Genomic DNA, 57,671 nt, shown 5'->3' on the forward strand with positions numbered 1-57,671 from the left:
ACGCTGGCTAACCCTTTCTGGTCGCAACGTTTAGCACTGGTTCAGCAGGACATCAGCTCTGGAAAACCGATCTGGTTATCGCTTAAAAATAGCTGTGAATTCAGCCCATTGTGTATACAGCTGGTCAGAACTGGTGAAGCTTCCGGCTCGCTGGATGCAATGCTGCGCAATCTTGCTCATCACCATGGCGAGAAAACCCTGGCTCAGGCTGAGAATTTGGCTGCATTACTTGAGCCTGCGTTGCTGGTCATTACGGGGCTTATCATCGGTACGCTGGTCGTCGCGATGTATTTACCGATTTTCCATTTGGGAGATGCGATGAGCGGGGTGGGATAGATTCAAATGCCGGATGGCGGCGTAACGCCATCAGGCATTTCACAGAACTAGCTGTTCTTACAAACTATTGAAAACGCGGTTTTCTTGTTCCTGTACACGAATAAACGTTGTACGTTTGGTCAGCTCTTTCAGACGGGATGCGCCCACATAGGTACAAGCAGAACGCAAACCGCCGAGGATATCGCGAGCGGTATTATCAACCGGGCCGCGCAGTGGCAGCTTGACGGTTTTACCTTCTGCAGCGCGGTACTGTGCAACACCACCTACGTGACGCGTCATGGCAGATTCAGAGCTCATACCGTAGAACAGCATGAATTTCTCACCGTTCTCTTCAACAATTTTGCCGCCACTTTCTTCATGACCAGCCAGCATGCCGCCGAGCATCACGAAGTCTGCACCGCCACCGAACGCTTTTGCCACGTCACCCGGCATGGTGCAGCCGCCGTCGCTGACAATCATGCCACCCAGACCGTGGGCTGCATCGGCGCATTCAATAACCGCAGAAAGCTGTGGATAGCCAACGCCGGTTTTTACACGCGTGGTACATACAGAACCTGGGCCAATGCCGACTTTGACAATATCAGCACCGGAGAGCACCAGCTCTTCGCACATTTCACCGGTGACCACATTGCCCGCACAGATCGTTTTAGTCGGCCATGCTTCACGCGCTTTCGACACGAACTGAACAAAATGCTCTGAGTAGCCATTAGCCACATCAATGCAGATAAAGTTCAGCGCGGGGTTGAGCGCCAGAATCTGTTTAGTTTTTTCGAAATCTGCATCAGACGTACCGGTTGAAACCATTACGTGTTTGAGCACATCGGCAGAGCTCTCTGCGATGAAGGCGGCCCAGTCTTCAACAGAATAGTGTTTGTGCACAGCGGTCAGGATGTCGAAGGAAGCCAGTGCCGTTGCCATGGCAAACGTCCCGACAGTGTCCATGTTCGCGGCAATAATAGGTACGCCGGACCAGGTCTGACCTGAATGCTTAAAGGTAAATTGACGTTCCAGCTCAACATCGGAACGGCTTTTGAGAGTAGAACGCTTAGGGCGGATAAGAACGTCTTTGAAACCTAACTTCAGATCTTCTTCGATACGCATGTGCGGATTCCTGGGGTTAATGGCGAAAAATCGAAACTCACAACTCCAGTGACGCTATCATACGCACTAATCAATGCCGCGCAAGACTGCGAAATTCTCTTTTTTTACGCTACAATCCCATAAATTTACCTGGCGAATAGTAGGTTAATCCTGCAGCAGCCTCTCCTTCGCACGCATAACTTTTAACTGTTTGATAATCAAACTTAAACTCCAGGATCGGCATCTATGAGGTATACGGTAGCCTTAACCGGCGGCATTGGCAGTGGTAAAAGCACCGTTGCAAATGCGTTCGCTGACCTCGGAATAAACGTCATTGATGCAGATATTATTGCGCGCCAGGTGGTTGAACCCGGCACACCTGCTCTTAAGGCGATCGAAGAACATTTTGGTTCCGACGTTATAGCCGCAGACGGATCGTTGCAGCGACGCATTTTACGCGAACGCATTTTTTCCAATCCTGAGGAGAAAAGCTGGCTGAATGCTCTGCTTCATCCGCTTATTCAGCAGGAAACCCAGCGTCAGTTTCAGCAAGCAACCTCTCCTTATCTGCTATGGGTTGTCCCTTTGCTGGTGGAAAATTCGCTGTATAAAAAAGCCGACCGCGTACTCGTGGTGGATGTCACCCCCGAAACCCAGCTCAGACGCACCATGCAGCGTGATGACGTCACGCGTGAGCATGTTGAACAAATTCTTGCTGCCCAGGCAACGCGTGAAGCGCGGCTGGCCGTGGCAGACGATGTTATTGATAATAATGGCGCACCGGAAGCCATCGCCTCGGATGTCGCCCGCCTGCACGCGCTCTATTTGCAATGCGCGTCGCAGTTTGTCTCACAGGAAAAATCGTAATGCACACCCAGGTCCTTTTTGAACACCCTCTCAATGAGAAGATGCGTACATGGCTGCGCATTGAGTTTTTAATCCAACAGCTCTCCGTTAATTTGCCCATTACTGACCATGCCGGCGCTCTGCATTTTTTCCGCAATATCGGAGATTTACTGGATGTATTTGAACGTGGCGAAGTCCGTACCGAACTCCTCAAAGAACTGGAGCGACAGCAGCGTAAACTCCAGGCCTGGGTCGAAGTTCCCGGCGTCGATCAAAGCAGAATCGACTCTTTGCGTCAGCAGCTAAAAAGTGCAGGCAGCATTCTGATTTCTGCCCCGCGTATTGGACAGACGCTGCGCGAAGATCGTCTGATTGGTCTCGTACGTCAGCGTTTAAGTATTCCTGGCGGGTGCTGCAGTTTCGATCTGCCGACTCTGCATATCTGGTTACACCTGGCACAGTCGCATCGTGACGCGCAGGTTGAAACCTGGCTTGCCAGCCTGAATCCGCTCAACCAGGCGCTGTCGCTGGTACTGGATTTAATTCGCAACTCAGCACCGTTTCGTAAGCAAACCAGCCTGAATGGTTTTTATCAGGACAACGGCGAAGATGCAGATCTGCTACGCTTGCAGCTGCCGCTTGATTCGCTGCTTTATCCGCAAATCTCTGGTCATAAGAGCCGTTTTGCCATCCGCTTTATGCCGCTGGATAGCGAGAATGGTCAGGTGCCTGAGCGCCTCGATTTTGAACTGGCGTGCTGTTAAGGAGTCAACATGTCTGAACAAACCATCGTCAACTGCCCAACCTGCGGCAAGCCTGTAGTATGGGCTGAGGTCAGTCCGTTTCGCCCATTCTGCAGCAAGCGCTGCCAGTTAATCGATCTGGGAGAGTGGGCCGCAGAAGAGAAACGCATCCCAAGCTCTGGTGATCTGTCAGAAAGCGACGACTGGAGTGAAGAGCAGAAGTAATTCTGCTAAAACGGTGGGTCGGATAAGGCAATGCCGCATCCGACATTTTATGTTGTTTTGCCTGATGGCGCTGCGCTTATCAGGCCTACGAACTAAAACGTAGGGCGGGCAAGCGTAGCGCCCCCGCCATAATTTGCCGGATACGGCGTTGCCTTATCCGGCCTACAGCACCATTAGCCAGCTATCAGCTTTTCAATGACCGGTGCATTCGCGGGCGGGAAATCCTGCGCATTCAGAGCATCTTGCGCAATCCACTGCGCCGGTTGCCCCTCTTTTCCCCACGGCTCGCCTTCCCAGCTTTCAACCAGCCAGAACCACAGAGTGATATGCCTGTCCGGAAACTGATACTCCAGCTTTTCGAACAATGAGCTTTGAGTCGGCGTGATCCCCACTTCTTCCTGTAGCTCGCGAATCAGCGCCTGCTCCGGTGTTTCTCCCACTTCAATTTTCCCGCCGGGGAACTCCAGCTTATTGGCCATGTGGGCATCAGCCGCACGCTGAGTGATAAAAATTTCATGTTGCTGATTACGAATAATCCCGACGGCGATTTGCAGTATTTTCATCTTTATCGTCCATAAAAAAGGCGCAGAATTCTGCGCCTTTTCAGTAAGTTATTTTCTTAGCTCAGACGGCCGTGGCACTGTTTGTATTTTTTGCCAGAGCCGCAAGGACACGGATCGTTACGACCCACTTTACGATCGCCAGTTTGTGCTGCCAGCTCTTCTGCCGCGGCAGAATCGTCGCCTTTATGACTCAACTGCTGCATCTGCGCTAAGCGCTCAGCTTCTTCACGACGCTGCTGCTCCATGGCTTCGACTTCTTCAGGCATACGCACCTGAACTTTGCTCAGGGTGCTGATCACTTCGTATTTCAGTGATTCCAGCATTGACGCAAACATAGAGAAGGATTCACGCTTGTATTCCTGCTTCGGATCTTTTTGCGCATAACCACGCAGGTGGATACCCTGACGCAGATAGTCCATCGCAGCAAGGTGCTCTTTCCACAGAGAGTCGAGAGTTTGCAGCATCACGCCTTTTTCGAAGTGACGCATCATCTCCGCGCCCACAACTTCTTCTTTACGCTGATAAACTTCGATGGCGTTTGCCAGGATACGTTCACGCAGCGTTTCTTCGTGCAGCTCAGGCTCTTTATCCAGCCACTCTGAAATCGGCATCTCAAGATCGAAGTCGTTTTTCAGACGTTCCTGCAGACCCGGGATATCCCACATTTCTTCCAGAGACTGCGGCGGAATATAGGCATCAATAGTTGCTTTGAAGACATCTTCACGGATGCTGTTGATGGTTTCGCTAACGTCAGTTACGTCCAGCAGTTCGTTACGCTGGGTGTAGATAGCACGACGCTGATCGTTGGCAACGTCATCATATTCCAGCAGCTGCTTACGAATATCGAAGTTGCGGCTTTCCACTTTACGCTGCGCGTTAGCAATTGCTTTGGTCACCCATGGGTGTTCAATGGCTTCACCTGGCTTCATACCCAGTTTACGCATCATGCCTGACACGCGGTCAGAGGCAAAAATACGCATCAGCGCATCTTCCATCGACAGATAGAAACGGGAAGAGCCCGCATCACCCTGACGACCTGAACGACCACGCAGCTGGTTATCGATACGGCGAGATTCGTGACGCTCGGTACCGATAATATGCAAGCCACCGGCAGCTAATACCGCGTCATGGCGAACCTGCCACTCGGCTTTAATCTGCGCGATTTGTTCCGGAGTTGGGTTTTCCAGCTCGGCAACTTCCGCCTGCCAGCTACCGCCCAGTACGATATCGGTACCACGACCGGCCATGTTCGTCGCGATAGTCACGGCTGACGGGTAACCCGCCTGGGCGACGATTGCAGCTTCGTTGGCGTGGAATTTGGCGTTCAGAACATTGTGTTTGATACCCGCTTTGCTCAGCTCGTTAGACACTACTTCCGATTTTTCAATGGAGATAGTACCTACCAGTACCGGCTGGCCATTTGCGGTACGCTCTTTAATATCTTCAATGATCGCCTGAATTTTTTCCGCTTCGGTCATGTACACCAGATCCGGTAAATCCTTACGGATCATCGGACGGTTGGTCGGCACAACCACGGTATCCAGTTTGTAGATGGAGCTAAATTCAAACGCTTCAGTGTCGGCTGTACCGGTCATACCGGCCAGTTTTTCGTACAAACGGAAGTAGTTCTGGAAGGTAATAGATGCCAGCGTCTGGTTCTCGTTCTGGATCTCTACGCCTTCTTTAGCTTCAACAGCCTGGTGCAGACCATCGGACCAGCGACGCCCCTGCATGGTACGACCGGTGTGTTCATCGACGATGATAACTTCGCCGTCTTTCACGATGTAGTCTACGTCGCGGGTAAACAGCACGTGCGCACGCAGTGCGGCAGTCACGTGGTGCATCAGCATAATGTTGCCTGGAGAGTACAGTGACTCGCCCTCGTCCATAATGCCTTCGTTAACCAGCAGCTCTTCAATCAGTACCAGACCACGTTCGGTCAGGTTAACCTGGCGCGCTTTCTCATCAACAGAGAAGTGGCCTTCGCCCTGGAACGTGTCGGAATCTTCCTTCTCCTGACGGATCAGGTGCGGGATGATTTTATTCACTTTTTTGTACATTTCCGAGCTGTCTTCAGCCGGGCCGGAAATGATCAGCGGCGTACGCGCTTCATCGATCAGGATGGAGTCGACTTCATCGACCAGCGCATAGTGCAGTTTACGTTGAACACGCTCTTCCGGACTAAACGCCATGTTGTCACGCAGGTAGTCAAAGCCGTATTCGTTGTTGGTACCGTAAGTAATATCGGCGTTGTAGGCTTCACGCTTGGCTGGCGCAGGCAGGCCAGACATGTTGATACCAACGGTCATGCCGAGGAATTCAAACAGCGGGCGGTTATTTTCGGCATCACGCTGAGCCAGATAGTCGTTCACGGTAACCACGTGTACGCCCTTCCCGCTTAATGCGTTCAGGTAGGCTGGCAGCGTCGCGGTAAGAGTTTTACCTTCACCAGTACGCATTTCCGCGATGCAGCGATCGTTAAGCACCATACCGCCCAGCAGCTGAACGTCGAAGTGACGCATACCGAACACACGCTTACTCGCTTCACGCACTACTGCGAACGCTTCCGGGATCAGGCTCTCAACGCTGGCACCTTTTTCCAGACGGGCGCGGAATTCAGCGGTCTTCGCTTTCAGTTCATCATCGGAGAGTTTTTCCATCTCCGGTTCCATCGCGTTGATGACATTGACCACTTTACGCATACGACGCAGCGTACGCTCGTTACGGCTACCGAATACTTTCGTTAATAATTTGATTAGCATAATAAAATCTCAAACGCCCCGCGGTGCGGAGTCAAAAATTATAAGTTGGAAGGTTCTTTTTTAGCTGAGGCGTTGAGGACCAGCGCGGATACCCTGCAGCTGGCTGATCCAGACCGGAACGCTAAACGCGGCCTGAGAGGTAAAGTGTGCGTATGTCACGCGACTTACTGTCGCGGGCGGAGTGCCTTCCTGCGTCAGCATCGCGCTGAGCGTATTCAGTAACGCAAGATGGTGCGCCTGGATTGGCAATGGCTCTTCGGCAACGGGCAACGCCTGAGGCGCCATGGCAAAAGAAAGATGGCGGATAACCGTACGAATGGCATGTTGATGCCAGTAATCGACGGTAAAATTTGGGCGGCGATTAGTCGCTTCCAGCAAAGCAAGCTGGCTAAAGTTAACTTTAGCGCCTTGATCGTGATTGCTGGCGGTCGCCTTCGCGGGGGTATTAGGTTCAGCAGCATTACCGAGCGCGGGCAGGCCAAAACTAGCCGCGACCATCCCCAACAGGAGATGCGGCCAGAAGTACCGTCTGCCTAACTGTCGCCAGCGCGTCAGTATTCCACTCACGTTATTGCCACCTGATATACCCTGCGTTTGGGGTTACAAATGCAAAACCATTTTTTGCGCACAAATCTTACCATTAATGCGTTCGCACCACAGCAGTAATGACAGCAAGTCGCGGGTAAATATGCTTAAGAAAGCAGCGATCGAACGGTATTTTAATCTACCTGTGGGGAAAAAGTCGCTTCAGATAAGATGGTTTGCACTCGGAAGATAAAAAAACGACTGGCTCACCTGGCCGGAGAGAGTGCCAGATTTACCAGTCGAATTTATGCGACAGCGTATGTCGTTATGCCAGTACGGTCGATGGTGCTTTGAACGCCAACGGCAGTTCTGCATCGTCCTGGAAGGTCACATATTCCCAGGCTTCCTGTTTTGCCAGGACCGCCTGCAACAGTTTGTTATTCAATGCATGACCGGATTTATACGCGGTAAATGCACCAATAATGTTGTGACCACACATGAACAAGTCACCGATCGCGTCGAGCATTTTGTGACGAACGAATTCATCTTCAAAACGCAGGCCGTCTTCGTTCAATACGCGATAATCGTCAACAACGATGGCACAATCGAAGCTACCGCCCAGGCACAGGCCGCGGGACTGCAGATATTCGATATCACGCATGAAGCCGAAAGTACGCGCACGGCTGATCTGACGCATGAACGCATCCGCAGAGAAGTTCATCGCGTAGCGCTGCGTGCTGGAGTCGATCGCCGGATGGTTAAAGTCGATGGTGAAATCCAACGTAAAACCATTATACGGCTTAAACTCAGCCCACTTATCGCCATCTTCGACACGAACGGTCTCTTTGATGCGAACAAATTTTTTGGCGCTGCTCAGTTCTTCAATACCTGCATCAAGCAGCAGATAAACGAACGGAGCGGCACTGCCATCCATGATCGGGATTTCCGGTGCGTTAACTTCAATAACGATGTTATCGATACCTAAACCCGCCAGAGCAGCATTAAGGTGCTCTACGGTTGAAATCCGTACATCATGCTCATTGACCAGACACGTACAGAGCATGGTATCACGCACAGATTTGGCATCGGCCGGGAAATCTACCGGAGGATTCAAGTCGGTGCGACGATAGATGACCCCGGTGTTGGCCGGCGCAGGGCGTAATGTCAGGGTGACTTTTTTGCCGGTATGCAAACCGACGCCAGTCGCCTGAACGATACGTTTAAGAGTCCTTTGTTTGATCATCGTATAATCTCGCCAAATTACCTATCCAACCGAAGTGTACTATACATTCGGTGGGCCAGTTTAGCACAAAGAGCCACAATTCCCAAATTCCAGCTAATTCTTAATCAGCTTGCTTACGCAGGAATGCTGGGATATCCAGATAATCCGGCTCTTTGGTGGTTTGCGGGGTATTGTCGTTAACCACTTTCGCTACCGGTTTCTGCTCTTGCGTCAACGGCGCCATGCCGTGCTGCTGGTAACGATCCATTACCGGCTGCTGTACCTGCTTGTTGGTCACCAGAGTGATTTCAGGACGTTTGTCCATACCAATTCCAGTTGCAACAACGGTGACGCGCAGTTCGTCGTTCATATCCGGGTCCAGGGAGGTACCGATTACCACGGTCGCATTATCCGATGCAAAGGCACGAATCGTGTTACCGACGGTTTCGAACTCATCCAGACGCAGGTCGAAGCCCGCAGTAATGTTGACCAGCACGCCGCGCGCGCCAGACAGATCGATGTCTTCCAGCAGCGGAGAAGAGATAGCCATTTCAGCCGCTTCTTCTGCACGGTCTTCACCGCTTGCCACGCCTGAACCCATCATCGCGTAGCCCATTTCGGACATCACGGTGCGCACGTCTGCAAAGTCGACGTTCATCAGGCCCGGACGAGTAATCAGTTCAGCGATACCCTGGACTGCGCCTTTCAGCACATCGTTCGCTGCGCCAAACGCATCCAGCAGGGAGATACCGCGACCCAGCACTTTCAGCAGTTTGTCATTCGGAATAGTGATCAGAGAGTCCACATGTTTGGACAGCTCGGTGATACCCTGCTCCGCGAATGCCATACGCTTCTTACCTTCAAAGTTGAAAGGCTTAGTCACGACAGCAACGGTCAGAATACCTAAATCTTTTGCTACTTCAGCAACCACTGGCGCTGCACCGGTACCGGTACCGCCGCCCATGCCTGCTGCGATAAACACCATGTCTGCGCCGTCAAGCGCTGCACGCAGAGCTTCACGATCTTCGTCTGCCGCATTACGGCCTACTTCCGGGTTTGCACCCGCGCCCAGACCTTTGGTGATGCCGCTACCAATCTGAATGGTCTGTCCAACCGCCGTTTTACGCAACGCCTGAGCGTCGGTATTCACCGCGAAGAATTCAACACCTTCGATGCGCTCGCGCACCATGTGTTCAACGGCATTACCGCCGCCGCCGCCGACGCCGATGACTTTAATCACCGCGTCATTGGTAAGTTCCATAGGTTCAAACATAGTTTCTCTCTCCGTTGTGCCTGTCGCCTGAGACCGTTAATGTGCGTTGGTCTCTTTAAAAATTAAAACTCTTTTCGCAGCCAGCTATTGAGTCGTTTGATCCACGAGCCAACTGATGCCGTAACGCGTTTTTCTACTTCAGCCTCACCACTCAAATGGGATTCTTTCCCGTAGTGAAGCAGCCCCACTGCCGTTGAATAATAAGGCTCCTGGGCATAATCCGTCAGACCAGTGATATTCAGCGGTGCGCCAATACGTACTTGCGTATGGAACACGCGCTGTGCGCAGGCCGCAAGACCTTCAATTTGCGCAGCGCCACCGGTTAACACAATCCCCGCCGCCAGATGATGTTTCACACCCTGCTGGCGAAGCTGTTCTTGTAATTGCAAAATTTCTTCGTTGACCAGGTTGAGCAGCTCGGTATAACGCGGCTCAATGACCTCTGCCAGGGTCTGACGTTGCAGGCTACGCGGTGGACGACCACCTACGCTTGGCACTTCAACGCTTTCGTCTTTACCCACGATGGAGCCCAGCGCGCAACCATGGCGCACTTTGATGGCTTCAGCATCGCTCGGCGGCGTACCAAAGGCATACGCGATATCGCTGGTCACTACATTCCCTGCATAAGGGATAACTTTAGTGTGGCGCAACGCCCCGCCAGTATAAACGGCGATGTCCATTGTACCACCACCAATATCCACCACGCAGACACCCAGCTCACGTTCATCTTCCGTCAACACGGAATAACTGGCTGCCAACCCGGCAAAAATCAGTTGGTCAACTTTCAGACCACAACGTTCAACGGCTTTGACAATGTTCTTCGCCATGTCGTTGTGGCAGGTAATAAGATGGACTTTTGCCTGCATACGCACGCCGGAAAGACCGACCGGATTTTTAATGCCTTCCTGGTAGTCGATGGCGTATTCCTGCGGAATAACGTGCAGAACACGATGTTCATCGCGAACGCGTACGGATTTTGCCGTATGTACCACGTTTTCCACATCTTCCTGCGTCACTTCCTCTTCGGAAATGGGCACCATACCAATTTCATTTTGACAGCTAATATGTTTACCGGAAAGTGCCAGATACACCGAGGAAATCTGGCAATCTGCCATCAGTTCAGCCTGGTCAATGGCGCGCTGTACGCACTTCACCACTGACTCAAGGTCATTCACCCCGCCTTTATCCATACCTCGCGATGGACAACTGCCCACGCCAATGATATTGACCATACCGTCGGGCAGAACTTCCCCTACTAAAGCGGCTACCTTCGCGGTGCCAATCTCCAGTCCAACTACCAGTTTTCTGTCCGTCGCCTTGATCATTGTTGTTCTGCCTGTGCCTGATTCTGTTGCTGATTAGATTCCTCAGGAGGCAAGGGAACCCAGCCTACTGCCGCTCCTGAGTCATAACGCAAATCAACGTAGCTAATCCGTTTGCCATCGGTTTGCGCCTGCTGCTGTAAAACCGGGTAGAGTTCCACAAAGCGAGCCAAACGTTTTATCGTATCGCCCCTGCCCAGATTCAGCTTAATATCGTTATTCAGCGTCAACTGCCAGGAACGACGAGCGGTCATCGCCGCTTCCTTCAGGGTGAATCTATCCTTAGCCAGCACCTGCCCCATATCGCGGAACCCTTGCAACACTTCACTTGCGCTGCCTTCCGGTCCATACAACATGGGTAATACCTGCTTATTGGCCCGACCGGTTGGAACACTGAACGTATTTCCTTCAGCATCCACCATATGTTGGTCATTCCAACGCGCAATGGGCACATATTCAACCAGATGAATCTTCAATTCATCGGGCCATTGCTTTCTGACGCTCGCCTGTTTAATCCAGGGGAGGCGTTCAATTTGACTCTGGATGATGTTCACATCCTGAGTCATAAAGGTTCCCGGAGCGCCCAGTGCCAAAATGGACTGACGAATATCGTCATTGCGCGTGTAATGCCGTTCGCCGGTTAACACCAGTTTCGATAAAGGCAAACGTTGCGCATCTTCCATCCATCCCAACACTACCCAGCCGCTGACAAACACGGTGCACAGCACTGTCAGCAGGAACAATATTCCTGCAAGACGCGTTCCATTATTGCGGCGTGAGGAGTTTACTTCTTCTTCATCACCGTTTCGCGTGTTCAGCGCAGCCTGCGACATATCAGTCCGCCAACTCCAGAATTCTTACCACCAACTGCGAGAAGCTCAGGCCCGCCTGACGCGCCGCCATCGGCACCAGACTGTGGCTGGTCATACCCGGAGAGGTATTCGCTTCCAGCAGATAAAACTGGCCATCGCTGTCCAGCATGACGTCAATGCGACCCCAACCTTTACAGCCCAATGTGGTCCACGCTTTCAGGACTAATTCCTGTAAACGGGCCTCTTGTTCGACTTCCAGACCGGCAGGGCAGAAATATTGTGTCTCATCAGAGAGATACTTCGCCTCATAATCATAGAAGGTTCCCGCGGGTTGGATACGTATTGACGGTAAAATTTCTTCACCAAGTATCGCAACTGTAAATTCCGGGCCACTGAGCCATTTTTCGATCAGTACTTCTTCATCATGCTGAAAAGCCAATGCTAATGCACCATGCAAAGCATTTTCTTCTTCAACTTTTGACATCCCTACGCTTGAGCCTTCACGGCTGGGCTTCACAATCAGCGGCAAACCTAGCGCAGAAATCTCCGTAACCACCTCATCATTAAGGCCTTTTTCGAACTCAGCGCGGGTCAATGCGACCCAAGGCGCGACCGGTAAACCAGCCCCCTGCCACAACAGTTTGCTGCGCAGTTTGTCCATCGAAATCGCAGAAGCCATGACGCCACTACCGGTGTACGGCAGACCAACCAGCTCCAGCATGCCCTGCAACGTGCCATCTTCACCACCACGACCGTGCAGCGCAATAAACACCTTTTGAAAACCCATCGATTTCAAAAGCGTGACATCAACCTCTTTTGGGTCAATTGGATGAGCATCCACACCACCTTCGCGTAACCCTGCCAGTACGGCCGCGCCGGAATTCAGCGAAACGTCACGCTCTGCGGAGGTTCCCCCTAACAGGACCGCGATTTTATCAGCCATGTTGTTCTTCCTCCGGGTTTTGCGGCTTCAGTTTGATTTCAGCTAAGGAACGCGCGATTTTGCCGATATTTCCAGCGCCCTGCACCAAAATCAGATCGTTGCCGGTTAATACCGGCGCCAGCATGTCTGCCACCTGAGCCGGATCGGATACCAGAATCGGGTCGATCTTACCGCGACCACGGATCGTACGGCACAGCGAGCGACTGTCGGCTCCTGGAATCGCGGCTTCACCCGCGGCGTACACATCCAGCATCAACAGCGCATCGACCTGAGTCAGCACGTTGGCAAAGTCGTCATACAGATCGCGAGTACGCGTAAAGCGGTGCGGCTGGAACAGCATCACCAAATTTTTGTCCGGCCAGCCCGCGCGTGCAGCTTTAATCGTGGCATCCACTTCCGTAGGGTGATGACCATAATCATCCACCAGCATCGCCGTCCCGGCTTTACCGTTTACCGGCTCAAGCGGGAATTCGCCGAGGAAGTCAAAACGTCGTCCGGTGCCCTGGAAACTTTCCAGCGCGCGCAGAATTGCGTCGTCTTCAATGCCTTCTTCTGTTGCAACTGCTACCGCCGCCGCCGCGTTCAGCGCATTGTGACGGCCCGGTGCGTTCAACGTCACGCGTAAATCGGCCATCCCCTGACGCAGCAGCGTGAAGTGCCCTTGTGGACCAATCTGCTGGTAATCTTCGACGCGCACATCAGCATCATCGCTGAAACCATAGGTTGTGGTTTGACGACCAACTCGCGGCAACAACTCGCGGATCACTGGGTCGTCAACGCACATCACCGCACGACCATAAAACGGCAAGTTATGCAGGAAATTAATAAACGTCTGCTTTAAATTTTCGAAGTCGCCATGGTAGGTATCCATATGATCGGCTTCGATATTGGTAACAATCGCTACCATCGGCTGCAAATGCAGGAACGACGCATCGCTCTCATCCGCCTCCGCAATTAAATAACGGCTATGACCCAGACGCGCATGGACGCCTGCGGCCTTCACCAGACCGCCGTTGACAAACGTCGGATCCAGCCCCGCTTCCGCGTAGATACTGGAGACCATCGCTGTGGTCGTGGTTTTACCGTGCGTCCCGGCAATGGCGATACCGTGACGAAAACGCATTAACTCCGCCAGCATTTCAGCACGACGGATCACCGGAATGCGCGCTTCATGCGCCGCAACAATTTCCGGGTTATCCGCAGAAATGGCGCTGGATACCACCACCACGCTCGCATCGCGCACGTTTTCCGGGCGATGGTTGAAGAAAATCGTGGCGCCCAGATTCGTCAACTGCTGCGTCACCGGGTTCGGCGCTAAGTCAGAACCGCTGATCTGATAACCTTCGTTGGCCAAAACTTCGGCAATACCGCCCATACCAGCACCACCGATGCCGACAAAGTGAATGTGCCGAACGCGACGCATTTCGGGCACGATGGAACGCAGTTTTGCCAGTTGTTGTGTATTCATTCTTTAGCCATTAACTTCTTAGTTCATGCGATGCAAAAGGCATCACCACAATTACGCCCGGGCAGCCCGGCTCACTTCATTAGCAACGCGCTCTGTAGCATCCGGAATGGAAGCGGCGCGCGCACGTTCTGCCATGGTTAATAAGGTTTCTCGCGACCACCCGGAAAGGGTGTTAGCGACGGCATCCACAGTAAACTGCGGCTGCTCAAGAATTTTGGCGGCGCCCGCTTTCTCCAGCGGCAGCGCATTCCAGTACTGCTGTCGGTCTTTATGCTGAAAAGGCACAAACAGCGCAGGTAAACCCGCAGCGGCAATTTCGCTTACCGTCAGCGCGCCGGAGCGACAAACTACGACATCCGCCCACGCGTAGGCGGCTGCCATATCATCAATAAACTCAGTGACCTTGTGCTGCGGTTGTCCCGCGTCGGCATACGCCTGTTCAACGGTTTGCTGCGCGCCTTTGCCACTCTGATGCCAGATAGTCACCGCGTCACCAAGCTTTGCGGCAACCTGCGGCATCGTCTGGTTCAATACGCGTGCGCCCTGAGATCCCCCGACGACCAGCACGCGAACCGGGCCTTCACGCCCCGCCAGACGCGCTTCGGGCAACGGCAGCGCCAGAACGTCGGTGCGTACTGGGTTACCCACCACTTCCGCATTCGGGAAAGCGCCAGGAAAAGCCTGCATCACCTTCGTTGCAATCTTCGCCAGCCACTTGTTAGTTAATCCCGCAATGCCGTTCTGCTCATGCAGTACAACCGGAACGCCTAATGACCAGGCAGCCAGACCGCCAGGGCCGGACACGTAGCCGCCCATCCCCAGCACCACATCAGGCTTAAACTGCTTCATGATGGCGCGCGCCTGACGCCAGGCATTAAAAATACGCACGGGGGCGGCAAGCAGCGCGTTGACACCTTTGCCACGCAAACCGGAGATGCGAATAAAGTCAATTTCAATGCCATGCTTCGGCACTAAGTCCGCTTCCATACGATCGGCGGTGCCCAGCCAACGAACCTGCCAGCCCTGGGCCATTAAATGATGCGCGACCGCCAGCCCCGGGAACACATGCCCGCCGGTACCGCCTGCCATCACCATTAACCGCTTCGGTTGACCACTCATCGTGCACCTCGTGTAAACGCCTGGGCTTTTTCCAGACGCGTTTCATAATCAATACGTAACAAAAACATGATGGCAGTCGACATAATCAACAAACTGGAACCACCATAACTGATCAGCGGTAACGTCAGACCTTTTGTTGGCAGCATACCTGCTGCCGCGCCGACGTTTACCAGGGCCTGGAAGCTAAACCAAATCCCGATGGAGCAGGCTAGAAAGCCTGAAAAACGGTGGTCAATTTCCAGTGCTTTGCGACCGATCGACATCGCGCGAAAAGCGACGAAGAATACCATTAAAAGCGCCAATACCACACCGATATAACCCAGCTCTTCCCCAATGATGGCAAAGATGAAGTCGGTGTGCGCTTCCGGTAAATACTCCAGTTTTTGCACTGAATTACCTAACCCCTGACCCCAAACCTCACCGCGACCAAAAGCCATCAGTGATTGCGTTAACTGATAGCCGCTGCCAAACGGATCTTCCCATGGGTTCCAGAAAGAGGTTACGCGGCGAATACGATACGGTTCGGCAAGGATCAGCAGCACCACCGCCGAAATCCCCATGCCGATAATGGCAATGAACTGCCACAGTTTCGCACCAGCGAGAAACAGCATCGCCAGCGTCGTGACAAACAGCACCACCACCGTACCAAGGTCAGGCTGCGCCAGCAGTAAGACTGCCAGCACCAGAATCACGCCCATCGGTTTTAAGAAGCCGCGCAGGTTGTTACGCACTTCATCGACTTTACGCACCAGGTAGTTAGCGAGATAACAGAACAGCGACAGCTTGGTGAATTCCGCAGGCTGAATACGCAGCGGCCCCAGCGCGATCCAGCGCGACGCCCCGTTAACGGAGCTACCCACCACCAGCACGATCAACAACATGATGATCGAGGCGATCAGCATCGTCGTGCTGTACTTTTGCCAGAACTCCATCGGCAGACGCAGCGTCACCATCGCCAGACAGAACGCGAGGAAGATATACAGCGCGTCACGTTTAGCGAACAGGAAGGGATCGCCTGCCAGGCGTTGCCCTATGGGCATCGATGCCGATGTCACCATCACAAAACCGATCGCTGCCAGACCAAAAGTCAGCCACAGCAGCATGCGGTCATACATGATCAAGCTGTCCGCGTCTTTATCACGCGAAGCCATCACCCAGCCTTTAAGTGCCGCGAAGATCCACGCCAGGACACCCAGTCCCGGTACGCGCGGCATTTTCAGACGAGGGAGAGAGAAGCGCATCAACCCAACTCCTTCGCTAAACGGGTAAAGACGTCACCACGTTGCTCAAAGTTCTTGAACTGGTCAAGGCTGGCGCAGGCTGGCGACAGCAACACCATATCACCCGGCTTCACACGCGGTGCGAGCAGACGCATTGCCTGCTCCATGGTTTCAGTGTGTTCCGCAACCTCAGGACGCAGAGCAGCAAGCTGCGCGCCATCGCGACCAAAGCAGTACAGACGAATGTTATCGCCAGTCAGGTAGCGTTGCAGCGGCATAAAGTCGGCGGATTTCCCATCGCCGCCCAGCAGCAGGTGCAGCGTACCGTCAACGTGCAGACCATTCAGTGCCGCTTCGGTGCTGCCAACGTTGGTGGCTTTTGAATCGTTGATCCAACGCACACCGTTATGATTCAGTACCAACTGGAAACGATGCGCCAGACCGGTAAAGGTAGTCAGCGCTTTCAGGCTGGATGCCCGCGGCAGACCCGCAGCATCCGCCAGCGCCAGCGCCGCCAGAGCGTTGGTATAGTTATGCTGGCCGGTAAGCGTCATCTCTTTCACGTTCAGGACTTTTTCACCCTTCACCCGCAGCCAGGTTTCACCCTGCTGACGATTGAGATGATAGTCACCCATGTTGATGCCAAAGCTCACGCAGCGCTCATCCGCCCCGCGAATCGGCATGGTCAGCGCATCATCGGCATTAACCACACACACTTTCGCATTCTCATAGACGCGCAGTTTGGCCGCACGGTACTGCTGCAAGCCAAACGGATACCTGTCCATATGATCTTCGGTGACGTTCAAAATGGTGGCGGCTACGGCCTGTAAGCTGGAGGTTGTCTCCAGTTGGAAGCTCGACAGCTCCAGTACATACAGCTCACGTTCGTCATCCAGCAGCATCAGCGCGGGCAGGCCGATATTTCCGCCAACACCCACGTTCACACCAGCCGCTTTCGCCATTTCTCCCACCAACGTGGTGACGGTGCTTTTCCCGTTGGAACCGGTGATCGCGACGATCGGCGCCTGCGCTTCACGACAGAACAGCTCGATGTCACCGACAATTTCGATCCCTGCATCAGCAGCGGCGCTCAGCGAAGGATGCGCCAGGGCAATACCAGGGCTGGCGACGATGAGATCGGCGGCCAGCAGCCAATCATCATTCAGGCTGCCAACATGACGCTCAACCGCTTCCGGCAATTTATCCAGGCCAGGTGGCGTCGCGCGGGTATCCATCACACGCGGCGTCACGCCACGCGCCAGAAAGAAATCCACGCAAGACAGCCCGGTCAATCCCAGACCGATAATGACGACTTTTTTACCCTGGTAATCAGCCATGATTAACGTACCTTCAGCGTTGCCAGGCCAATCAGCACCAGCATCAGCGAAATAATCCAGAAGCGCACAATTACGCGCGGTTCCGGCCAGCCTTTCAGTTCATAGTGATGGTGAATCGGCGCCATACGGAAGATGCGCTGTCCGCGCAGCTTAAAGGAGCCAACCTGCAGAATGACCGACAGCGTTTCCACAACAAATACGCCGCCCATAATTACCAGCAGGAATTCCTGACGCAGCAGCACGGCAATAATGCCCAGCGCGCCGCCCAGCGCCAGAGAACCGACGTCGCCCATAAAGACCTGCGCCGGATAGGTGTTAAACCACAGGAAGCCTAACCCCGCACCGACAATCGCCGTACAGACGATCACCAGTTCGCCGGCATGGCGTAAATAGGGAATGTGCAGGTAGTTGGCAAAGTTCATGTTACCTGTAGCCCATGCCACCAGAGCAAAACCTGCGGCCACGAACACGGTCGGCATAATCGCCAGACCATCCAGGCCATCGGTGAGGTTTACCGCGTTGCCAGTGCCCACAATCACGAAGTACGCCAGCAACACGTAGAACAGCCCCAATTGCGGCATGACATCTTTAAAGAACGGCACCACCAGCTCGGTAGCCGGGGTATCTTTACCGGCGAGGTACAGCGCAAAGGCTACACCCAGCGCAATCACCGACATCCAGAAGTACTTCCAGCGGGCAATCAACCCCTTGGTATCCTTGCGCACCACTTTGCGGTAGTCATCGACAAAACCGATAATGCCGTAGCCAATCAATACCACCAGCACGCACCATACGTACGGGTTCGACGGATATGCCCACAACAGAACGGAGATAACAATCGCGGTGAGGATCATGATCCCGCCCATGGTTGGCGTACCGCGTTTACTGAAGTGCGATTCAGGACCGTCGTTACGTACGACCTGTCCAAAGGACATTTTTTGCAAGCGGGCAATCATGCGCGGGCCCATCCACAAAGAGATGAACAGCGCGGTCAGCAGGCTGACGATGGCGCGAAACGTCAGATAGGAAAAGACGTTAAAGCCGGAATAATATTTGACCAAATGTTCGGCCAGCCAAACTAACATGTCCCATTCTCCTGTAATGCGCGTACTACCTCTTCCATGGCGGCACTACGTGAACCCTTCACTAAAATCGTCATGACCTGATGTTCTGCAATCAATGCTTTAAGATGCGCGGCCAGCGCGCTTTTATCCGCAAAATGTTCGCCAACGCCGCTGGCGTCGCTAATTGCCTTACTCAGTTTTCCTGTACTCAGTACACGGTCGATACCTGCTGCTTTCGCAGCAACACCTACCTGTACATGGCATGCTTCACTTTCTGCGCCAAGCTCTGCCATATCGCCAACGACCAGTACGCGATAGCCCGGCATTTCAGACAGCACCTGCACCGCTGCGGTCATCGAACCGACGTTCGCGTTATAGGAGTCGTCCAGCAGCAGCTGATTTTCTGCGAGTTGAATCGGGAACAGACGTCCCGGTACCGCTTGCAGATCCTTCAAACCCGCTTTGATCGCCTCGTGCGTCGCGCCTACCGCCATAGAAAGCGCCGCCGCCGCAAGGGCGTTAGCGATATTGTGGCGACCCGGCAACGGCAGCAGGACATCAATGCTTCCGGTCGGCGTTTGCAGAGAAAATTCTGTGCCATGCGAGGTCACATGAACGTTGGTAGCAGAAAAGTCGCTGTTGGCCGCATTCGGGGAGAAGCGCCAGACTTTGCGTTCGCCGATGATGCTTTGCCAGTTCAACCAGTCGTTGTTGTCGGCATTCATAATGGCGATACCATTCTCAGACAGGCCGGTAAAAATCTCACCTTTTGCCTTCGCAACGCCCGCCAGAGATCCGAAACCTTCCAGGTGCGCGGCGGCCAGATTGTTCACCAGCGCCGCTTCCGGACGCGTCAGGCCGACGGTCCAGGCGATTTCGCCCTGATGGTTGGCGCCGAGCTCAATCACGGCATAGTCGTAATCGTTATTTAAGCGCAGCAGCGTCATCGGTACGCCGATGTCGTTATTCAGATTGCCCGCTGTATATAGGGTGTTACCACACTGGCTCAGAATGGCAGCCGTCATCTCTTTGACGGACGTTTTACCGGATGAGCCGGTCAGCGCGACAACGCGCGCCGGAACCTGAGCGCGAACCCACGCCGCCAGTTCACCAAACGCCAAACGCGTATCTTTAACAATCAGCTGCGGCAGGTTGGTGTCCAACGGGCGGCTGACCAGCAGCGCACCCGCCCCGCTCTCTTGCGCTTTGTCTGCAAAATCATGGGCATCAAAGCGTTCGCCTTTCAGCGCCACAAACAGGCAGCCCGGCGTCACTTTACGCGTATCGGTTGTTACGGCATCAAGGGTCAGATCGGCCCCTTTCAGTTCGCCACGGAGGATCTCCGCCAGTTGGCTGAGCGTTACGCTAATCATGCGATAACCCCCAGCAGACGCGCTGCGGTCACGCGGTCAGAATAGTCGAGACGCTGCGAGCCGACGATCTGGTAATCTTCGTGACCTTTCCCGGCCACCAGCACCACGTCGTTTTCTTTCGCCTGCATAATGGCGTTTGTCACGGCTTCTGCGCGCCCTTCCATCACCTTCGCCTGTCCGGCATCCAGCATACCCGCCAGAATGTCGTTAATAATGGCGCGCGGCTCTTCGGTACGCGGGTTGTCATCAGTCACCACGACAACATCTGCAAACTGCTCAGCGATTGCGCCCATCAACGGACGTTTGCCTTTATCGCGATCGCCGCCGCAGCCAAAGACGCACCACAGTTTGCCAGTACAGTGCAGACGTGCCGCCTGCAGTGCTTTTTCCAGCGCATCTGGCGTATGGGCGTAATCAACCACCACGGTGGTTTTACCCGGCGCGCTGAACACTTCCATACGCCCGCAAACCGGCTGCAATTGTGTCGCCGTTTTCAGTAAATCAGCTAACGGATAGCCCAGTGCCAACAGCGTTGCCAGCGCCAGCAAAAGATTGCTGACGTTAAACGCCCCCATCAGGCGGCTTTCAATTTCGCCGTCGCCCCATGAGGAGGTAAAACGAATCGTTGCCCCGCTGTCGTGATACTTCACGTCAACCGCTTTTAACCAACGACCATGACAGTTCGGGTTGATGTGGTCTTCCATCGAAACGGCAACCGCATCCGGGAGTTTCGCCAGCCAGCGACGGCCGACCTCATCATCCGCATTGACGATGGCCTGGCCGCAATGGTGCGTGGAATACAGCAGCCATTTCGCGGCTTCGTAATGTTCCATGTCGCCGTGGTAGTCGAGATGGTCACGGCTTAAGTTAGTAAATACTGATGCGGCAAACTTCAGCGCCGCCACGCGATGCTGAACCAGGCCGTGTGAAGAGACTTCCATCGCGCCAACCGTTGCGCCCTGCGCAGCCAGCCCCGCCAGCACATGCTGGACATCAACGGCTGAACCGGTGGTATTTTCCGTCGGGATCACTTTGCCCAGCAGGCCATTACCTACTGTTCCCATTACCGCGCTGGTTTCGCCAAGCAGTTGGCTCCACTGGGCCAGCAATTGGGTGGTGGTGGTTTTACCGTTAGTCCCGGTTACGCCGACCAGACGCATTTTCTCAGAAGGCTCGTGGTAAAAACGGCCCGCCAGTGCAGATAAACGTTCGTTAAGCTGACTGAGATAGATGACCGGAACGCCATGCATTTCACGGATTTCACCATCAGTAGCTTCATCTTTTGCTTCTGCAATAATGGCAGCCACACCTTGCGCTATCGCCTGCGGGATATACCGACGCCCGTCCGCCTGATGACCCAATACTGCGACAAAGAGATCGCCTGATGCAGCCACACGGCTGTCAAGCGTCATCTCCCGCAGTGCTCGCTCCGGTGCACCCGGCACCCATGGAGCAAGAAGGTCGCGCAAATTACGATCTGCCACCTGTTGCCTCGCCTTGATTATTCACAAATTCATTTTTATCGCCCGTTGTCAGCGCATCCGGCTCGATGTTCATGGTGCGCAGTACGCCGCCCATGATGGCACCAAAGACCGGCGCGGAAACGGCGCCACCGTAGTATTTACCCGCCTGCGGATCGTTGATAACAACAACCAGCGCGAAGCGCGGCTGACTCGCAGGCGCAACGCCTGCGGTATAAGCAATGTATTTGTTGATGTAGCGGCCATCCGGCCCTACTTTTTTCGCTGTCCCGGTTTTAATAGCGATGCGATAGCCTTTAATCGCCGCCTTCACGCCGCCGCCGCCCGGCAGCGCCACGCTTTCCATCATATGCACGACGGTACGCACGGTATCTTCCGGGAAGATACGCTCACCCGGAACAGGAGGGTCTACTTTGGTAATCGACAGTGGACGATAAACGCCGTAGCTGCCGATCGTTGCATAGACTCGCGCTAACTGTAACGGCGTTACCATTAGCCCGTAGCCGAAAGAGAAGGTGGCCCTCTCTATGTCAGACCACCGTTGTTTTTGAGGATATAAGCCACTGCGTTCTCCGACCAACCCCAAATTGGTCGCTTTTCCCAGCCCAAAACGTGAGTAAGTATCTACTAACGCTGAGGACGGCATCGCTAACGCCAGCTTGGAAACACCGACGTTACTCGACTTCTGCAAAACCCCGGTGAGGGTTAATTCGCTATAACGCGCCACGTCTTTGATTTCGTGACCATTAATTCGGTAAGGGATAGTGTTAAGGACGGTATTTTCGCGTACCACGCCACGCTGCAGCGCGGTCATCACCACCATCGGTTTAACGGTAGAACCCGGTTCAAACACGTCGGTGATGGTACGGTTACGCATCGCGTCTTTTGGCGTACCGGTGAGATTGTTCGGGTTGTAGGACGGACTGTTGGCCATGGCCAGCACTTCACCGGTGTTTACATCCACCAGTACCGCACTGCCTGACTCCGCCTTGTTGAACGCCACGGCGTTATTCAGTTCACGGTAGACCAGTGCCTGTAAACGCTCATCAATGCTCAACGCGAGGTTATGCGCCGCCTGGCTGTCGGTAGAGGAGATATCTTCAATGACGCGGCCATAACGGTCTTTACGTACAATACGTTCGCCCGGTTGTCCGGTGAGCCACTTGTCGAAGCTCTTCTCTACGCCTTCAATCCCCTGGCTGTCGACGTTAGTAAAGCCGATGAGGTGAGCAGTCACTTCTCCGGAAGGATAGTAACGGCGGGATTCTTCGCGTAGGTGGATACCTGGCAGCTTCAGTTTCTTGATGTAGTCGGCCATGTCAGGGTTTACCTGACGCGCCAGATAGATGAAGCGCCCTTTCGGGTTGGCGTTAATGCGGGAAGCCAGTTGATCGAGCGGGAGATTCAGCGCGGTTGACAGCGCTCTCCAGCGTTCGCCAACGCTCACGCCGCCTGCATCATGTACTTCTTTCGGGTCGGCCCATATCGCTTTAACCGGAACGCTCACCGCCAGCGGGCGACCAGAGCGGTCGGTAATCATTCCGCGTGATGTAGACACTTCCTGGACGCGTAGAGAGCGCATATCACCCTGACGCACCAGCATGTCCGGCGCGATGATTTGCAGCCAGGCAACGCGCCCCAGCAGAAAACCCAGTGCCAGCAAAATACAGCCGCACAGTAACGCAAAACGCCAACTGATAAAGTTGGCTTGTTCTTCCTGGCGTTTTGGTTTGTGCGTTTTTGCCGCTGCTTTCATGCGTCGCGTTTATCCTTATTTTTGTACTACGATATTTTCTTGTGAGGGATCGACATGCTGCATTTGCAGCTTTTCCGTTGCGATCCGTTCAACACGGCTATGGTCGCCGAGCGCGTTCTCCTCAAGGATCAAGTTGCGCCATTCGATATCCAGCGCATCTCGCTCCAGAACCAGCTGCTCACGCTGCGCAGTCAGTAACCGCGTATGGTGTGCTGTTGTCACGACGGTAACCGCCGTCAAAATAATGCAAATGAACAGGCAGAGTGGCAGCTTCCCAAACCGCAAAAGATCGTCACCGATCACGCCAGGCAAGGCATGGCGCTCGTTGCTTCCTATCGATCCTTTAACTTTGCTGAGGGCTTCTGTCACTCTGCTGATCATGCGTTCGTCCTCTCTGCAATACGCAGAACTGAACTACGGGCACGAGGATTCTCAGCTACCTCTTCTTCACCCGGCATCATCTTGCCTAGTGCTCTTAACTCACGGCCGCCCAGCTTTTTGATCTGCGCTTCGGTCATCGGTATTCCAGCCGGTACCTGAGGACCACGGCTTTGTTCACGCATAAAGCGTTTCACAATGCGGTCTTCAAGCGAATGGAAACTGATGATCGAAAGGCGACCACCTGGAGCCAGCACGCTGAGCGAGCTTTTTAGCGCCTGCTCTATCTCCTCCAGTTCACTGTTCACCCAAATGCGCACCGCCTGGAAGGTACGGGTCGCGGGATGTTTGAATTTGTCCTTCACCGGCATTGCCGCTGCAATAACTTCCGCCAGCTCTTTGGTGCGGGTCATCGGTTCGATGCGGTTGCGCTCCACGATGGCGCGCGCAATGCGTTTGCCGAAGCGCTCTTCGCCAAAGGTTTTAATCACCCAGGCAATGTCTGCTTCATCGGCGGTTTGCAGCCATTCGGCCGCTGACTGACCGCGTGTTGGGTCCATACGCATATCTAACGGACCGTCACGCATAAACGAGAAACCGCGCTCTGCATCATCGAGCTGCGGTGAAGAAACGCCGAGATCGAGAAGAATCCCGTCGATCTTACCGGTCAGTCCACGCTCGGCGACATAGTCAGCCAGCGCAGAGAAAGGTCCATGTACGATGGAGAAACGGGGATCGGTAATCGTTTTTGCAACAGCAATAGCCTGCGGATCGCGATCGATTGCCAGTAAACGTCCCTCTTCGCCAAGCTGGGAGAGGATCAGACGTGAGTGACCACCGCGACCAAATGTCCCGTCAATGTAGATGCCGTCTGGACGAATATTCAGGCCGTTTACGGCTTCATCCAGCAACACCGTTGTATGTTTATAATTTTCCGTCATTTTATAGAGACAAATCCTGCAATCGTTCCGACAACGCGCCAGTAACAGACTGCTCAGCGTCGATATCTTCCTTGACCTGTTGATACCAGGTCGTTTCATCCCACAGCTCAAACTTATTGAACTGCCCAACCAGCATCACTTCTTTCGTTAGCCCTGCGTGTTGCCGCAGAATGGGTGCTATCAGTAATCGACCAGCGTTATCCATCTGACATTCGCTGGCATGACCCAACAATAAGCGCTGTACGCGGCGCTCAACTGGATTCATGCTCGACAGACGCGATAGCTTCTGCTCGATTATTTCCCATTCAGGCAGGGGGTACAGCAGCAGGCACGGGTGATGGATGTCAATGGTGCAAACCATTTGACCGGTAGCGCTCTCAAGCAGTTGATCCCGATAACGGGTAGGCACGGATAAGCGCCCTTTACTGTCGAGATTAACTAACGTTGCTCCCCGGAACATGCCAGTCTCACCCCCAATTACCACTTTATCCCACAAATTCCCACTTAAAGGAGTTTACGGAGCGGAGGAAAACCTTGTCAAGCAAGTCGCGGCGCTTAGCGGAGCAAAAAACCCATTGTTTACGGCTAATATCAGCGTTGAACAAATTCCGTACAGCAAACGAAGCAAATTAACGTCATGAATATTTGTAAGAAAAAAATCCAACAACTCATCATTGTTTAAAACAACTGAATATCATCCAAAGAAAATATAAAGTGTCAGTTTGCGACGCGAGCGGCATTTTAGGACAATATGCAGCGAGTTAACAGTACCAGTTAATCGGTCTGTACGCCGCGCAGAGCCGAGGTAAGCACCAGATGGCCGCAATACGAGAGCAAAGTGTTTGTTAATTCGGCAAATCCATACATGCATGTAACAAAATAATACAAGCGTAACGCGTCGTTACGTATCAATAACCCAAAAATGGATAGTTGCATTTTTAATTCGGGGTATTTCAAGAATGAATTTCAGATAATTCTAAAGAATATTCTTAAATATAATGCGGTTATTTCTGAGAATAGAAAAATTGAAGACGTCAGAGGCTTATCCCGCCGACGTCATCAATTGAGGAAACTTAGTTACGGCTGAGAATACCGCGACGGTACAGATTACGCCGTATACGCGTTAAACCTGGTTTTGGTTTACGCGGTTCGTCCAGACTTGCCAGTACAATCTCCAGCACGCGTTCTGCGACATCGCGATGGCGCTGTGCCACTGCCAGTACCGGGCACTGCAGGAAGTCGAGCAGTTCGTGATCGCCAAAAGTCGCAATCGCTAAATCAGACGGCAGTTGCCCATCACGACGCAGGGTCACATCCATCACGCCCTGCAACAGGGCAAACGACGTGGTAAACAACGCCTGAGGCATTGGGTGCGTTTCCAGCCATTTATCAAACAGCTGCGCAGCCGCTTCCCGCTCATAGCTGTTGGCGTACAGGAAATGGACTTCACGCGGATCGTCCTTCCACGCGGTACGAAAACCCTGCTCGCGCAGGAAACTGACGGATAATTCAGGAAGCGCGCCCAGATAGAGGACGGTTTCAGCAGGGAATTTGCGTAACTCCTCTGCCAGCATTTCCGCATCATCCTGATCCGCACCCACAACGCTGGTAAAATGTTCGCGATCCAGTGCACGGTCCAGCGCCACAATCGGGAATGAACTGTTTGCCCAGCGTTGGTAGAACGGATGCTCAGGCGGCAAAGAAGTCGACACAATAATGGCATCGACCTGGCGCTGTAAAAGATGCTCAATACAGCGCATTTCGTTATCCGGCTGATCTTCAGAGCAGGCAATCAACAGCTGATACCCACGCTGACGCGCCTGGCGTTCCAGATAGTTTGCGATCCGGGTATAGCTTGTGTTCTCAAGATCCGGGATCACCAGCCCGATAGAACGTGTGCGTCCAGCACGCAGCCCGGCCGCCACGGCATTCGGGTGGTAATTATGCTCACGCACCACCGCCATGACTTTTTCAACCGTTTTGTCGCTTACGCGATATTGCTTTGCTTTGCCATTAATAACGTAGCTTGCAGTCGTTCGCGAAACGCCGGCCAACCGAGCGATTTCATCCAGTTTCACAATTGCCCCTTGCGTAAAATGTACAAACCATAACCTTTTAGATGGCATGGGTTAAACTTCTTAACATCTAAGCGCAGAATAATGACTGCGGCAACCGCTTTTGTCTCTGGTTACTGCTGATTTCGCAAAAAAAAAGTGCAACCAGAAGCATCAGCGAAAGCGGGTTCGTTACCAGCAGGTAGGATAAGGCGTTTACGCCGCTATCCGGCATGACCTCCACGATGAGGCCTGATAGCGCTTTGCTTACCAGGCCTACGGTTGACGATTAGCGCATAATTTTATCGCCACGGGAGAGTCCCACCACACCGGAACGAGCAACTTCCACAATTTTGGCGACTTCACGTAGAGTTGCCAGAAACGCATCCAGCTTGTCGCTGGTGCCCGCCAGTTGTACGGTGTAGATAGACGGCGTCACGTCGATGATTTGCCCGCGGAAAATCTCCGTGTTGCGTTTCACCTCCTCCCGGCCATAACCGCTGGCCTGGATTTTCACCAGCATGATTTCTCGTTCAACATGGGCACCCTGCCCCAGCTCGCTAACGCGCAGAACATCCACCAGTTTGTGGAGCTGCTTTTCGATCTGCTCAAGGACTTTCTCATCCCCTACCGTCTGAATCGTCATCCGCGATAAGGTGGGGTCGTCGGTCGGCGCGACGGTCAGGCTTTCAATGTTGTATCCACGCTGGGCGAAGAGGCCAATCACCCGCGACAATGCACCCGATTCATTTTCCAGCAATACTGATAATATCCGGCGCATAATCAGGTCCTCTCCGTTTTGCTTAGCCACATTTCATCCATCCCGCCCCCACGAATCTGCATCGGGTAGACATGCTCACTGCCGTCGACGGTGACGTCGACAAACACCAGACGATGGTTACGCACATGCTCCAGCGCTTCACCCAGCTTGCTCTCCAGTTCATCTGGATGATTAATCTGGATACCGATATGCCCATAAGCCTCAGCAAGGCGCACAAAATCGGGCAGCGACTGCATGTAAGACTGGGAGTGACGCCCGGAGTAGATCATGTCCTGCCATTGTTTGACCATGCCGAGATAACGGTTGTTAAGGTTGAGCACCAGCACCGGCAGTTCATACTGCAGCGCCGTCGACAGCTCCTGGATGTTCATCTGAATGCTGCCATCCCCGGTGACGCACACTACCGTTTCATCCGGCAACGCCATTTTCACCCCTAACGCCGCAGGTAAACCGAATCCCATCGTGCCGAGGCCGCCTGAGTTAATCCAGCGACGCGGTTTATCGAACGGATAATAAAGTGCGGCAAACATCTGATGCTGGCCAACGTCAGAGGTCACATACGCTTCCCCTTTCGTCAGACGCCAGATGGTTTCAATCACCGCCTGCGGCTTAATGCTTTCGCTTTGCGTGTCGTATTTCAGACACTGACGGGCGCGCCAGTGCTCAATCTGTTGCCACCAGTCACGGTTATCATCCAGTGGCTGCTGTGATTTCTCTTGCTCCAGCAGTTCGAGCATTTGATCCAGCACCAGACGGGCATCACCCACAATCGGAATATCCGCAGTAACGGTTTTAGAAATAGAGGTCGGATCGATGTCGATATGCAGCACGGTCGCATTCGGACAATATTTTGCCAGGTTATTTGTCGTTCGATCGTCAAAGCGAACGCCGACAGCAAAGATCACATCGGAATGATGCATGGTCATATTCGCTTCGTATGTACCGTGCATCCCTAACATGCCCAGCGCCTGACGATGCGTGGCAGGAAACGCGCCCAACCCCATTAGCGAGGAGACAACCGGCAGATTCAGCGCTTCAGCAATCTGAGCTAACTGCTCATGGCAAGCAGCATTGACCGCGCCACCGCCCACATAGACAACCGGTTTCTTCGCCGCGACCAGCGTCTGTAGCGCCCGTTTGATCTGTCCTTTGTGCCCCGTCGTCGTCGGATTATACGAGCGCATACTCACCGAGTCCGGCCAGCTATAAGGCAGTTTCTTCGCCGGATTCAGAATATCCTTCGGCAAATCCACCACCACTGGCCCTGGGCGACCGCTTGCTGCCAGCCAGAAGGCTTTTTTCAGCACCTGTGGGATATCTTCCGTTTGTTTGACCAGGAAGCTGTGTTTTACCACCGGGCGGGATATACCTACCATGTCGCACTCCTGGAAGGCATCGTAGCCAATCAGCGACGTTGCGACCTGTCCGGAGAGGATCACCAGCGGAATGGAATCCATGTAAGCCGTTGCGATTCCGGTAATCGCGTTGGTCGCCCCCGGTCCGGAGGTAACTAATACGACCCCCACTTCTCCCGTGGCACGCGCAAGGCCATCAGCCATATGTACCGCCGCTTGTTCATGGCGGACCAGCACATGATCAATACCGCCGACCGTATGCAGCGCATCATAAATATCGAGGACGGCCCCCCCGGGATAACCGAATACCTGCTTCACACCCTGATCGATGAGCGATCGGACGACCATCTCGGCTCCAGACAACATCTCCATGGCTTGCCTCACTCTTATAATGAATTACGGTTTAACAACACATTAACCGCTGACGATGACGCATGGCAATTGACTCCGAAGGGGTGTCACTGGAGTAAATAAGAATAAAAAGGAGGAAAGACGCGAATAAACGGAGAATTAAACCAGCATAAGCAATCAGTATGATAAATAATCGCTTAAAAATGGGAACTTACAGCAATTACTCTATTTTTTGACACTTTTGGACAGACGTAAAAAATAGAGTTCAGCATAAAATTTCAGTTATAAAGACAAAAGCAGAATAAACAGGATGTATTGTCCGGTTTACTCTGCCAAGTGCTACTGCTTACAAACGGAGACTAACAGCTCTTCCATCCATTGATGTCCTTTATCCCGGCCCGCGGCTTCATGCCAGGAAAGATAGCATGTGCGGCTGTTCAATTTTAACGGTAAAGGTAAGATCTGTAGTTCTAAAGAATCGGCAAATTCTTCTGCTAACCAACGCGGCGCAATAGAGACCAAATGCGTTTGCGACACAATATTAAGAACGCTAATTAATGCCATGCCCTGATAAGCTACGCAGGATTGTTTATCCGGTGTGTCATACCATGGTTGGCTGAATGATGCGAAGCGATCAAGTGACACCACCGCATGCTGTTCATTATAGACATCGCTTTCCAATAACGGACCACTAATGCGCGGATGCTTTTTACTTGCGACTAACACCATTTCGTCATTGAATAACGGAATACTGGTAAATTCAGGACGACGGAATTCTTCATAGCTAATAACGAATTCTGTTTCCTGGTAACGTAATTGATGCTCTGTATTTTGATTGAGTGAAGATTTAAATACGACATGAATGTTTGGTGCAACTTGCTCAACCCGATTATAAATCAACGACGTCAGAATATTATCCAATGGGCTGCATACGCAAAGATTGAATACGCGCTCGCTGCTGGCTGGCTCAAAACCCGATCCAGGCAGTTCATTTTGCACTAATTGCAATGCCTGGCGAACAGAACCAAATAGCTGGAAAGCTCTTGCTGTCGGCTGGATACCGCGTCCATAACGAACAAAAAGCTCATCATTAAACATCACTTTCAGGCGCGCGACCGCATTACTGACAGCAGGTTGCGACATTCCTAAGGAAGGTGCGAATAAGCAGGTCATTTCTTCCCAAGCTGACTCGCTGATTAAAATTTCGCGGATCTGGGCCGATTTTTTTCCCGCAAACACATCGAATCAGCCTATTTAGGCTATTTTTTCCACCATTTCTGGCGTTATTTCCGGTTTTTACTGAGATCTCTCCCACTGACGTATCATTTGGTCCACCCGAAACAGGTTGGCCAGGGTGAATAACATCGCCAGTTGGTTATCGTTTTTCAGCAGCCCTTTGTATCTGGCTTTCACGAAGCCGAACTGCCGCTTGATGATGCGAAACGGGTGCTCCACCCTGGCACGGATGCTGGCTTTCATGTATTCGATGTTGATGGCCGTTTTGTTCTTGCGCGGATGCTGCTTCAAGGTTTTTACCCTGCCGGGACGCTCGGCGATCAGCCAGTCCACATCCACCTCGGCCAGCTCCTCGCGCTGTGGCGCTCCTTGGTAGCCGGCATCGGCTGAGACAAATTGCTCCTCTCCATGAAGCAGATTACCCAGCTGATTGAGGTCATGCTCGTTGGCCGCGGTGGTGACTAGGCTGTGGGTCAGGCCACTCTTGGCATCGACACCAATGTGGGCCTTCATGCCAAAGTGCCACTGATTGCCTTTCTTGGTCTGATGCATCTCCGGATCGCGTTGCTGCTCTTTGTTCTTGGTAGAGCTGGGTGCCTCAATGATGGTGGCATCCACCAAAGTGCCTTGGGTCATCATGACGCCTGCTTCGGCCAGCCAGCGATTGATGGTCTTGAACAATTGACGGGCCAGTTGATGCTGCTCGAGCAGGTGGCGGAAATTCATGATGGTGGTGCGATCCGGCAGGGCGCTATCCAGGGATAATCGGGCAAACAGGCGCATGGAGGCGATTTCGTACAGGGCATCTTCCATGGCACCGTCGCTCAGGTTGTACCAATGCTGCATGCAGTGAATACGCAGCATGGTCTCCAGCGGATAGGGCCGTCGGCCATTGCCCGCCTTGGGATAAAACGGCTCGATGACAGCGGTCATATTCTGCCATGGCAGAATCTGCTCCATGCGGGAGAGGAAAATCTCTTTTCGGGTCTGACGGCGCTTAGTGCTGAATTCACTATCGGCGAAGGTGAGTTGATGGCTCATGATGTCCCTCTGGGATGCGCTCCGGATGAATATGATGATCTCATATCAGGAACTTGTTCGCACCTTCCCTAAAGTATGCGCGGCACGGGTAATATTTTGTTCTTGCATCACCGCATCAAAGACGGTTAATAAATTAAGATCAACCATGCGAAGCTGTGGCTTCCCCATATCTATAATATTTGTTTTATCTATTATTTTTACTTCTGGCATATTTAACTCCACTGTCACTCTAAACTCCCTTTTCCCAGACGGAGTGAAGAAATAATCTCCGTTAATATGATTTACCATACATATAAGATGAGAAAAAGAAAAAACATTAAAATTAGGAAAACATAAAGGTACAAACCTAAATGAACAAAAGACCAATGCGAGCGCAGTGTGGCAGGTGTCACTGCACGGTGATTCATATGTTTAAATTTCAAAAACAATATAACCATAAGCATGGCGAATATACAATCATACGTATCGTGAATACGTATTTAAGTTTTAATTAAATGTTTATATTATTAATACATTAAAAGTTAACATTAATTTATCAATTATGTGGTGTTACACTGCCCATAGCCATTCATGATTACTATAAAAACAGATAAATCATAAAGATATGAAATCCTAAGGGCGACCTTTTCTTCAGTTCGCCGTTACAATAAATGCAAATAATTATGCTCAAATATGTCAAACCATGAAAAGTATGTACAACCATCAACTGATTAATTTTATGTACTCCGAAAAATTCAGCACAATTCGCTTAAGTTTTGCAGAAACTTCTCCCCTCAAGTAAGGCATTTGCAGGAGTGAGGGTTGACATCAGTCTTCATATCCAGTACCACTAAAAGCATATCGCATTCGCCTGGAGCTTAATTGATGACTTACATTGCTCGTTTTAACGGTCTACTACTACTAAACGCATCTTCATTGCGCGGTAGACTGGTGGACGACATTCAGCATTAAGTCAGCTCCAGTTAAGACAAAAACCCGCGCCGTTGCGCGGGTTTTTTTATGCTCGAAGCAAGGCGCCCTAAGAAACCAAGGACCTAAACCATGAGCCAGCAAGTCATTATTTTCGATACCACCTTACGCGATGGTGAACAAGCGTTACAGGCAAGCCTGAGTGTGAAAGAAAAACTGCAGATTGCGCTGGCCCTTGAGCGTATGGGCGTGGACGTGATGGAAGTGGGTTTCCCCGTTTCTTCACCGGGCGACTTTGAGTCAGTGCAGACCATTGCTCGTCAGGTTAAAAACAGCCGCGTTTGCGCCTTAGCACGCTGCGTAGAAAAAGATATCGATGTTGCCGCAGAATCGCTGAAAGTTGCTGAAGCTTTCCGTATTCATACGTTTATCGCCACCTCGCCGATGCACATTGCGACGAAATTACGCAGTACGCTGGATGAGGTCATTGAGCGCGCGGTCTACATGGTTAAGCGTGCGCGTAATTATACCGATGACGTGGAGTTCTCCTGCGAAGATGCAGGCCGTACCCCTATCGCCGATCTGGCTCGCGTTGTTGAAGCTGCTATTAACGCAGGTGCCAAAACCATTAACATCCCCGATACCGTCGGTTACACCATGCCTTTCGAATTTGGGGCAATCATTTCTGGCCTGTATGAACGCGTACCAAATATCGATAAAGCCATCATCTCCGTACACACCCATGATGATTTAGGTTTGGGCGTCGGCAACGCGCTGGCAGCCGTTCACGCCGGAGCGCGTCAGGTGGAAGGCGCGATGAACGGTATCGGCGAACGCGCCGGTAACTGCTCACTGGAAGAAGTGATCATGGCGATCAAGGTGCGTAAAGATATCCTGAATGTACAGACCCGCATCAATCACCAGGAGATCTGGCGTACCAGCCAGTTAGTCAGCCAAATCTGCAACATGCCTATTCCGGCAAACAAAGCCATTGTAGGTAGCGGCGCCTTTGCCCACTCCTCCGGCATCCATCAGGACGGCGTACTGAAAAACCGTGAAAACTACGAAATCATGACGCCTGAATCCATTGGTCTGAACCAGGTACAGCTGAACCTGACCTCCCGTTCCGGACGCGCCGCGGTGAAACACCGTATGGACGAGATGGGATATAAAGAAAATGAATATAGCCTGGACAACCTGTACGACGCATTCCTGAAACTGGCGGACAAAAAAGGTCAGGTATTTGATTACGACCTGGAAGCGCTGGCCTTCATTAATAAACAGCAGGAAGAACCGGAGCATTTCCGTCTGGATTACTTCAGCGTGCAGTCCGGCTCCAATGACATCGCCACCGCCTCCGTCAAGCTGGCCTGCGGTGAAGAAGTTAAAGCCGAAGCGGCGAACGGTAACGGTCCGGTCGATGCTATTTATCAGGCCATCAACCGTGTAACTGAGTACAACATCGAACTGGTGAAATACAGCCTGACCGCCAAAGGGCACGGTAAAGATGCGCTGGGTCAGGTGGATATCGTTGCCAACTATAACGGTCGTCGTTTCCACGGCGTCGGTCTGGCGACAGATATCGTCGAATCTTCTGCTAAAGCGATGGTGCATGTGCTGAACAACATCTGGCGCGCCGAAGAAGTCGAAAAAGAATTGCAACGCAAAGCTCAGAACAACGAGAACAACAAGGAAATCGTGTGATGTCGAAGAATTATCATATTGCTGTTTTGCCGGGTGACGGTATTGGCCCGGAAGTGATGGCGCAAGCCCTGAAGGTACTGGACGCAATCCGTAACCGTTTTAACATGCGCATTACCACCAGCCACTACGACGTGGGTGGTGCCGCGATCGATAACCACGGTCAGCCGCTGCCACCTGCAACAGTTGAAGGCTGTGAACAAGCTGACGCCATTCTGTTTGGCTCCGTTGGCGGCCCGAAATGGGAAAACCTGCCGCCAAACCAGCAGCCAGAGCGTGGCGCACTGCTGCCATTGCGTAAGCACTTCAAATTATTCAGCAACCTGCGCCCGGCTAAGCTCTACCAGGGGCTGGAAGCGTTTTGCCCTCTGCGCGCAGATATTGCCGCGAACGGTTTCGACATCCTGTGCGTACGCGAACTGACTGGCGGGATTTACTTCGGTCAACCAAAAGGCCGCGAAGGCAGCGGACAACATGAAAAAGCCTTTGATACCGAGGTTTATCACCGTTTCGAGATCGAACGTATTGCGCGTATCGCGTTTGAATCCGCTCGCAAACGTCGCCGTAAAGTTACGTCGATTGATAAAGCTAACGTACTGCAAACGTCTATTCTGTGGCGCGAAATTGTCAATGAAATTGCTAATGAATACCCGGACGTTGAACTGGCGCATATGTACATCGACAACGCGACTATGCAATTAATTAAAGATCCATCCCAGTTCGACGTGTTGCTGTGCTCTAACCTGTTCGGTGACATTCTGTCTGATGAGTGCGCCATGATCACCGGTTCAATGGGCATGTTACCGTCCGCCAGCCTGAATGAGCAGGGCTTCGGTTTGTACGAGCCTGCTGGCGGCTCCGCTCCGGACATCGCCGGGAAAAACATTGCCAACCCTATCGCCCAGATCCTGTCGCTGGCGCTGCTGCTGCGCTACAGCCTGGATGCCAATGATGCAGCAACCGCAATTGAGAGCGCCATCAACCGCGCATTAGAAGAAGGCATTCGCACCGGTGACTTAGCCCGTGGCGCTGCCGCAGTCAGTACCGATGAAATGGGCGACATCATTGCCCGTTACGTCGCAGAAGGGGTGTAATCATGGCCAAAACGTTATACGAAAAATTGTTTGATGCGCACGTCGTTTTTGAGGCGCAAAACGAAACCCCGCTGTTGTACATCGACAGACATCTGGTGCATGAAGTGACCTCTCCGCAGGCGTTTGATGGTCTGCGCGCACATGGCCGTCAGGTGCGCCAGCCGGGTAAAACCTTTGCCACCATGGATCACAACGTCTCTACCCAGACCAAAGACATCAACGCGTCGGGTGAGATGGCCCGCATCCAGATGCAGGAGCTGATTAAGAACTGTAACGAATTTGGCGTCGAGCTGTACGACCTGAACCATCCTTATCAGGGTATCGTTCACGTGATGGGGCCAGAACAAGGCGTGACGTTGCCGGGTATGACCATCGTCTGTGGCGATTCCCACACCGCTACACACGGCGCGTTCGGCGCGCTGGCGTTTGGTATTGGCACCTCTGAAGTTGAACACGTTCTGGCGACGCAGACCCTGAAACAGGGGCGCGCCAAAACCATGAAGATTGAAGTCAACGGTAAAGCAGCCGCTGGCATTACCGCCAAAGATATCGTGCTGGCGATTATCGGTAAAACCGGTAGCGCAGGCGGTACCGGACACGTCGTTGAGTTTTGTGGCGAAGCCATCCGTGCATTGAGCATGGAAGGCCGGATGACCCTGTGCAACATGGCCATTGAAATGGGCGCCAAAGCGGGTCTGGTCGCACCGGATGAAACGACCTTTAACTATGTTCAGGGTCGTTTACACGCACCGAAGGGCGAGGATTTTGACCACGCGGTTACATACTGGAAAACCCTGAAAACCGACGACAACGCGACGTTTGATACCGTCGTTACCCTGCAGGCAGAAGAGATCGCTCCGCAGGTCACCTGGGGAACAAACCCGGGTCAGGTCATCTCGGTGAACGATAATATTCCCGACCCGGCGTCATTTGCCGATCCCGTTGAGCGTGCATCAGCTGAAAAAGCGCTGGCGTATATGGGGCTGAAACCGGGTATTCCGTTAACGGAAGTGGCTATCGATAAAGTGTTCATCGGTTCCTGCACCAACTCGCGTATTGAAGATTTACGCGCCGCGGCAGAAATCGCCAAAGGGCGCAAAGTTGCGCCGGGCGTGCAGGCACTGGTGGTGCCGGGCTCTGGTCCGGTGAAAGCGCAGGCGGAAGCAGAAGGTCTGGATAAGATCTTTATCGAAGCCGGTTTTGAATGGCGTTTACCGGGCTGTTCCATGTGCCTGGCGATGAACAATGACCGCCTGAACCCAGGCGAACGCTGCGCATCCACCAGCAACCGTAATTTTGAAGGCCGTCAGGGCCGCGGTGGTCGCACGCATTTAGTCAGTCCGGCCATGGCCGCCGCTGCCGCCGTTACCGGTCATTTTGCCGACATTCGCAGCATCAAATAAGGAAACTACCATGGCAGAGAAATTTACCCAGCATACCGGCCTGGTTGTCCCACTGGATGCCGCCAACGTTGATACCGACGCAATTATCCCTAAACAGTTTTTGCAGAAGGTTACGCGCACCGGTTTTGGCGCCCATCTGTTTAACGACTGGCGTTTCCTGGACGAAAAGGGCCAACAGCCGAATCCTGAGTTCGTTTTAAACTTCCCGGAATATAAAGGGGCATCAATTCTGCTCGCACGGGAAAACTTTGGCTGCGGCTCTTCACGCGAACATGCGCCGTGGGCACTGACCGATTACGGCTTTAAAGTGGTGATCGCACCAAGCTTCGCCGACATCTTCTACGGCAACAGTTTCAATAACCAACTGTTGCCGGTGACCCTGAGCGACGCGCAGGTTGATGAAATGTTCGCGCTGGTGAAAGCCAATCCGGGCATTAAATTTGAAGTGGATCTGGAAGCGCAGGTGGTGAAAGCAGGCGATAAGTCCTACAGCTTTAAAATCGACGACTTCCGCCGCCACTGCATGCTGAACGGTCTGGACAGCATCGGGCTGACGCTGCAGCATGAAGCGGCCATCACCGAGTACGAAGACAAGCAGCCAGCGTTTATGCAGTAATCTCTTCCGCTGGTCACCACACGGTGGCCAGCCCTTTCTCTTCGCCTAAAGCGTATCGCCGTAATAGATTTGGTAGCCAAGATTGACGCTGCCCGGCGCATCTTTCCCGTTCAAACGCTTAATCAGAATATCCGCCGCCGTTTTGCCAATCTCAAAGCGTGGCGTAATCACGCTGGCGATTTTTTGCAGCCGCGCACGGCCAATTTCCAGCCCGTGGAAACCGGCAATCGCCATTTTTCCCGGCACATCGTACTGCTGTGCCTGACACTCCAGCAGCGCGCCAACCGCCAGGTCATCGTTGGTACAGAAAATAGCGTCAATATCCGGCTTTTCCGCCATCGCCTGCTGGAACATCTTGCGGCCCAGCGCCACCGACGAAATAGTTTTTGGCGCCAGGTGGTACGCTTCCAGTCCCTGCGCCGCCAGCGCTTTCTCGGTGCCGCGAAAACGGCTAAGGTCTCGGGGGTCATCCATCGAGCCAAAGAAAGCAATGCTGCGTTTACCGCTGTCGATAAAAGCCTGCGTCATTTCAAACGCGGCTTTTTCGTTATCAAACCCAACCTGTATATCAAGATACTGGCCGCTAATATCCATCAGTTCCGCCACCGGTACGCCGCTGGCGCGCACGTACTGGATCATCCGCTCGGTATGCAGCTTTCCCGTGAGGATCAGGCCGTCGATATTGTAAGAGAGCAGGTTCAGCACCTCGCGTTCTTCACGCTCGGCATCATATTCGTAGTTGGCGATCAGCGTCTGGTACTGGCAGGCCGAGGTGACGGATTCAATCCCTGCCAGCACGTCGGCAAAGATCTGATTACGAAACGAGGGGATCAGCACACCAATGGTTTTGCTGCGTGCGTTGAGCAGAATTTCCGGGGCGCGGTTGGGGATGTAGTTGTTCTCTTCCATCACTTTCGAAATCAATTCGCGGCTGCGTTGCGACACCTGATTCGGGTCACGCAGATAACGGCTGACCGTCATCTTATTCAGCCCGGCCAGATTAGCGATATCCTGTAATGTCATCCGATTGTTTTTCATGAGGTTCTCTACGACCAACAGCCCATTATGCTCGCAGAGAACCTTATCACAGCCGGTTAGCGACTGCACTCCTCGCTCAACCTTAACGCGTAGCCATCTCAGCCGACGGCGACGTGGTTTCATTTTGCGCACGAACGCAGTACATCAGCACCACCGACGCCAGCAGAGCAATCGCCATGAAGGTGTAGGAGACGCCCGGCCCGCCGGTCACGCCGTTGAGGTAACCCACCAGCCACGCGCCGAGGAATGCCCCTAACGCGCCAAAACTGTTGATCATCCCCATCGACACGCCGGAGACGTTGCGCGGTAGCAGTTCGGGGATCAGCGCAAAGAACGGCCCGTAAGGCGCATACATACAGGCGGCGGCCACAACCAGCAGCGCGTAGGAGAGCCAGAAGGACTGGTTGCCCAACAGCCACGAGGCAAAGAACGCGATGGCGGCAATCAACAGCAGCGGCCAGATAAACAGCTTACGGTTCTGGAACTTATCGGACAGCCAGGAGACGGTCAGCATCAGGCAGATCGCCGCCAGATACGGTACCGCTGCCAGCCAGCCCACCGCCACGATGTCCATCTGAGCCGCATTTTTGAGGATTGACGGCATCCACATCATGAAACCATACACGCCGATGCTCCACAGCGCATGCACCGCGCAAAGCATAATGACGCTGCGTGAACGCATCGCTTCACCGTAGTTACGCATCGGTTTGATGTCGCGCTGCTCGCGATCCATCGCCTGCTGTAATGCCTGTTTCTCCTGCTCGCTCAACCAGCCCGCATCCGCCGGTTTGTCGCGTACCAGAATCACCCAGCAGAACGCCCAGATCACCGCCGGGATACCTTCGATAATAAACATTTCGCGCCAGCCCCAGGCTTCAATCAGGTAGCCGGAGACAATCGACATCCACAGCACTGTGACCGGGTTGCCGAGAATTAAAAAGGTGTTGGCGCGCGAGCGTTCAGTTTTGGTAAACCAGTTGCTGATATAAATCAGCATCGCGGGCATCACCGCCGCTTCGACGATGCCGAGAATAAAGCGGATCGCCATCAGCGTTGGGATATTGCTGACAAAGCCGGTCGCCGCGGCACAAAGCCCCCAAAGGATCAGGCTGTAAAAAATCATTTTGCGCACGCTATGCTTTACGGCGTACATCGCGCCCGGCACCTGGAAAAAGAAATAGCCCAGGAAGAATAACGCGCCAATTAACGATGCTGTTCCCTGAGTAATCCCTAAGTCATGTTCAATACCGGCGGCAGCGGCAAAGCCGTAATTGGCGCGGTCGAGATAAGCTAAGCTGTAGGTAATAAAAATAATCGGCATTAAATACCACCAGCGACGCGCTGGCAGTTTTGCGAGCATATTCATACTCACTCCTTGGATTATTGTTTTATCGCTCAGGCCGCGCGTTGCGGCCCATTATTGATCAGACCGCGGCCAGCATGCCGCCGTCCACAAACAGAAGATGCCCATTCACAAAGTCAGAAGCGGGCGCGGCAAGATAAACCGCCGCGCCGATCAGCTCCTCCGGGTTACCCCAGCGAGCGGCGGGCGTGCGCTGGAACAGCCAGGCGGAGAATGCTTCATCGTTGACCAGCGCGGTGGTCATGTCGGTGGCGAAATAGCCGGGAGCAATGCCATTGACCTGAATATTGTATTCCGCCAGTTCCACGCACATGCCACGGGTTAACATTTTGACAGCGCCTTTTGACGCCGCGTATGGAGTAATGGTTTTACGACCTAATTCGCTTTGCATTGAGCAGATATTAATAATCTTCCCGCGGCGGCGTTGCACCATGTAGCGGGAAACCTGCTGCGACACCAGAAAGACCGATTTCTGGTTTACATCAATCACTTTGTCCCATTCAGCCTCCGGGAATTCGGTGAAGGGATAACGACGCTGAATTCCGGCGTTGTTAATTAAAATATCAATGGCCCCAACTTCCTTTTCGATTTGCGCGATGGCGCGCGCAACCTCTTCCCCGTTGGTGACATCAAATCCATAGCCAACGGCGCGATAGCCTTCGGCAACCAGTTTGTCCGCCGCCGCCTGAGCGCGCTGCTGGGTAATATCGTTAATCACAATCTCAGCACCGTGCGCCGCCAGACCGTTGGCCAGCAGGTTACCAATGCCCTGAGCGGAACCGGTAATCAGCGCGCGTTTACCGGTCAGGTCGAATAGGTTCTTCATAAAAAACTCCTTTTTTAATAACTGTTACGCGTAACTGTATACGCGTAACAGTAGAAAAAAGAAGATCCAGGAAGAGGAAAATGATCGTTATGTGATCAACATTACATTTACGTGCAAGATGAAAAAAAGAGGGATTGGCCTGATAAGCGTAACGCGATCAGGCCGTAAGGACAGGTTGCCGGATGGCGGCGTAAACGCCTTATCCGGCCTACAAAAACGACAAAAGCGAATACGAAATGTCGTCCGGTCGAGCACTGCAACGCCGGGACTGCACCGGACTAAACATCCTTCACCCGACCAGTCATCCACAGCGTCACCACCGAAATCACCGCAATCACCCAATAGACGGCATAGTGACCGTAGCTTTGCGCAACAGCCCCCTGAATCACCCCTGCCAGAATGACTCCCGTTGAAATACTGTTGGTAAATAATGTGGTCGCTGATCCCGCACGTCCGGGCATCAGATCCTGAAACCACAGCATGCCTATCCCGGCGATAATACCGATAAATACCGCGTTAAACAGTTGCAGCACCAGCAGCGCCGTACGGCTGTGAAAGAAGATCAAACCAAGATAAAACAGCACACCTGCCGCGACGGCCGCGATCATCATTCGCCGTTTGCCAAAGCGCTTCACGTAATAGCCCGCAAGAATCATCGCCGGAATTTCCAGTCCGGCCGCCGTCCCCATTAGAATCCCGGCCAGCTTGTCCGGCAAGCCCAGTTCGAGGCTTATCCACAGCGGCATATCGATGATGTACATGGTGTTGCAGGTCCACATCAGCGTGGAGGCAATAAACAACATGCGTACATTTTTGTCCTGCCAACCGCCGGTCTGTTCCAGCGGCACGTCTACAGGCTGCTCCACCCGAGCAACTGACGGCAGTATCAGCGCAATCAGCACCAGGCTAATGGCAAAAATCCCTGCGGCAATGGAAAACATCGCCGTAAAGCCGTAATTCAGTGCCAGCATAAAAGCCAGCGGTGGGCCAATTACCCAGGCCAGTGAAAGCTGCGCACGCATCACCGAGCTAAACATCACCACTTCACGCGCGGAGTTATCAGCATACTCCCGCGCCAGCGCAAACAGCTGCGGCATGGCGGTGTTCGCCAGCGAGGCCAGCAGCACACCACAGGTGATCAGCGTAAGATAGTGACGATTAAAGGCAAACAGCAACGCATTGCCAATTGCCATCAGGCAGCAGAACATGATCAACTTACGTCGATCACCCTGGCTGTCGGATCGTTTCGCGAGGCCAAGGCTGACGACGATCCCGACAATCGCATTGACGGTGTAAAACAGCCCGACCCAAAATGGCTGCGCCCCGACTTCACGGCTCAGGAACAGACTCAGCGTGGGTGCCTGCAATGCCCCCGCCACGCCCATCATAAAAGCGACCAGCATAAATGCTGCGTAAACGCCGTTGAGGCGCCGTCCCATGGTCATAATCCAGAGCATATCTTTCCTTTTAAGCGCAGCTGAAACGAAAAAAGCCAGCAGATGATACCTGCTGGCGCGGCGATTAACACCAATACTCAGTCACACATGATGTCTGCAATTTCCAATTCAGGAGTCAGATGTCATCTCCCACTGCATCAGCTCTTCGAGCATCTTTAAGCGCTGCGGGGCACTCAGGCAAGCCAACCAGGACGATTTTTCTGTCGCGGTAAAGTACTTCAACCAGAACTGACGCATAGATGACCCCTTCGTTGTCTCATCGCTTCATCGGAATCTATTATTGGCTTAATATAGGGATTATAAAATTGCTGAGTTTTCCGCAGGAGTTCCCCTTTTATGTCTTCTGGTCGTTTGCAACAACAGTTCATCCGTCTGTGGCAATGCTGTGACGGCAAGACGCAAGAAACGACGCTCAACGAGCTGGCGGATCTGCTGAGCTGCTCGCGCCGCCATATGCGTACGCTGCTTAATACCATGCAGGATCGTGGCTGGTTAACGTGGGAAGCTGAAGTTGGACGAGGCAAACGCTCGCGACTGACATTCCTCTATACCGGGCTGGCGCTCCAGCAGCAGCGCGCGGAAGATCTACTGGAACAGGATCGCATCGATCAACTAGTGCAGCTTGTCGGTGACAAAACGGCCGTCCGGCAAATGCTGGTCTCCCACTTGGGGCGCAGCTTTCGCCAGGGTCGGCATATCATGCGCGTTCTCTATTATCGCCCGATGCACAACCTGCTCCCCGGTACGGCATTACGCCGCTCCGAAACCCATATCGCCCGCCAAATTTTCAGTGCCTTAATTCGGGTAAATGAGGAAAATGGGGAACTGGAAGCGGACATTGCCCATCACTGGCAGCAAATTTCACCTTTGCATTGGCGATTCTTCCTGCGCCCGGGGATCCATTTTCATCATGGCCGCGAGCTGGAAATGGAAGATGTTATCGCCTCGCTGAGGCGCATTAACGCCCTGCCGCTGTACTCACACATCACGCAGATCGTCTCTCCCACGGCCTGGACGCTGGATATCCATCTGGCCCAGCCAGATCGCTGGCTTCCCTGGCTATTGGGACAGGTCCCGGCCATGATCCTGCCGCGAGAATGGGAAACGCTAAACAACTTTTCCAGCCACCCGATTGGTACCGGTCCGTATGCGGTAATGCGCAACACCAATAACCAACTGAAAATTCATGCATTTGATGATTACTTTGGCTACCGGGCGCTGATCGACGAAGTTAACGTTTGGGTATTACCCGACATTGGAGAAGAGCCTGGCGGCGGGTTGACGCTAAAAGGTCCAACAGAGGATGAAAAGGCGATCGAAAGCCGCCTCGAAGAAGGTTGCTACTACCTGTTGTTTGATGCGCGTAGCCACCGTGGCGCGAACCAGGAGGTTCGCGAGTGGGCAAGCCGCGTTCTCTCGCCAACGAATTTAATCTGCCACGCCGATGAACAGTACCAGCGGTTGTGGTTTCCCGCCTACGGTTTGCTTCCCCGCTGGCATCACGCCAAACCTGGCCATGGTGAAAAACCCGCCGGGCTGGAAACGCTGACGATCACCTACTATCGCGATCATATCGAACACCGGATTATCGCGCAGATCATGAAAACGTTGCTGGCGCAGCATCAGGTACAGTTGAATATTCAGGAGATCGACTACGATCAATGGCATGCAGGTGAAATCGTCAGCGATATCTGGCTCAACAGCGCCAACTTTACCCTCCCGCTGGACTTCTCACTGTTCGCACATTTGTGCGAAGTCCCTTTGCTGCAAAACTGTATCTCGCGGGACTGGGAAAACGATGCGGCTCGCTGGCGAACGGGCGAAATGAGCCTGGCAGCATGGTGCCAACAGTTGCTCGCCACAAAGGCCATTGTGCCATTAATCCACCACTGGCTGATCATTCAGGGACAGCGCAGTATGCGCGGGCTGCGCATGAATACCCTCGGCTGGTTTGATTTTAAATCGGCGTGGTTTGCGCCGCCGGATCCATAAGAGCCAGCTCTTAATTGCTGCCCGGCAACAAAATCACTACACTAACGCCGTTCTCAACGGGGTGCTAAATAAAAAACATACACAAGATCATTCATGATGCATCAAGGCGGCAAGCGAGTGAGTCCCCAGGAGCATAGATAACTATGTGACTGGGGTGAGCGAGCGCTGCCAACACAGAGGCAGCGTGAATGATGAAGTGTATGGGCTGAGAGATACCCGTCGAACCTGATCCGGATAATGCCGGCGAAGGGATTTGAGGCTTATCTCAAGTCCTTTGCCACCCAACTCTTGAGGTGCAAAGTGTTTAAAAAATGTCTTCCGCTTTTACTGCTGTGCGCAGCGCCTGCTTTCGCTAAACCTGTACTGACCGTCTATACCTACGACTCGTTCGCAGCTGACTGGGGCCCGGGCCCGACAATCAAAAAAGCCTTTGAAGCTGACTGCAACTGCGAGCTAAAACTGGTCGCGCTGGAAGATGGCGTTTCGCTGCTTAACCGCCTGCGCATGGAAGGAAAAAACAGCAAAGCCGACGTCGTACTGGGTCTGGATAACAACCTTCTGGAAGCCGCTACACAAACCAAACTGTTTGCCAAAAGTGGTGTTGCAAACGACGCCGTTAACGTACCCGGCGGCTGGAAAAACGATACCTTTGTTCCGTTTGATTACGGCTATTTCGCCTTCGTTTATGATAAAAACAAGCTGAAGAATCCGCCCAAAAGCCTGAAAGAACTGGTAGAGAGCGACCAAAAATGGCGCGTCATTTATCAGGATCCGCGCACCAGCACGCCGGGATTGGGTCTGCTGCTATGGATGCAGAAAGTCTATGGCGATAAAGCGCCAGAGGCGTGGCAGAAACTGGCAGCCAAAACCGTCACCGTCACCAAGGGCTGGAGCGAAGCCTACGGCCTGTTCCTGAAAGGTGAAAGCGATCTGGTGCTCAGCTACACCACCTCTCCGGCCTATCACATCATCGCCGATAAAAAAGACAACTACGCCGCGGCCAACTTTAGCGAAGGCCACTATTTACAGGTGGAAGTCGCCGCCCGTACCGCAGCCAGCAAGCAGCCGGAACTGGCCGAGAAATTCCTGAAGTTTATGGTATCCCCGGCATTCCAGAATGCGATTCCCACCGGCAACTGGATGTATCCCGTGACGCAAGTCGCCCTGCCGCCAGGATTCGAGCAACTGAATAAACCTGCCACCGCACTGGAATTCACGCCGCAGCAGGTTGCGGCTCAACGTCAGACATGGATTAGCGAATGGCAACGCGCAGTCAGCCGTTAATTCCCGGCTGGCTGGTTCCAGGGCTTACCGCCGCTACGCTGATGGTGGCCGTTGCCCTGGCCGCATTTCTGGCTCTGTGGTTTAACGCCCCGCAGGGAGAGTGGCTCTCGCTGTGGCAAGACGACTACCTGTGGCACGTAGTGCGCTTTTCTTTCTGGCAGGCTTTTTTATCCGCTGTGCTGTCGGTTGTCCCGGCAATTTTCCTTGCCAGAGCGCTCTATCGTCGCCGTTTTCCAGGACGTCTGGCGCTGTTGCGTCTGTGCGCGATGACGTTAATCCTGCCAGTGCTGGTCGCGGTATTCGGTATTCTTAGCGTATACGGTCGCCAGGGTTGGCTGGCCTCGCTCTGGCATACATTCGGGCTGGAGTGGACGTTTTCGCCATACGGCTTGCAGGGCATTCTGCTGGCGCATGTTTTTTTCAATCTGCCGATGGCCAGCCGCCTGCTGTTACAGTCGCTGGAGAATATTCCCGGCGAACAGCGGCAGTTAGCCGCTCAGTTGGGTATGCGTGGCTGGCATTTCTTCCGTTTTGTTGAATGGCCATGGCTGCGTCGTCAGATCCTGCCCGTCGCGGCACTCATCTTTATGCTGTGCTTCGCCAGCTTCGCCACCGTTCTGTCGCTGGGTGGCGGGCCACAGGCCACCACCATCGAGCTGGCTATCTATCAGGCGCTGAATTTTGATTACGATCCTGCCCGCGCAGGCATGCTGGCGTTGATCCAGATGGTTTGTTGTTTGGCGCTGGTGCTCCTCAGCCAACGTCTGAGCCGGGCGATTGCTCCCGGTGCTACCCTGGTACAAGGCTGGCGCGATCCCGACGATCGCCTGCACAGCCGACTGGCTGACGCAATCCTGATTATTCTTGCCCTGTTGCTGTTACTGCCGCCGTTGCTGGCGGTGATTATCGATGGCTTAAACCGCCATGTTCTGGATGTACTGATGCAGCCAGTGCTGTGGCAGGCGCTGGGAACCTCGCTGCGCATCGCATTAGCAGCAGGAGCGTTATGCGTCGTGCTCACTATGATGCTGTTATGGAGCAGTCGTGAACTTCGTGCCCGACAGCAACTGCTGGCAGGTCAGATGCTGGAGTTGAGCGGCATGATGATCCTCGCCATGCCGGGCATCGTGCTGGCAACCGGCTTCTTTCTGCTGCTCAATAACACCATTGGTCTTCCTGAATCTGCCGACGGCATTGTCATTTTTACCAATGCGCTGATGGCGATCCCTTATGCACTGAAGGTACTGGAAAACCCAATGCGTGACGTCACTGCGCGCTACAGTATGTTGTGCCAGTCGTTGGGCATTGAGGGATGGTCGCGCCTGAAAGTGGTTGAACTGCGCGCCCTGAAGCGCCCGCTGGCGCAGGCGATGGCGTTTGCCTGCGTCCTGTCGATTGGCGATTTTGGCGTAGTGGCGTTATTTGGTAATGAGGATTTCCGTACCCTGCCGTTTTATTTATATCAGCAGATTGGCTCTTATCGCAGTCAGGATGGCGCGGTTACGGCGTTATTACTGCTGATCCTGTGCTTTACGCTGTTTACCGTTATTGAGAAATTGCCGGGTCGAAATGTTAAAACTGATTGATATCACATGGCTGTATCACCATTTGCCTATGCGCTTTACGCTGTCGGTCACGCGCGGTGAGCAAATAGCTGTACTCGGGCCCAGCGGCGCCGGGAAAAGTACGCTGCTGAATCTGATTGCCGGCTTTCTCACGCCTGCCAGCGGTACCATGATGATTGACGGTGAAGATCACACCACCACGCCGCCCTCACGCCGTCCCGTTTCCATGTTGTTTCAGGAAAATAACCTGTTCAGCCATCTGAGCGTACAGCAAAACATCGGCCTGGGCCTTAATCCGGGATTGAAGCTGAACGCATCGCAGCGGGAGAAAATGCACCACATCGCTCAACAAATGGGACTCGACTCTCTGCTGGAACGCCTCCCCGGTGAGCTTTCCGGCGGGCAGCGGCAGCGCGTGGCGCTGGCGCGTTGTCTGGTGCGGGAACAACCTATTTTACTGCTTGATGAACCGTTCTCAGCGCTCGATCCCGCGCTGCGCCAGGAGATGCTAACGCTGGTCGCCGAAGTCTGTCGCGAGAAGCAGCTGACGTTACTGATGGTTTCTCACAGCGTAGAAGATGCCGCGCGAATTGCGTCCCGCTCGATTGTGGTCGCCGATGGGCGCATCGCGTGGCAGGGCAAAACGGACGATCTGTTAAGCGGCAACGCCAGCGCCTCGGCGCTATTGGGCATTAAAGCATAATGCGTTGCCGGGTGACGGCGTGAACGCATTATCCGGCCTGTAGGTCGCACATTTTGTAGGCCGGATAAGGCGAAGCCGCCATCCGGCAAAGGTATCGTCAGTAACCTACAACCTTACGCAGAATGTCGATATACACCGGCATCAGCGGATGGCGCAGTAACGCCACCAGCGCGACCACGCCGATCCCGAGCGTTAACGGCGCCAGATACAGCAAACGGCTGCGGGGGAAATACGCCGTTAAGCGATCAACAGCCGCTTTGCCACTGCGCCATAGCCGCCAGCAAAACCAGCCGCCCACCCAGAGCAACACCGCCGTCGCCAGCAGCAACCATTTAAAATCCCCGCTCTGCATATCAGAAGGGATATCAATTGCCGCTCCCGCCAGGATCCCCGGCAGGAAGTAGAACGGTGGCCACAGCACGCAGCCAATAATATTCGGGACGATAAATTTAGCGACAGGCAGATCCAGCATGCCTGCTACCATCGGCACCAGCGGGCGCGTCGGTCCGACAAAACGGCCTACCAGAATGGTAAACATGCTGTGTTGATGCAGGGCGTGCTCGGTTTTATCCAGCAGCGCCTTGTTCTTTTTCATGAACGACCAACGGTGCAGCGGCTTTTTAAAGCGCCAGCCCAACCAGAAGGAGATCCAGTCCCCCAACAGGCAGCCGACAATGCCCGCAAGCCAGGCATGCCAGAAGTTCAGTTCGCCGCTGCCAATCAGCGCGCCCAACCCCGCCATCATCACGGTCCCGGGCAGAATCAGACCAACCAGCGCCAGCGACTCCAAAAAAGCCACCAGAAGTACGGCGATCAGAGAGTACAGGGCGGACTGGAGAATAAAGTGTTCCAGCAATGCTTGCATAATGTGTCCGTCAAATTTACGAAGCAGGGATTTTGATAACCCCTCTCAACTTCGTCAAGCCATCAATTATCTGAATAGATTGCGAGTTATGACAACTTTCAGGATACATCATTCACTTTTTCTTTACATCAAGATCTGTTTACCGCAAATGACACGCAATTTGCCGAGTTTCGGCGCATCCTGGATCAATCGCTGGCTGAAAAGAAAGGGTGATTTAATGCGCGATAAGTATTCATGGTGAAAGACTTAGAGCCAGGCCCATTAGTTCATTTCACCGTGTCAAAATACTCCAGCTCAAGAGAGTCCCATTTTTGGGATATACAATAGCGTTGATAGTTATCAGCATAGTTATGCGGGTCATGATAAAACCATATACAATTATATTTTATTGAAGGATTTAGTTTCTGCAAAAAACCGATTAAGTACGTTTTTTTAGCAGCGATATCATTAATATTATTCCACTTTACAATGACTCTCGTTTGCTGATTATCCAGATTATATTCATAATTATACTCAACATCTTCTGATATTAATGGTACATTTTTCAGAACATCAGGCGTATATAGCCAGTAAGAAAAAATATCACTACGTTCGTAATGATGCTCCCCAGATGTTAGAGCAAACCAAATTAAAAACCACAGAAATGGTATAGTAAGTAGTATTACAAATAATAAAATCCATTTTTTCATATTCACCAATGCCTCTGTGGTGAATGTGGATTAAGCAGAAAAAAAAGTGGACGGTCAAATGGCGAATCAGCATAGTTCATAGTATCAGATACTGAGACAGAGCCATAAACCTCATGATTTATCCTATTTTTATTTTTAAAAAAAACATCAATCGGATTACTATGAAACTGATTACACATTAAACCGGAGAAAGATTCATTTAATGGTTTTATATAATTCATCCAGTCTGGCAGATTTTTCTTAATCGGTTCTCCATATTTGAAAGGTGGATGAGTTGAAAAAAGAAAAGGCGAAAAGTCTCTATTCTTAAAAGTACCAATTGGATCATGAGCATCCCATATTTGTGCGGCTGTTTCATAGGATACAGGCTTCGCCAGATAAAGTGGATCTGGCCCGGTTCCAAAAACACGATAAAAACCCACTAAATCAGAAACTAAATCCTCGACACTAAAACCACTATCGGTATACCAATTGAAGAGAATAGAGTCTTGCCAGGCTTCGAATCTTTTTGCCGTCCCATACATAATAGTCAGAGCAATTCGGGCCTTAACCGCAGGTGAAAGGCATGAACGCACCATGACCTGTGTATGTACACCAGAATGAAAAGTCAAACCTAAACCAAATAACTTCTTCCTTATCCCCATTTCCTGATAGTAATCTACTGGAAAGTACCAATCATTGAGTTTCTTGTAATATTTTGCTCGTTGCTCTTGTTCAAGTTTTCTCTTCAGGATTCTGGCATCATTTCCCTGTGCATGACCTAAATCGATCCACCCCAGCTCTTCAGTGTAAACTAACCCATATTTTTTTGTTGTCGCAAACATTCCATCAGTAATATCAAAACGCTTACTCATTTAAAACCTCCTTGACAGGAAGTTTATAGCAAGAATATTTTCATCAAACAAATGCTGATTTTTTATTATTTATAGATATATATTCATCATAAAATCACTGCGCATCTCAGATGCCAAATTTTAATGCGCTGAAAGAAGTTTAATACTCGCAGCGCACAAGCTAAATTTATTCACATCCAGCGCGAAACTCGCTCGGACTGGCACCGGTACATTTTTTGAAAACACGAGAGAAATAGAGCTGATCGTCAAAGCCAACATTGCGACCTACGGTGGCGATAGGCATACGTGTGGTACTCAGCAGTAGCTTTGCCTGGCTGATGCGCTGGTCCTCGCGCCAGCTTAATACGCTGATCCCCAACTGCTGACGGAACAGATGCGACAAACGGGAAGGCGACAGGCAGACGTGCTGCGCGACGCTGGCGATATCAAAATTGCTGTCCGCCAGGTGATCGCTGATGTACTGGCAGGCATCACGGACGCGGTTGTCCATGGGCGGGTGTAGCGATTCATTGATGGCTTCCATACGTCGGAGCAACAACTGCTCCAGTAAATTAATCGCCAGCAGTTCGGAATAACGACCTTCTCCCTGCCCGGCGTTAATTATCTGCCCAAACAGTTCGTTAAAATGCGGCTGATGTGCTTCATCCGGGCGGAAAAAGCCGGTCTGGCCAAAAATGGCCGGCCAGGTCAGCCACTCCTGCCAGTAGGCGCGCGGACGAAAGTAAACCCACTGGTGATACCACTCGCTGGCATCAGGGTGGCGCCCGTAGTGGTGAATTTCTCCAGGTGGAAACAACAGAATATCGCCAGGCCGGCAGACAAACTGCTTGCCCTGATTATTGATAACCCCTTCGCCACGGATGGTGAGATTGAGGATATAACCCTTCATACCCAGCGGCCTGTCGATAAAAAAATCCAGGTATCCGTTCGCCTCAATGGGGGTTAATCCGGCCACCAAATGCGCGTTAAACGAATAACCTGGCAACAGGGGATCGTTTTGCGTTTCAGCCATAATTTCAATACTCCCTATGTCCTGCCAAGAAACAATTTGTCCATATTACGCCAGACATCATCGCTGTCGCCCCTGCGGGCCGCTGTATTTGCGGCAATGGACCACCAACCCCGCTTGTGAAAAGCTCTTTGTAAAAAACATGTACTACGCCAACGTCAAAATCGGCTAACAAAAGTGTCTATAACTACGGCAGAAATGTCCACATTGATTATTTGCACAGCGTCACACTTTGTGATGTCACAGCATTTTAGTCCATAAGATTAGCGGATCCTGCCTGACGGTTTTTATCGCTACTCACTACTGTTTATCCATACCCGTATTTTTGGATGGAGTAAGACGATGGCGATTGCAATTGGCCTCGATTTTGGTAGTGATTCAGTACGCGCTTTGGCGGTGGAATGTGCCACCGGCGAAGAGATCGCCACCAGCGTTGAGTGGTACCCACGTTGGCAGGAAGGGCAGTATTGCGATGGCCCAAACAACCAGTTTCGCCATCATCCGCGCGACTACATTGAATCCATGGAAGCGGCGCTGAAAACCGTACTGGCCGAACTGAGCGCTGAGCAGCGCGCGGAAGTGGTCGGGATTGGCGTTGACAGTACCGGCTCAACCCCGGCACCCATCGATGCAGACGGTAATGTACTGGCGCTGCGTCCGGAGTTCGCGGAAAACCCGAATGCAATGTTTGTCCTGTGGAAAGATCACACCTCAGTAGAAGAAGCCGAAGAAATCACCCGCCTGTGCCATACACCGGGCAAGATCGATTACTCCCGCTATATCGGTGGCATTTATTCCAGCGAATGGTTCTGGGCCAAAATCCTGCATGTAACTCGTCAGGACCACGCAGTTGCCGAAGCTGCGGTTTCGTGGATTGAGCTATGCGACTGGGTTCCAGCCCTGCTCTCCAACACCGTACGCCCGCAGGATATTCGTCGCGGTCGCTGCAGCGCCGGGCATAAATCCCTGTGGCATGAAAGCTGGGGGGGTCTGCCGCCAGCCAGTTTCTTTGACGAACTCGACCCCATCCTCAACCGCCATCTGCAATACCCAATGTTTACCGATACCTTCACCGCGGATCTGCCGGTTGGCACCCTGTGCGCCGAGTGGGCACAGCGTCTGGGGCTACCGGAGAGTGTGGTGATTGCAGGCGGTGCTTTTGACTGCCATATGGGCGCGGTCGGCGCAGGTGCACAGCCTAACACGCTGGTGAAAGTCATCGGCACGTCAACCTGCGACATTCTGATTGCCGACAAGCAAAGCGTTGGCGAGCGTGCGGTGAAAGGCATTTGCGGCCAGGTTGATGGCAGCGTGGTACCTAATTTTATTGGCCTTGAAGCTGGTCAGTCTGCATTCGGTGACATCTATGCCTGGTTTAGCCGCGTGCTGAGCTGGCCGCTGGAACAGCTTGCCGCGCAGCACCCGGAACTGAAAACACAGATTAAAGCCAGCCAAAAACAGCTGCTGCCTGCGCTCACCGAAGCATGGGCGAAAAATCCGTCGCTGGATCACCTACCGGTGGTGCTCGACTGGTTCAATGGTCGTCGTACGCCGAATGCCAACCAGCGTTTGAAAGGCGTCATTACCGACCTGAATCTGGCAACCGATGCGCCAGCGCTGTTCGGTGGTCTGATTGCCGCCACGGCCTTTGGCGCACGCGCCATCATGGAATGCTTCACCGAACAAGGCATTGCGGTTAACAACGTGATGGCGCTTGGCGGTATCGCGCGCAAGAACCCGGTCATCATGCAGGCCTGCTGTGACGTGCTGAACCGTCCGCTACAGATTGTCGCTTCAGACCAGTGCTGCGCACTCGGTGCAGCTATCTTCGCCGCCGTTGCCGCGAAAGTACACGCCGATATCCCTGCCGCTCAGCAGCAGATGGCAAGCGCCGTGGAAAACACGCTGCAACCTCGCCCAGAGCAGGCTCAACGTTTTGAACAGCTTTACCGCCGCTATCAGCAGTGGGCAGTAAGCGCTGAACAGCAATACCTTCCGACTGCCGCTCCGGCGCAACAAGCCCCGGTAGACCTGGCAACCCTGACACATTAAGGACACGACAATGACGATTTTTGATAACTATGAAGTGTGGTTTGTGATTGGTAGCCAGCATCTGTATGGCCCTGAAACCCTGCGTCAGGTAACCCAACATGCCGAGCACGTCGTTAACGCACTGAATACTGAAGCCAAACTGCCCTGCAAGCTGGTATTAAAACCGCTGGGCACTTCCCCTGATGAGATTACCGCTATCTGTCGTGACGCGAATTACGACGATCGCTGTGCAGGGATGGTGGTCTGGCTGCATACCTTCTCTCCGGCCAAAATGTGGATTAACGGCCTGACTATTCTCAACAAGCCGCTGATGCAGTTCCACACCCAGTTCAATGCCGCCCTGCCGTGGGACAGCATTGATATGGACTTTATGAACCTGAACCAGACTGCGCACGGCGGTCGTGAGTTCGGCTTCATCGGCGCGCGTATGCGTCAGCAGCATGCCGTGGTCACCGGCCACTGGCAGGATAAACAAGCGCACGAACGCATTGGCTCCTGGATGCGCCAGGCCGTGTCCAAACAAGATACCCGCCACCTGAAAGTCTGCCGTTTTGGCGACAACATGCGTGAAGTTGCGGTCACCGATGGCGATAAAGTCGCTGCGCAGATCAAGTTCGGCTTCTCGGTAAACACCTGGGCCGTGGGCGATCTGGTGCAGGTAGTGAACGCAATTAGCGACGGTGAAATCAACGCGCTAATCGATGAGTACGAAAGCACCTATACCATGACGGCGGTGACGCAAGTCCACGGTGAAAAACGTCAGAATGTCCTGGAAGCGGCCCGTATTGAACTGGGGATGAAGCGCTTCCTGGAACAGGGCGGATTCCACGCCTTCACCACCACATTTGAAGATTTACACGGCCTGAAACAGCTCCCTGGTCTGGCCGTACAGCGTCTGATGCAGCAAGGCTACGGTTTTGCGGGCGAAGGCGACTGGAAAACCGCCGCTCTGCTTCGCATCATGAAGGTGATGTCAACCGGTCTGCAGGGCGGCACCTCATTTATGGAGGATTACACCTACCACTTCGAGAAAGGCAACGATCTGGTGCTCGGCTCGCACATGCTGGAAGTGTGCCCGTCCATCGCGGTGGAAGAGAAACCGATCCTCGACGTACAGCACCTCGGCATTGGTGGTAAAGACGATCCTGCCCGTCTGATCTTCAACACCAAAACCGGCCCGGCAGTGGTTGCCAGCCTGATCGATCTCGGCGATCGCTATCGCCTGCTGGTTAACTGCATCGACACGGTACAAACGCCGCACTCCCTGCCAAAACTGCCTGTCGCTAACGCGCTATGGAAAGCTCAACCGGATCTGCCAACCGCTTCTGAAGCCTGGATCCTGGCCGGTGGCGCGCACCACACCGTGTTCAGCCACGCGCTGGATCTGAACGACATGCGTCAGTTCGCTGAAATGCACGATATCGAGATCGCGGTGATCGATAACGATACCCGCCTGCCAGCCTTTAAGGACGCGCTGCGCTGGAACGAAGTGTATTACGGCTTCAAACGTTAACAACTGCCGGATGACGGCGTAAACACCTTATCCGACCTACAAGAATGTGCGATTTGTAGGCCGGATAAGCGTAGCGCCATCCGGCAAGATTCATCGGAGAGCATCATGTTAGAAGATCTCAAACGTCAGGTACTGGAAGCCAATCTGGCGTTGCCTAAGCACAATCTGGTCACCCTGACCTGGGGGAACGTCAGCGCCGTCGATCGCGAGCGCGGCGTGTTTGTGATTAAACCTTCGGGAGTCGATTACAGCGTAATGACCGCCGACGATATGGTGGTAGTCAGTATCGCCACGGGTGAAGTTGTTGAAGGTACGAAGAAACCTTCCTCAGATACCCCAACACATCGTTTGCTGTATCAGGCATTCCCGACCATTGGCGGCATTGTTCACACCCATTCGCGCCATGCAACCATCTGGGCGCAGGCGGGTCAGTCGATTCCGGCCACGGGGACCACCCATGCGGACTATTTCTACGGTTCGATTCCCTGCACACGCAAAATGACCGACGAAGAAATCAACGGCGAATATGAATGGGAAACCGGTAACGTAATCGTTGAAACCTTTGAAAAACAAGGTATTGATGCCGCACAGATGCCTGGCGTGCTGGTGCACTCTCACGGTCCATTTGCCTGGGGAAAAAATGCCGAAGATGCGGTGCATAACGCCATCGTGCTGGAAGAAGTCGCCTATATGGGGATCTTCTGTCGCCAGCTCGCGCCGCAGTTACCGGATATGCAGCAAACCCTGCTAGATAAACACTACCTGCGCAAACACGGTGCAAAAGCGTATTACGGGCAGTAAAAGAAATAAGCGCGCAGATAATCTACGCGCTCCTTTATAGTTATTCGCTATAATATTCGGCGAATGAACCTTGGTATACACAATCATTTGAACAGATATAATCAATTACATTATCATAGTGTCCATGAGCCTTATTTCCTTCCAGACAATGGAAAAAGATATAATCTGTAATCGTCGCCTGCCACTTCTGCCCGTTCAGCAGATAATTAATCACTGTATCTTTGTGTCCCTTACTTTTGTCATTACCCTGCCAGTGAAAAAAAGCGCTACCATTTTCAATAATTTCAGCATTCCACAACTTACCGTCCCATGTTTTATATAAAATATATTTGCTCACAGTTTTAATCGCTGGATTAGAAATCATTGTGTTAACAAACATATAGTTCTGATATTTAATGCCAAGCTGATGTTTGGAAAGAACGTTCATAAAAACTCCATTTTTTCAAAATTAATATTAAAAGGACAAAAAAATGCACAAGCCATCGACAAAATAAAATTATATTCACAGAGAATTTTCCGACGAAATCGAATTGAAACTGCTTAGTTAGAACAATAACAACCCCATTTAAATATATTATATTTAAGATAATGACCCAAACATTTCGAATGAAAGTTTTACACTAACAGCTAATAAAAACAAATAAAAATATAATTTTTTTACTAATCCGAGAAATATGTAGCAAAATCAAATGAGCACTATTCCTAAAAATCATAAAAAGTATGAAAACGAACTTGTAATTAACAATTAAAACATAAACAACGTAATTAATGGAAACTAATGTACAAATACCAGCTATAACATATCTATCTGTAGCCTATCAAAGCTATTTGATTCATATATTGCATATGAAGATAACATTGTCAGGTAAGAATAATTATTTTACTCAGGAAAGCGTATTTCGGGCAGTAACCTCTTCTGAGCATGACAACTGTATAAAATCACAGCTAATCTATCAGAACCAGGCTATAATAATGCCTGGTTTTTTGACGGATACGCAGCGTGGCGCAAGCAGGTTTTATTTTAACCCGGCACTGGCGGGACACCCCGCAGGGAACTGAGGTCTCATTCTGGCTGGCTACAGATGATGGGCCGCTGCTGGTCACGCTCGCGCCTCAGGAGTCGGTCGCGTTTATTCCCACCAGTCAGGTTCCTCGCGTAATGTCATTATTACGCACTGAAAACGGCTATCGCCTGAAATCGCTGCAATTGCAAGACTTCCACCGCCAGCCTGTTTCCGGACTGTATTGCCGCTCACATCGCCAGCTCATGCGATTGGAAAAACTGCTGCGCGAAAACGCAGTCACCGTCTATGAGGGCGACGTACGCCCACCTGAGCGGTATCTGATGGAGCGCTTTATCACCTCCCCTGTTTGGGTCGAAGGCGACAGACATAATGACATGCTGGTGAATGCCCGCCTGAAGCCGAACCCTGACTATCGACCACCGCTAAAATGGGTATCGCTGGATATTGAAACCACGCGCCACGGCGAACTCTATTGCATCGGTCTTGAAGGCTGTGGGCAGCGTATTGTCTACATGCTCGGCCCGCCAAACGGCGACGCCTCTACGCTTGATTTTGAACTTGAGTACGTAGCAAGCCGCCCGCAGTTGCTGGAAAAACTCAATGACTGGATTGCCCGTCACGATCCTGATGTGATAATCGGCTGGAACGTCGTGCAATTCGATTTACGCGTCCTGCAAAAGCACGCCGAACGTTACCGCATTCCCCTGCGTTTTGGTCGTGATAGCAGCGAGCTTGAGTGGCGCGAGCATGGCTTCAAGAACGGCGTATTCTTCGCTCAGGCTAAGGGGCGCCTGATTATCGACGGTATTGAGGCGCTCAAATCCGCGTTCTGGAATTTCTCGTCATTTTCACTGGAAACGGTATCGCAAGAGCTGCTTGGCGAAGGGAAGTCGATTGATAATCCGTGGGACAGAATGGACGAAATTGACCGTCGGTTTGCCCAGGATAAACCCGCGCTCGCCACCTACAATCTCAAAGACTGTGAGCTGGTCACGCGCATTTTTCATAAAACCGAGATCATGCCATTTCTGCTGGAGCGCTCGACGGTCAACGGTCTGCCGGTCGACCGTCACGGTGGTTCGGTTGCCGCCTTCGGCCACCTCTACCTTCCGCGCATGCACCGGGCGGGTTATGTGGCGCCGAATCTCGGTGAAGTCCCCGCGCACGCCAGTCCCGGCGGCTATGTGATGGACTCGCGCCCAGGCTTATACGACTCCGTACTGGTGCTGGATTACAAAAGCCTGTATCCCTCAATAATTCGTACTTTTTTAATCGATCCGGTGGGGCTTATCGAAGGGATGGCGC

52 protein-coding genes and 2 pseudogenes (2 of these 54 running past the window's edge) are annotated in these 57,671 nt (G+C 52.7%); 17 read left to right on the forward strand and 37 right to left on the reverse strand.

Going from position 1 to position 57,671, the window contains the following annotated elements; all coding sequences use genetic code 11:
• On the forward strand, window positions 1-336 hold the 3' portion of the coding sequence (gene hofC / locus C2U43_RS21530) for a protein transport protein HofC (protein ID WP_103285764.1). 867 nt of this gene lie to the left of the window's left edge; 336 of the gene's 1,203 nt are visible here — the last part of the coding sequence; its start codon lies beyond the left edge, outside the window; it ends in the stop codon at window positions 334-336.
• A gap of 57 nt (window positions 337-393) precedes the next feature.
• Here the strand turns inward: hofC and C2U43_RS21535 are convergent, their stop codons facing one another.
• Window positions 394-1,437 (reverse strand): GMP reductase, encoded by a 1,044-nt coding sequence (locus C2U43_RS21535; RefSeq protein ID WP_003829510.1) that lies wholly within the window; start codon window positions 1,435-1,437, stop codon window positions 394-396.
• A 225-nt stretch (window positions 1,438-1,662) separates the two neighbouring features.
• Here C2U43_RS21535 and coaE point away from each other — a divergent pair, with 225 nt between their 5' ends.
• The 3 genes from coaE to yacG are packed head-to-tail and all read left to right on the forward strand — an operon-like array spanning window position 1,663 to window position 3,230.
• Complete coding sequence (gene coaE, locus C2U43_RS21540; RefSeq protein ID WP_060682750.1) at window positions 1,663-2,283, forward strand: dephospho-CoA kinase; 621 nt, start codon at window positions 1,663-1,665, stop codon at window positions 2,281-2,283.
• Window positions 2,283-3,026: a cell division protein ZapD gene (gene zapD / locus C2U43_RS21545; RefSeq protein ID WP_008786201.1), complete on the forward strand. Its 744-nt coding sequence runs from the start codon at window positions 2,283-2,285 to the stop codon at window positions 3,024-3,026. The genes coaE and zapD overlap by 1 nt, the downstream gene beginning before the upstream one ends.
• Window positions 3,027-3,035: 9 nt before the next feature.
• Complete coding sequence (gene yacG / locus C2U43_RS21550) at window positions 3,036-3,230, forward strand: DNA gyrase inhibitor YacG (RefSeq protein WP_003018740.1); 195 nt, start codon at window positions 3,036-3,038, stop codon at window positions 3,228-3,230.
• 173 nt (window positions 3,231-3,403) lie between these two features.
• Here the strand turns inward: yacG and mutT are convergent, their stop codons facing one another.
• The 26 genes and pseudogenes from mutT to leuO (C2U43_RS21685) form a co-directional block, all read right to left on the reverse strand.
• Window positions 3,404-3,793 (reverse strand): 8-oxo-dGTP diphosphatase MutT, encoded by a 390-nt coding sequence (mutT, locus tag C2U43_RS21555; RefSeq protein ID WP_103285765.1) that lies wholly within the window; start codon window positions 3,791-3,793, stop codon window positions 3,404-3,406.
• A gap of 56 nt (window positions 3,794-3,849) precedes the next feature.
• Entirely contained in the window at window positions 3,850-6,555 is a 2,706-nt protein-coding gene (gene secA / locus C2U43_RS21560; RefSeq protein WP_003829517.1) for a preprotein translocase subunit SecA, read from the reverse strand.
• A 60-nt stretch (window positions 6,556-6,615) separates the two neighbouring features.
• Window positions 6,616-7,122, reverse strand: a complete 507-nt coding sequence (gene secM / locus C2U43_RS21565) for a secA translation cis-regulator SecM (RefSeq protein WP_003829520.1) — start codon at window positions 7,120-7,122, stop codon at window positions 6,616-6,618.
• 283 nt (window positions 7,123-7,405) lie between these two features.
• On the reverse strand, window positions 7,406-8,323 hold the full coding sequence (lpxC, locus tag C2U43_RS21570) for a UDP-3-O-acyl-N-acetylglucosamine deacetylase (protein WP_006686706.1): 918 nt from the start codon (window positions 8,321-8,323) through the stop codon (window positions 7,406-7,408).
• Window positions 8,324-8,423: 100 nt separating this feature from the next.
• Window positions 8,424-9,575: a cell division protein FtsZ gene (gene ftsZ / locus C2U43_RS21575; RefSeq protein ID WP_003018753.1), complete on the reverse strand. Its 1,152-nt coding sequence runs from the start codon at window positions 9,573-9,575 to the stop codon at window positions 8,424-8,426.
• A gap of 62 nt (window positions 9,576-9,637) precedes the next feature.
• Entirely contained in the window at window positions 9,638-10,900 is a 1,263-nt protein-coding gene (ftsA, locus tag C2U43_RS21580) for a cell division protein FtsA (RefSeq protein ID WP_003018755.1), read from the reverse strand.
• Window positions 10,897-11,730, reverse strand: a complete 834-nt coding sequence (gene ftsQ, locus C2U43_RS21585) for a cell division protein FtsQ (protein ID WP_003018758.1) — start codon at window positions 11,728-11,730, stop codon at window positions 10,897-10,899. Before ftsQ ends, ftsA begins: the two co-directional genes overlap by 4 nt.
• 1 nt (window position 11,731) lies before the next feature.
• On the reverse strand, window positions 11,732-12,652 hold the full coding sequence (locus C2U43_RS21590; protein WP_103285766.1) for a D-alanine--D-alanine ligase: 921 nt from the start codon (window positions 12,650-12,652) through the stop codon (window positions 11,732-11,734).
• Window positions 12,645-14,120 carry a UDP-N-acetylmuramate--L-alanine ligase gene (gene murC / locus C2U43_RS21595; RefSeq protein ID WP_003018763.1) on the reverse strand — a complete coding sequence of 492 codons (1,476 nt, stop codon included), beginning with the start codon at window positions 14,118-14,120 and terminating at the stop codon, window positions 12,645-12,647. The genes C2U43_RS21590 and murC overlap by 8 nt, the downstream gene beginning before the upstream one ends.
• A 51-nt stretch (window positions 14,121-14,171) precedes the next feature.
• On the reverse strand, window positions 14,172-15,239 hold the full coding sequence (gene murG, locus C2U43_RS21600; RefSeq protein ID WP_048236140.1) for an undecaprenyldiphospho-muramoylpentapeptide beta-N-acetylglucosaminyltransferase: 1,068 nt from the start codon (window positions 15,237-15,239) through the stop codon (window positions 14,172-14,174).
• Window positions 15,236-16,480 (reverse strand): cell division protein FtsW, encoded by a 1,245-nt coding sequence (gene ftsW, locus C2U43_RS21605; protein WP_103285767.1) that lies wholly within the window; start codon window positions 16,478-16,480, stop codon window positions 15,236-15,238. Before ftsW ends, murG begins: the two co-directional genes overlap by 4 nt.
• A complete protein-coding gene (gene murD / locus C2U43_RS21610; protein WP_008786197.1) occupies window positions 16,480-17,796 on the reverse strand; it encodes a UDP-N-acetylmuramoyl-L-alanine--D-glutamate ligase in 1,317 nt (438 codons plus the stop codon). The genes ftsW and murD overlap by 1 nt, the downstream gene beginning before the upstream one ends.
• A 2-nt stretch (window positions 17,797-17,798) precedes the next feature.
• A complete protein-coding gene (gene mraY, locus C2U43_RS21615) occupies window positions 17,799-18,881 on the reverse strand; it encodes a phospho-N-acetylmuramoyl-pentapeptide-transferase (RefSeq protein ID WP_003018774.1) in 1,083 nt (360 codons plus the stop codon).
• Window positions 18,875-20,233, reverse strand: a complete 1,359-nt coding sequence (gene murF / locus C2U43_RS21620; protein ID WP_103285768.1) for a UDP-N-acetylmuramoyl-tripeptide--D-alanyl-D-alanine ligase — start codon at window positions 20,231-20,233, stop codon at window positions 18,875-18,877. Before murF ends, mraY begins: the two co-directional genes overlap by 7 nt.
• Window positions 20,230-21,717, reverse strand: a complete 1,488-nt coding sequence (gene murE, locus C2U43_RS21625) for a UDP-N-acetylmuramoyl-L-alanyl-D-glutamate--2,6-diaminopimelate ligase (RefSeq protein ID WP_008786196.1) — start codon at window positions 21,715-21,717, stop codon at window positions 20,230-20,232. Before murE ends, murF begins: the two co-directional genes overlap by 4 nt.
• Window positions 21,704-23,470, reverse strand: coding sequence for a peptidoglycan glycosyltransferase FtsI (ftsI, locus tag C2U43_RS21630; protein WP_003829538.1), 1,767 nt, complete (start codon window positions 23,468-23,470; stop codon window positions 21,704-21,706). The genes murE and ftsI overlap by 14 nt, the downstream gene beginning before the upstream one ends.
• Before the next feature lie 15 nt (window positions 23,471-23,485).
• Window positions 23,486-23,851 (reverse strand): cell division protein FtsL, encoded by a 366-nt coding sequence (gene ftsL, locus C2U43_RS21635; RefSeq protein ID WP_000625651.1) that lies wholly within the window; start codon window positions 23,849-23,851, stop codon window positions 23,486-23,488.
• Window positions 23,848-24,789: a 16S rRNA (cytosine(1402)-N(4))-methyltransferase RsmH gene (gene rsmH, locus C2U43_RS21640; protein WP_003018789.1), complete on the reverse strand. Its 942-nt coding sequence runs from the start codon at window positions 24,787-24,789 to the stop codon at window positions 23,848-23,850. Before rsmH ends, ftsL begins: the two co-directional genes overlap by 4 nt.
• Window position 24,790: 1 nt before the next feature.
• Window positions 24,791-25,249 carry a division/cell wall cluster transcriptional repressor MraZ gene (gene mraZ / locus C2U43_RS21645; RefSeq protein ID WP_003018792.1) on the reverse strand — a complete coding sequence of 153 codons (459 nt, stop codon included), beginning with the start codon at window positions 25,247-25,249 and terminating at the stop codon, window positions 24,791-24,793.
• 613 nt (window positions 25,250-25,862) lie between these two features.
• Window positions 25,863-26,867: a catabolite repressor/activator gene (gene cra, locus C2U43_RS21655; protein ID WP_003018794.1), complete on the reverse strand. Its 1,005-nt coding sequence runs from the start codon at window positions 26,865-26,867 to the stop codon at window positions 25,863-25,865.
• Between the two features lie 265 nt (window positions 26,868-27,132).
• Complete coding sequence (gene ilvN, locus C2U43_RS21660) at window positions 27,133-27,624, reverse strand: acetolactate synthase small subunit (protein WP_003829566.1); 492 nt, start codon at window positions 27,622-27,624, stop codon at window positions 27,133-27,135.
• 2 nt (window positions 27,625-27,626) lie between these two features.
• Entirely contained in the window at window positions 27,627-29,351 is a 1,725-nt protein-coding gene (ilvI, locus tag C2U43_RS21665; RefSeq protein WP_020996230.1) for an acetolactate synthase 3 large subunit, read from the reverse strand.
• Between the two features lie 318 nt (window positions 29,352-29,669).
• Window positions 29,670-30,488 (reverse strand): annotated as a pseudogene (gene leuO / locus C2U43_RS21670) (transcriptional regulator LeuO); the annotation flags it as partial.
• Entirely contained in the window at window positions 30,451-30,645 is a 195-nt protein-coding gene (locus tag C2U43_RS30130; RefSeq protein WP_327003711.1) for a hypothetical protein, read from the reverse strand. The pseudogene leuO (C2U43_RS21670) and the gene C2U43_RS30130, both read right to left, overlap by 38 nt.
• Window positions 30,627-31,607 carry an IS5-like element ISKpn26 family transposase gene (locus tag C2U43_RS21680; RefSeq protein WP_000019450.1) on the reverse strand — a complete coding sequence of 327 codons (981 nt, stop codon included), beginning with the start codon at window positions 31,605-31,607 and terminating at the stop codon, window positions 30,627-30,629. Before C2U43_RS21680 ends, C2U43_RS30130 begins: the two co-directional genes overlap by 19 nt.
• A 66-nt stretch (window positions 31,608-31,673) precedes the next feature.
• Window positions 31,674-31,817: pseudogene (gene leuO / locus C2U43_RS21685) on the reverse strand (transcriptional regulator LeuO); the annotation flags it as partial.
• A 654-nt stretch (window positions 31,818-32,471) separates the two neighbouring features.
• On the opposite strand from leuO (C2U43_RS21685), the gene leuL reads away from it, so the two are divergent.
• From leuL to leuD, 5 genes are all read left to right on the forward strand, one after another.
• The gene (gene leuL, locus C2U43_RS21690) at window positions 32,472-32,558 is read left to right on the forward strand and encodes a leu operon leader peptide (protein WP_048998978.1); all 87 of its coding nucleotides are present in this window, start codon (window positions 32,472-32,474) and stop codon (window positions 32,556-32,558) included.
• Window positions 32,559-32,648: 90 nt separating this feature from the next.
• Entirely contained in the window at window positions 32,649-34,220 is a 1,572-nt protein-coding gene (leuA, locus tag C2U43_RS21695) for a 2-isopropylmalate synthase (RefSeq protein WP_103285769.1), read from the forward strand.
• Window positions 34,220-35,311, forward strand: a complete 1,092-nt coding sequence (gene leuB / locus C2U43_RS21700; protein ID WP_003829570.1) for a 3-isopropylmalate dehydrogenase — start codon at window positions 34,220-34,222, stop codon at window positions 35,309-35,311. The genes leuA and leuB overlap by 1 nt, the downstream gene beginning before the upstream one ends.
• Before the next feature lie 2 nt (window positions 35,312-35,313).
• Window positions 35,314-36,714, forward strand: a complete 1,401-nt coding sequence (gene leuC, locus C2U43_RS21705) for a 3-isopropylmalate dehydratase large subunit (RefSeq protein ID WP_032942358.1) — start codon at window positions 35,314-35,316, stop codon at window positions 36,712-36,714.
• A gap of 10 nt (window positions 36,715-36,724) precedes the next feature.
• Entirely contained in the window at window positions 36,725-37,330 is a 606-nt protein-coding gene (gene leuD / locus C2U43_RS21710) for a 3-isopropylmalate dehydratase small subunit (RefSeq protein ID WP_003829572.1), read from the forward strand.
• A 45-nt stretch (window positions 37,331-37,375) separates the two neighbouring features.
• On the opposite strand, the gene idnR is transcribed toward leuD, so the two are convergent.
• The 5 genes from idnR to sgrT all read right to left on the reverse strand — a co-directional run bounded on the left by idnR (window position 37,376) and on the right by sgrT (window position 42,251).
• Window positions 37,376-38,368 carry a DNA-binding transcriptional regulator IdnR gene (gene idnR, locus C2U43_RS21715; RefSeq protein ID WP_032944294.1) on the reverse strand — a complete coding sequence of 331 codons (993 nt, stop codon included), beginning with the start codon at window positions 38,366-38,368 and terminating at the stop codon, window positions 37,376-37,378.
• An 82-nt stretch (window positions 38,369-38,450) separates the two neighbouring features.
• Window positions 38,451-39,734, reverse strand: coding sequence for an MFS transporter (locus tag C2U43_RS21720; RefSeq protein ID WP_003829574.1), 1,284 nt, complete (start codon window positions 39,732-39,734; stop codon window positions 38,451-38,453).
• 58 nt (window positions 39,735-39,792) lie between these two features.
• Window positions 39,793-40,557 (reverse strand): gluconate 5-dehydrogenase, encoded by a 765-nt coding sequence (gene idnO / locus C2U43_RS21725; protein WP_003829575.1) that lies wholly within the window; start codon window positions 40,555-40,557, stop codon window positions 39,793-39,795.
• A 278-nt stretch (window positions 40,558-40,835) separates the two neighbouring features.
• Window positions 40,836-42,014: a sugar efflux transporter gene (locus C2U43_RS21730; protein WP_003829576.1), complete on the reverse strand. Its 1,179-nt coding sequence runs from the start codon at window positions 42,012-42,014 to the stop codon at window positions 40,836-40,838.
• A gap of 108 nt (window positions 42,015-42,122) precedes the next feature.
• Window positions 42,123-42,251 carry a glucose uptake inhibitor SgrT gene (gene sgrT, locus C2U43_RS21735; RefSeq protein WP_020996233.1) on the reverse strand — a complete coding sequence of 43 codons (129 nt, stop codon included), beginning with the start codon at window positions 42,249-42,251 and terminating at the stop codon, window positions 42,123-42,125.
• Window positions 42,252-42,350: 99 nt separating this feature from the next.
• Between sgrT and sgrR the strand changes: the two genes are divergently transcribed.
• From sgrR to thiQ, 4 genes are all read left to right on the forward strand, one after another.
• Window positions 42,351-44,006: an HTH-type transcriptional regulator SgrR gene (gene sgrR, locus C2U43_RS21740; RefSeq protein ID WP_057067388.1), complete on the forward strand. Its 1,656-nt coding sequence runs from the start codon at window positions 42,351-42,353 to the stop codon at window positions 44,004-44,006.
• Between the two features lie 300 nt (window positions 44,007-44,306).
• Window positions 44,307-45,290: a thiamine ABC transporter substrate binding subunit gene (gene thiB, locus C2U43_RS21745; RefSeq protein WP_103285770.1), complete on the forward strand. Its 984-nt coding sequence runs from the start codon at window positions 44,307-44,309 to the stop codon at window positions 45,288-45,290.
• The gene (thiP, locus tag C2U43_RS21750; RefSeq protein WP_103285771.1) at window positions 45,266-46,876 is read left to right on the forward strand and encodes a thiamine/thiamine pyrophosphate ABC transporter permease ThiP; all 1,611 of its coding nucleotides are present in this window, start codon (window positions 45,266-45,268) and stop codon (window positions 46,874-46,876) included. The genes thiB and thiP overlap by 25 nt, the downstream gene beginning before the upstream one ends.
• Window positions 46,860-47,558 carry a thiamine ABC transporter ATP-binding protein ThiQ gene (gene thiQ / locus C2U43_RS21755; RefSeq protein WP_103285772.1) on the forward strand — a complete coding sequence of 233 codons (699 nt, stop codon included), beginning with the start codon at window positions 46,860-46,862 and terminating at the stop codon, window positions 47,556-47,558. Before thiP ends, thiQ begins: the two co-directional genes overlap by 17 nt.
• 97 nt (window positions 47,559-47,655) lie before the next feature.
• Here thiQ and C2U43_RS21760 read toward each other — a convergent pair whose 3' ends face one another.
• The 4 genes from C2U43_RS21760 to araC form a co-directional block, all read right to left on the reverse strand.
• Window positions 47,656-48,423 carry a DedA family protein gene (locus tag C2U43_RS21760; protein ID WP_003829584.1) on the reverse strand — a complete coding sequence of 256 codons (768 nt, stop codon included), beginning with the start codon at window positions 48,421-48,423 and terminating at the stop codon, window positions 47,656-47,658.
• 266 nt (window positions 48,424-48,689) lie between these two features.
• Window positions 48,690-49,112 carry a hypothetical protein gene (locus tag C2U43_RS21765; protein WP_071446591.1) on the reverse strand — a complete coding sequence of 141 codons (423 nt, stop codon included), beginning with the start codon at window positions 49,110-49,112 and terminating at the stop codon, window positions 48,690-48,692.
• Between the two features lie 2 nt (window positions 49,113-49,114).
• A complete protein-coding gene (locus C2U43_RS21770) occupies window positions 49,115-49,966 on the reverse strand; it encodes a hypothetical protein (protein ID WP_103285773.1) in 852 nt (283 codons plus the stop codon).
• Between the two features lie 166 nt (window positions 49,967-50,132).
• Complete coding sequence (araC, locus tag C2U43_RS21775; RefSeq protein ID WP_003829586.1) at window positions 50,133-50,978, reverse strand: arabinose operon transcriptional regulator AraC; 846 nt, start codon at window positions 50,976-50,978, stop codon at window positions 50,133-50,135.
• A 339-nt stretch (window positions 50,979-51,317) separates the two neighbouring features.
• Between araC and araB the strand changes: the two genes are divergently transcribed.
• The 3 genes from araB to araD all read left to right on the forward strand — a co-directional run bounded on the left by araB (window position 51,318) and on the right by araD (window position 55,341).
• Window positions 51,318-53,027, forward strand: a complete 1,710-nt coding sequence (araB, locus tag C2U43_RS21780; RefSeq protein ID WP_103285774.1) for a ribulokinase — start codon at window positions 51,318-51,320, stop codon at window positions 53,025-53,027.
• Between the two features lie 10 nt (window positions 53,028-53,037).
• Window positions 53,038-54,540, forward strand: coding sequence for an L-arabinose isomerase (gene araA / locus C2U43_RS21785; protein ID WP_103285775.1), 1,503 nt, complete (start codon window positions 53,038-53,040; stop codon window positions 54,538-54,540).
• Window positions 54,541-54,645: 105 nt separating this feature from the next.
• Window positions 54,646-55,341: an L-ribulose-5-phosphate 4-epimerase gene (gene araD / locus C2U43_RS21790; RefSeq protein ID WP_048214955.1), complete on the forward strand. Its 696-nt coding sequence runs from the start codon at window positions 54,646-54,648 to the stop codon at window positions 55,339-55,341.
• A 40-nt stretch (window positions 55,342-55,381) separates the two neighbouring features.
• Here the strand turns inward: araD and C2U43_RS21795 are convergent, their stop codons facing one another.
• Window positions 55,382-55,768: a DUF4751 family protein gene (locus tag C2U43_RS21795; protein ID WP_048214956.1), complete on the reverse strand. Its 387-nt coding sequence runs from the start codon at window positions 55,766-55,768 to the stop codon at window positions 55,382-55,384.
• A 573-nt stretch (window positions 55,769-56,341) separates the two neighbouring features.
• Between C2U43_RS21795 and polB the strand changes: the two genes are divergently transcribed.
• Window positions 56,342-57,671, forward strand: partial view of a DNA polymerase II gene (polB, locus tag C2U43_RS21800; RefSeq protein WP_103285776.1) — the 5' portion only. 1,022 nt of this gene lie beyond the right edge of the window; only the first 1,330 of its 2,352 coding nucleotides appear in the window; it begins with the start codon at window positions 56,342-56,344; its stop codon lies beyond the right edge, outside the window.

Origin of the sequence: Citrobacter freundii complex sp. CFNIH9 (assembly GCF_002903305.1) — a bacterium.
Lineage (GTDB): Bacteria > Pseudomonadota > Gammaproteobacteria > Enterobacterales > Enterobacteriaceae > Citrobacter > Citrobacter portucalensis.

What these genes read in the sequence shown, in the direction of transcription:
- C2U43_RS21535 (WP_003829510.1), bottom strand. Translation starts at nt 1,437, where the DNA reads ATGCGTATCGAAGAAGATCTGAAGTTAGGTTTCAAAGACGTTCTTATC.
- coaE (WP_060682750.1), top strand. Translation starts at nt 1,663, where the DNA reads ATGAGGTATACGGTAGCCTTAACCGGCGGCATTGGCAGTGGTAAAAGC.
- zapD (WP_008786201.1), top strand. Translation starts at nt 2,283, where the DNA reads ATGCACACCCAGGTCCTTTTTGAACACCCTCTCAATGAGAAGATGCGT.
- yacG (WP_003018740.1), top strand. Translation starts at nt 3,036, where the DNA reads ATGTCTGAACAAACCATCGTCAACTGCCCAACCTGCGGCAAGCCTGTA.
- mutT (WP_103285765.1), bottom strand. Translation starts at nt 3,793, where the DNA reads ATGAAAATACTGCAAATCGCCGTCGGGATTATTCGTAATCAGCAACAT.
- secA (WP_003829517.1), bottom strand. Translation starts at nt 6,555, where the DNA reads ATGCTAATCAAATTATTAACGAAAGTATTCGGTAGCCGTAACGAGCGT.
- lpxC (WP_006686706.1), bottom strand. Translation starts at nt 8,323, where the DNA reads ATGATCAAACAAAGGACTCTTAAACGTATCGTTCAGGCGACTGGCGTC.
- ftsZ (WP_003018753.1), bottom strand. Translation starts at nt 9,575, where the DNA reads ATGTTTGAACCTATGGAACTTACCAATGACGCGGTGATTAAAGTCATC.
- ftsA (WP_003018755.1), bottom strand. Translation starts at nt 10,900, where the DNA reads ATGATCAAGGCGACGGACAGAAAACTGGTAGTTGGACTGGAGATTGGC.
- ftsQ (WP_003018758.1), bottom strand. Translation starts at nt 11,730, where the DNA reads ATGTCGCAGGCTGCGCTGAACACGCGAAACGGTGATGAAGAAGAAGTA.
- C2U43_RS21590 (WP_103285766.1), bottom strand. Translation starts at nt 12,652, where the DNA reads ATGGCTGATAAAATCGCGGTCCTGTTAGGGGGAACCTCCGCAGAGCGT.
- murC (WP_003018763.1), bottom strand. Translation starts at nt 14,120, where the DNA reads ATGAATACACAACAACTGGCAAAACTGCGTTCCATCGTGCCCGAAATG.
- murG (WP_048236140.1), bottom strand. Translation starts at nt 15,239, where the DNA reads ATGAGTGGTCAACCGAAGCGGTTAATGGTGATGGCAGGCGGTACCGGC.
- ftsW (WP_103285767.1), bottom strand. Translation starts at nt 16,480, where the DNA reads ATGCGCTTCTCTCTCCCTCGTCTGAAAATGCCGCGCGTACCGGGACTG.
- murD (WP_008786197.1), bottom strand. Translation starts at nt 17,796, where the DNA reads ATGGCTGATTACCAGGGTAAAAAAGTCGTCATTATCGGTCTGGGATTG.
- mraY (WP_003018774.1), bottom strand. Translation starts at nt 18,881, where the DNA reads ATGTTAGTTTGGCTGGCCGAACATTTGGTCAAATATTATTCCGGCTTT.
- murF (WP_103285768.1), bottom strand. Translation starts at nt 20,233, where the DNA reads ATGATTAGCGTAACGCTCAGCCAACTGGCGGAGATCCTCCGTGGCGAA.
- ftsI (WP_003829538.1), bottom strand. Translation starts at nt 23,470, where the DNA reads ATGAAAGCAGCGGCAAAAACGCACAAACCAAAACGCCAGGAAGAACAA.
- ftsL (WP_000625651.1), bottom strand. Translation starts at nt 23,851, where the DNA reads ATGATCAGCAGAGTGACAGAAGCCCTCAGCAAAGTTAAAGGATCGATA.
- rsmH (WP_003018789.1), bottom strand. Translation starts at nt 24,789, where the DNA reads ATGACGGAAAATTATAAACATACAACGGTGTTGCTGGATGAAGCCGTA.
- mraZ (WP_003018792.1), bottom strand. Translation starts at nt 25,249, where the DNA reads ATGTTCCGGGGAGCAACGTTAGTTAATCTCGACAGTAAAGGGCGCTTA.
- ilvN (WP_003829566.1), bottom strand. Translation starts at nt 27,624, where the DNA reads ATGCGCCGGATATTATCAGTATTGCTGGAAAATGAATCGGGTGCATTG.
- ilvI (WP_020996230.1), bottom strand. Translation starts at nt 29,351, where the DNA reads ATGGAGATGTTGTCTGGAGCCGAGATGGTCGTCCGATCGCTCATCGAT.
- C2U43_RS21680 (WP_000019450.1), bottom strand. Translation starts at nt 31,607, where the DNA reads ATGAGCCATCAACTCACCTTCGCCGATAGTGAATTCAGCACTAAGCGC.
- leuL (WP_048998978.1), top strand. Translation starts at nt 32,472, where the DNA reads ATGACTTACATTGCTCGTTTTAACGGTCTACTACTACTAAACGCATCT.
- leuA (WP_103285769.1), top strand. Translation starts at nt 32,649, where the DNA reads ATGAGCCAGCAAGTCATTATTTTCGATACCACCTTACGCGATGGTGAA.
- leuB (WP_003829570.1), top strand. Translation starts at nt 34,220, where the DNA reads ATGTCGAAGAATTATCATATTGCTGTTTTGCCGGGTGACGGTATTGGC.
- leuC (WP_032942358.1), top strand. Translation starts at nt 35,314, where the DNA reads ATGGCCAAAACGTTATACGAAAAATTGTTTGATGCGCACGTCGTTTTT.
- leuD (WP_003829572.1), top strand. Translation starts at nt 36,725, where the DNA reads ATGGCAGAGAAATTTACCCAGCATACCGGCCTGGTTGTCCCACTGGAT.
- idnR (WP_032944294.1), bottom strand. Translation starts at nt 38,368, where the DNA reads ATGAAAAACAATCGGATGACATTACAGGATATCGCTAATCTGGCCGGG.
- C2U43_RS21720 (WP_003829574.1), bottom strand. Translation starts at nt 39,734, where the DNA reads ATGAATATGCTCGCAAAACTGCCAGCGCGTCGCTGGTGGTATTTAATG.
- idnO (WP_003829575.1), bottom strand. Translation starts at nt 40,557, where the DNA reads ATGAAGAACCTATTCGACCTGACCGGTAAACGCGCGCTGATTACCGGT.
- C2U43_RS21730 (WP_003829576.1), bottom strand. Translation starts at nt 42,014, where the DNA reads ATGCTCTGGATTATGACCATGGGACGGCGCCTCAACGGCGTTTACGCA.
- sgrT (WP_020996233.1), bottom strand. Translation starts at nt 42,251, where the DNA reads ATGCGTCAGTTCTGGTTGAAGTACTTTACCGCGACAGAAAAATCGTCC.
- sgrR (WP_057067388.1), top strand. Translation starts at nt 42,351, where the DNA reads ATGTCTTCTGGTCGTTTGCAACAACAGTTCATCCGTCTGTGGCAATGC.
- thiP (WP_103285771.1), top strand. Translation starts at nt 45,266, where the DNA reads ATGGCAACGCGCAGTCAGCCGTTAATTCCCGGCTGGCTGGTTCCAGGG.
- thiQ (WP_103285772.1), top strand. Translation starts at nt 46,860, where the DNA reads ATGTTAAAACTGATTGATATCACATGGCTGTATCACCATTTGCCTATG.
- C2U43_RS21760 (WP_003829584.1), bottom strand. Translation starts at nt 48,423, where the DNA reads ATGCAAGCATTGCTGGAACACTTTATTCTCCAGTCCGCCCTGTACTCT.
- C2U43_RS21765 (WP_071446591.1), bottom strand. Translation starts at nt 49,112, where the DNA reads ATGAAAAAATGGATTTTATTATTTGTAATACTACTTACTATACCATTT.
- C2U43_RS21770 (WP_103285773.1), bottom strand. Translation starts at nt 49,966, where the DNA reads ATGAGTAAGCGTTTTGATATTACTGATGGAATGTTTGCGACAACAAAA.
- araC (WP_003829586.1), bottom strand. Translation starts at nt 50,978, where the DNA reads ATGGCTGAAACGCAAAACGATCCCCTGTTGCCAGGTTATTCGTTTAAC.
- araB (WP_103285774.1), top strand. Translation starts at nt 51,318, where the DNA reads ATGGCGATTGCAATTGGCCTCGATTTTGGTAGTGATTCAGTACGCGCT.
- araA (WP_103285775.1), top strand. Translation starts at nt 53,038, where the DNA reads ATGACGATTTTTGATAACTATGAAGTGTGGTTTGTGATTGGTAGCCAG.
- araD (WP_048214955.1), top strand. Translation starts at nt 54,646, where the DNA reads ATGTTAGAAGATCTCAAACGTCAGGTACTGGAAGCCAATCTGGCGTTG.
- C2U43_RS21795 (WP_048214956.1), bottom strand. Translation starts at nt 55,768, where the DNA reads ATGAACGTTCTTTCCAAACATCAGCTTGGCATTAAATATCAGAACTAT.